The sequence below is a fragment of the Thermoanaerobacterium sp. R66 genome, from assembly GCF_028895185.1.
Classification (GTDB): Bacteria; Bacillota; Thermoanaerobacteria; order Thermoanaerobacterales; family Thermoanaerobacteraceae; genus Thermoanaerobacterium.
In genome coordinates this window covers 1,266,765-1,324,435 of record NZ_JAEUWW010000001.1, presented here as the reverse complement: position 1 = coordinate 1,324,435, position 57,671 = coordinate 1,266,765, and the positions used below count along the sequence as shown (strand labels likewise).

General features: G+C 35.5%; 63 protein-coding genes, 5 tRNA genes and 2 other RNA genes (1 of these 70 only partly in view). 59 read left to right on the top strand and 11 right to left on the bottom strand.

What is annotated here, in order from left to right; genetic code table 11:
• Positions 1-3: 3 nt before the first annotated feature.
• Positions 4-135, bottom strand: a complete 132-nt coding sequence (locus tag JJQ93_RS06785) for a hypothetical protein (RefSeq protein ID WP_274893191.1) — start codon at positions 133-135, stop codon at positions 4-6.
• 189 nt (positions 136-324) lie between these two features.
• On the opposite strand from JJQ93_RS06785, the gene JJQ93_RS06780 reads away from it, so the two are divergent.
• Together JJQ93_RS06780 and JJQ93_RS06775 are read left to right on the top strand one after the other, a co-directional pair.
• Entirely contained in the window at positions 325-531 is a 207-nt protein-coding gene (locus tag JJQ93_RS06780) for a YgiT-type zinc finger protein (RefSeq protein ID WP_274893190.1), read from the top strand.
• A gap of 18 nt (positions 532-549) precedes the next feature.
• Complete coding sequence (locus tag JJQ93_RS06775; RefSeq protein WP_085111590.1) at positions 550-1,410, top strand: RluA family pseudouridine synthase; 861 nt, start codon at positions 550-552, stop codon at positions 1,408-1,410.
• Here JJQ93_RS06775 and JJQ93_RS06770 read toward each other — a convergent pair.
• Positions 1,393-2,286: a radical SAM protein gene (locus JJQ93_RS06770; RefSeq protein ID WP_274893189.1), complete on the bottom strand. Its 894-nt coding sequence runs from the start codon at positions 2,284-2,286 to the stop codon at positions 1,393-1,395. The two genes, JJQ93_RS06775 and JJQ93_RS06770, sit on opposite strands and share 18 nt — an antisense overlap.
• A 155-nt stretch (positions 2,287-2,441) precedes the next feature.
• Here JJQ93_RS06770 and JJQ93_RS06765 point away from each other — a divergent pair, with 155 nt between their 5' ends.
• Both JJQ93_RS06765 and JJQ93_RS06760 read left to right on the top strand, forming a co-directional pair.
• The gene (locus JJQ93_RS06765) at positions 2,442-2,951 is read left to right on the top strand and encodes an RNA polymerase sigma factor (protein WP_274893188.1); all 510 of its coding nucleotides are present in this window, start codon (positions 2,442-2,444) and stop codon (positions 2,949-2,951) included.
• A gap of 4 nt (positions 2,952-2,955) precedes the next feature.
• Positions 2,956-4,056, top strand: a complete 1,101-nt coding sequence (locus JJQ93_RS06760; protein WP_274893187.1) for a LolA family protein — start codon at positions 2,956-2,958, stop codon at positions 4,054-4,056.
• A gap of 110 nt (positions 4,057-4,166) precedes the next feature.
• Here the strand turns inward: JJQ93_RS06760 and JJQ93_RS06755 are convergent, their stop codons facing one another.
• On the bottom strand, positions 4,167-4,466 hold the full coding sequence (locus tag JJQ93_RS06755; protein WP_274893186.1) for a peptidoglycan-binding domain-containing protein: 300 nt from the start codon (positions 4,464-4,466) through the stop codon (positions 4,167-4,169).
• Between the two features lie 210 nt (positions 4,467-4,676).
• On the opposite strand from JJQ93_RS06755, the gene JJQ93_RS06750 reads away from it, so the two are divergent.
• A complete protein-coding gene (locus JJQ93_RS06750; protein WP_274893185.1) occupies positions 4,677-6,140 on the top strand; it encodes a YCF48-related protein in 1,464 nt (487 codons plus the stop codon).
• A 48-nt stretch (positions 6,141-6,188) separates the two neighbouring features.
• Positions 6,189-7,019: a hypothetical protein gene (locus tag JJQ93_RS06745; RefSeq protein ID WP_085111588.1), complete on the top strand. Its 831-nt coding sequence runs from the start codon at positions 6,189-6,191 to the stop codon at positions 7,017-7,019.
• A gap of 55 nt (positions 7,020-7,074) precedes the next feature.
• On the opposite strand, the gene JJQ93_RS06740 is transcribed toward JJQ93_RS06745, so the two are convergent.
• The 3 genes from JJQ93_RS06740 to JJQ93_RS06730 form a co-directional block, all read right to left on the bottom strand.
• Positions 7,075-7,701, bottom strand: coding sequence for a DUF1906 domain-containing protein (locus JJQ93_RS06740; RefSeq protein WP_168170168.1), 627 nt, complete (start codon positions 7,699-7,701; stop codon positions 7,075-7,077).
• Positions 7,702-7,805: 104 nt separating this feature from the next.
• A complete protein-coding gene (locus tag JJQ93_RS06735; protein ID WP_085111586.1) occupies positions 7,806-8,162 on the bottom strand; it encodes a sigma-70 family RNA polymerase sigma factor in 357 nt (118 codons plus the stop codon).
• Positions 8,149-8,352 (bottom strand): helix-turn-helix domain-containing protein, encoded by a 204-nt coding sequence (locus JJQ93_RS06730; RefSeq protein ID WP_143588951.1) that lies wholly within the window; start codon positions 8,350-8,352, stop codon positions 8,149-8,151. The genes JJQ93_RS06735 and JJQ93_RS06730 overlap by 14 nt, the downstream gene beginning before the upstream one ends.
• Before the next feature lie 592 nt (positions 8,353-8,944).
• Here JJQ93_RS06730 and JJQ93_RS06725 point away from each other — a divergent pair.
• Positions 8,945-10,036: a VPS10 domain-containing protein gene (locus tag JJQ93_RS06725; protein WP_274893181.1), complete on the top strand. Its 1,092-nt coding sequence runs from the start codon at positions 8,945-8,947 to the stop codon at positions 10,034-10,036.
• 58 nt (positions 10,037-10,094) lie between these two features.
• On the opposite strand, the gene JJQ93_RS06720 is transcribed toward JJQ93_RS06725, so the two are convergent.
• The gene (locus JJQ93_RS06720; RefSeq protein WP_274893180.1) at positions 10,095-10,706 is read right to left on the bottom strand and encodes a DUF1906 domain-containing protein; all 612 of its coding nucleotides are present in this window, start codon (positions 10,704-10,706) and stop codon (positions 10,095-10,097) included.
• Between the two features lie 242 nt (positions 10,707-10,948).
• Here JJQ93_RS06720 and JJQ93_RS06715 point away from each other — a divergent pair, with 242 nt between their 5' ends.
• From JJQ93_RS06715 to JJQ93_RS06695, 5 genes are all read left to right on the top strand, one after another.
• On the top strand, positions 10,949-11,464 hold the full coding sequence (locus JJQ93_RS06715; RefSeq protein ID WP_274893179.1) for a hypothetical protein: 516 nt from the start codon (positions 10,949-10,951) through the stop codon (positions 11,462-11,464).
• 270 nt (positions 11,465-11,734) lie between these two features.
• A complete protein-coding gene (locus JJQ93_RS06710; protein ID WP_274893178.1) occupies positions 11,735-12,475 on the top strand; it encodes a hypothetical protein in 741 nt (246 codons plus the stop codon).
• A 35-nt stretch (positions 12,476-12,510) separates the two neighbouring features.
• On the top strand, positions 12,511-13,110 hold the full coding sequence (locus JJQ93_RS06705) for a hypothetical protein (protein ID WP_085111579.1): 600 nt from the start codon (positions 12,511-12,513) through the stop codon (positions 13,108-13,110).
• Between the two features lie 63 nt (positions 13,111-13,173).
• On the top strand, positions 13,174-13,749 hold the full coding sequence (locus JJQ93_RS06700; RefSeq protein WP_085111578.1) for a hypothetical protein: 576 nt from the start codon (positions 13,174-13,176) through the stop codon (positions 13,747-13,749).
• Between the two features lie 86 nt (positions 13,750-13,835).
• Complete coding sequence (locus JJQ93_RS06695) at positions 13,836-14,201, top strand: ATP-binding protein (protein ID WP_013787579.1); 366 nt, start codon at positions 13,836-13,838, stop codon at positions 14,199-14,201.
• On the opposite strand, the gene JJQ93_RS06690 is transcribed toward JJQ93_RS06695, so the two are convergent.
• Entirely contained in the window at positions 14,188-14,493 is a 306-nt protein-coding gene (locus JJQ93_RS06690) for a hypothetical protein (protein WP_085111577.1), read from the bottom strand. The two genes, JJQ93_RS06695 and JJQ93_RS06690, sit on opposite strands and share 14 nt — an antisense overlap.
• A gap of 124 nt (positions 14,494-14,617) precedes the next feature.
• Between JJQ93_RS06690 and JJQ93_RS06685 the strand changes: the two genes are divergently transcribed.
• The 18 genes from JJQ93_RS06685 (at position 14,618) to JJQ93_RS06600 (ending at position 32,929) form a co-directional block, all read left to right on the top strand.
• Positions 14,618-15,166, top strand: a complete 549-nt coding sequence (locus JJQ93_RS06685; protein ID WP_274893176.1) for a rubrerythrin family protein — start codon at positions 14,618-14,620, stop codon at positions 15,164-15,166.
• Between the two features lie 234 nt (positions 15,167-15,400).
• Positions 15,401-16,348, top strand: a complete 948-nt coding sequence (locus JJQ93_RS06680) for a phosphoglycerate dehydrogenase (RefSeq protein ID WP_274893175.1) — start codon at positions 15,401-15,403, stop codon at positions 16,346-16,348.
• 226 nt (positions 16,349-16,574) lie between these two features.
• Positions 16,575-19,229, top strand: coding sequence for a sigma-54-dependent transcriptional regulator (locus JJQ93_RS06675; RefSeq protein ID WP_274893174.1), 2,655 nt, complete (start codon positions 16,575-16,577; stop codon positions 19,227-19,229).
• 34 nt (positions 19,230-19,263) lie between these two features.
• The gene (locus JJQ93_RS06670) at positions 19,264-19,800 is read left to right on the top strand and encodes a PTS sugar transporter subunit IIA (protein ID WP_274893173.1); all 537 of its coding nucleotides are present in this window, start codon (positions 19,264-19,266) and stop codon (positions 19,798-19,800) included.
• A gap of 79 nt (positions 19,801-19,879) precedes the next feature.
• Entirely contained in the window at positions 19,880-20,659 is a 780-nt protein-coding gene (locus JJQ93_RS06665; protein ID WP_013787585.1) for a PTS mannose/fructose/sorbose/N-acetylgalactosamine transporter subunit IIC, read from the top strand.
• Positions 20,660-20,673: 14 nt separating this feature from the next.
• Complete coding sequence (locus JJQ93_RS06660) at positions 20,674-21,558, top strand: PTS system mannose/fructose/sorbose family transporter subunit IID (protein ID WP_085111573.1); 885 nt, start codon at positions 20,674-20,676, stop codon at positions 21,556-21,558.
• Between the two features lie 79 nt (positions 21,559-21,637).
• Positions 21,638-22,141: a PTS sugar transporter subunit IIB gene (locus JJQ93_RS06655; RefSeq protein WP_206198988.1), complete on the top strand. Its 504-nt coding sequence runs from the start codon at positions 21,638-21,640 to the stop codon at positions 22,139-22,141.
• 65 nt (positions 22,142-22,206) lie between these two features.
• Positions 22,207-22,383: non-coding RNA, 6S RNA (gene ssrS / locus JJQ93_RS06650), on the top strand.
• 93 nt (positions 22,384-22,476) lie between these two features.
• Positions 22,477-24,120, top strand: coding sequence for a nucleoside kinase (locus tag JJQ93_RS06645; RefSeq protein WP_274893172.1), 1,644 nt, complete (start codon positions 22,477-22,479; stop codon positions 24,118-24,120).
• 109 nt (positions 24,121-24,229) lie between these two features.
• The gene (locus tag JJQ93_RS06640; RefSeq protein ID WP_274893171.1) at positions 24,230-25,570 is read left to right on the top strand and encodes a radical SAM/SPASM domain-containing protein; all 1,341 of its coding nucleotides are present in this window, start codon (positions 24,230-24,232) and stop codon (positions 25,568-25,570) included.
• Between the two features lie 49 nt (positions 25,571-25,619).
• A complete protein-coding gene (locus JJQ93_RS06635) occupies positions 25,620-26,279 on the top strand; it encodes a helix-turn-helix domain-containing protein (RefSeq protein ID WP_038069752.1) in 660 nt (219 codons plus the stop codon).
• 67 nt (positions 26,280-26,346) lie between these two features.
• Positions 26,347-26,547: a hypothetical protein gene (locus tag JJQ93_RS06630; protein ID WP_014759327.1), complete on the top strand. Its 201-nt coding sequence runs from the start codon at positions 26,347-26,349 to the stop codon at positions 26,545-26,547.
• 63 nt (positions 26,548-26,610) lie between these two features.
• Positions 26,611-26,799, top strand: a complete 189-nt coding sequence (locus JJQ93_RS06625; RefSeq protein WP_013787592.1) for a ferredoxin — start codon at positions 26,611-26,613, stop codon at positions 26,797-26,799.
• 71 nt (positions 26,800-26,870) lie between these two features.
• Positions 26,871-27,089 (top strand): alpha/beta-type small acid-soluble spore protein, encoded by a 219-nt coding sequence (locus JJQ93_RS06620; protein WP_014759326.1) that lies wholly within the window; start codon positions 26,871-26,873, stop codon positions 27,087-27,089.
• Between the two features lie 134 nt (positions 27,090-27,223).
• Positions 27,224-29,593 (top strand): Lon protease family protein, encoded by a 2,370-nt coding sequence (locus tag JJQ93_RS06615; RefSeq protein WP_274893170.1) that lies wholly within the window; start codon positions 27,224-27,226, stop codon positions 29,591-29,593.
• A gap of 1 nt (position 29,594) precedes the next feature.
• On the top strand, positions 29,595-30,737 hold the full coding sequence (gene queG, locus JJQ93_RS06610; RefSeq protein WP_274894075.1) for a tRNA epoxyqueuosine(34) reductase QueG: 1,143 nt from the start codon (positions 29,595-29,597) through the stop codon (positions 30,735-30,737).
• Positions 30,718-31,362, top strand: coding sequence for an endonuclease III (gene nth / locus JJQ93_RS06605; protein ID WP_274893169.1), 645 nt, complete (start codon positions 30,718-30,720; stop codon positions 31,360-31,362). Before queG ends, nth begins: the two co-directional genes overlap by 20 nt.
• An 82-nt stretch (positions 31,363-31,444) precedes the next feature.
• Entirely contained in the window at positions 31,445-32,929 is a 1,485-nt protein-coding gene (locus JJQ93_RS06600) for a VanW family protein (protein WP_274893168.1), read from the top strand.
• A 23-nt stretch (positions 32,930-32,952) separates the two neighbouring features.
• Here JJQ93_RS06600 and perR read toward each other — a convergent pair whose 3' ends face one another.
• Complete coding sequence (perR, locus tag JJQ93_RS06595; protein WP_014759321.1) at positions 32,953-33,375, bottom strand: transcriptional regulator PerR; 423 nt, start codon at positions 33,373-33,375, stop codon at positions 32,953-32,955.
• A 195-nt stretch (positions 33,376-33,570) separates the two neighbouring features.
• Here perR and JJQ93_RS06590 point away from each other — a divergent pair, with 195 nt between their 5' ends.
• The 9 genes from JJQ93_RS06590 (at position 33,571) to eno (ending at position 43,254) form a co-directional block, all read left to right on the top strand.
• Complete coding sequence (locus JJQ93_RS06590) at positions 33,571-34,395, top strand: Cof-type HAD-IIB family hydrolase (RefSeq protein ID WP_274894074.1); 825 nt, start codon at positions 33,571-33,573, stop codon at positions 34,393-34,395.
• A 30-nt stretch (positions 34,396-34,425) separates the two neighbouring features.
• Positions 34,426-34,698, top strand: a complete 273-nt coding sequence (locus tag JJQ93_RS06585) for an acylphosphatase (RefSeq protein WP_085111562.1) — start codon at positions 34,426-34,428, stop codon at positions 34,696-34,698.
• A 97-nt stretch (positions 34,699-34,795) separates the two neighbouring features.
• Positions 34,796-36,145, top strand: coding sequence for an RNA polymerase factor sigma-54 (gene rpoN / locus JJQ93_RS06580; protein WP_274893167.1), 1,350 nt, complete (start codon positions 34,796-34,798; stop codon positions 36,143-36,145).
• 169 nt (positions 36,146-36,314) lie between these two features.
• Positions 36,315-37,337: a sugar-binding transcriptional regulator gene (locus tag JJQ93_RS06575; protein WP_014759317.1), complete on the top strand. Its 1,023-nt coding sequence runs from the start codon at positions 36,315-36,317 to the stop codon at positions 37,335-37,337.
• Positions 37,338-37,387: 50 nt separating this feature from the next.
• Positions 37,388-38,395, top strand: coding sequence for a type I glyceraldehyde-3-phosphate dehydrogenase (gap, locus tag JJQ93_RS06570; protein WP_045411864.1), 1,008 nt, complete (start codon positions 37,388-37,390; stop codon positions 38,393-38,395).
• Positions 38,396-38,451: 56 nt separating this feature from the next.
• The gene (locus tag JJQ93_RS06565) at positions 38,452-39,633 is read left to right on the top strand and encodes a phosphoglycerate kinase (RefSeq protein ID WP_014759315.1); all 1,182 of its coding nucleotides are present in this window, start codon (positions 38,452-38,454) and stop codon (positions 39,631-39,633) included.
• A 13-nt stretch (positions 39,634-39,646) separates the two neighbouring features.
• Positions 39,647-40,393, top strand: a complete 747-nt coding sequence (gene tpiA / locus JJQ93_RS06560; protein WP_014759314.1) for a triose-phosphate isomerase — start codon at positions 39,647-39,649, stop codon at positions 40,391-40,393.
• Positions 40,394-40,405: 12 nt separating this feature from the next.
• Positions 40,406-41,947, top strand: coding sequence for a 2,3-bisphosphoglycerate-independent phosphoglycerate mutase (gene gpmI, locus JJQ93_RS06555; RefSeq protein WP_274893166.1), 1,542 nt, complete (start codon positions 40,406-40,408; stop codon positions 41,945-41,947).
• 20 nt (positions 41,948-41,967) lie between these two features.
• Positions 41,968-43,254: a phosphopyruvate hydratase gene (eno, locus tag JJQ93_RS06550; protein ID WP_274893165.1), complete on the top strand. Its 1,287-nt coding sequence runs from the start codon at positions 41,968-41,970 to the stop codon at positions 43,252-43,254.
• Positions 43,255-43,283: 29 nt separating this feature from the next.
• Here the strand turns inward: eno and JJQ93_RS06545 are convergent, their stop codons facing one another.
• Entirely contained in the window at positions 43,284-43,610 is a 327-nt protein-coding gene (locus tag JJQ93_RS06545) for a hypothetical protein (RefSeq protein ID WP_274893164.1), read from the bottom strand.
• A gap of 154 nt (positions 43,611-43,764) precedes the next feature.
• Between JJQ93_RS06545 and JJQ93_RS06540 the strand changes: the two genes are divergently transcribed.
• The 15 genes from JJQ93_RS06540 (at position 43,765) to JJQ93_RS06470 (ending at position 54,215) form a co-directional block, all read left to right on the top strand.
• Positions 43,765-44,139, top strand: coding sequence for a DUF134 domain-containing protein (locus JJQ93_RS06540; protein WP_085111553.1), 375 nt, complete (start codon positions 43,765-43,767; stop codon positions 44,137-44,139).
• A 70-nt stretch (positions 44,140-44,209) separates the two neighbouring features.
• On the top strand, positions 44,210-44,449 hold the full coding sequence (gene secG, locus JJQ93_RS06535; protein WP_013298463.1) for a preprotein translocase subunit SecG: 240 nt from the start codon (positions 44,210-44,212) through the stop codon (positions 44,447-44,449).
• A 58-nt stretch (positions 44,450-44,507) separates the two neighbouring features.
• Positions 44,508-45,518, top strand: coding sequence for a deoxyguanosinetriphosphate triphosphohydrolase (locus tag JJQ93_RS06530; protein WP_085111552.1), 1,011 nt, complete (start codon positions 44,508-44,510; stop codon positions 45,516-45,518).
• 129 nt (positions 45,519-45,647) lie between these two features.
• The gene (gene dnaG, locus JJQ93_RS06525; RefSeq protein WP_274893163.1) at positions 45,648-47,444 is read left to right on the top strand and encodes a DNA primase; all 1,797 of its coding nucleotides are present in this window, start codon (positions 45,648-45,650) and stop codon (positions 47,442-47,444) included.
• Between the two features lie 31 nt (positions 47,445-47,475).
• The gene (rpoD, locus tag JJQ93_RS06520) at positions 47,476-48,549 is read left to right on the top strand and encodes an RNA polymerase sigma factor RpoD (protein WP_014759306.1); all 1,074 of its coding nucleotides are present in this window, start codon (positions 47,476-47,478) and stop codon (positions 48,547-48,549) included.
• Positions 48,550-48,594: 45 nt separating this feature from the next.
• Positions 48,595-48,669: transfer RNA gene (locus JJQ93_RS06515), tRNA-Asn, on the top strand.
• A 6-nt stretch (positions 48,670-48,675) separates the two neighbouring features.
• Positions 48,676-48,751 (top strand) — tRNA-Ile (locus JJQ93_RS06510).
• A 55-nt stretch (positions 48,752-48,806) separates the two neighbouring features.
• Positions 48,807-49,517 (top strand): tRNA (adenine(22)-N(1))-methyltransferase, encoded by a 711-nt coding sequence (locus JJQ93_RS06505; RefSeq protein WP_274893162.1) that lies wholly within the window; start codon positions 48,807-48,809, stop codon positions 49,515-49,517.
• A complete protein-coding gene (locus JJQ93_RS06500) occupies positions 49,480-50,595 on the top strand; it encodes a Nif3-like dinuclear metal center hexameric protein (protein WP_274893161.1) in 1,116 nt (371 codons plus the stop codon). The genes JJQ93_RS06505 and JJQ93_RS06500 overlap by 38 nt, the downstream gene beginning before the upstream one ends.
• A 63-nt stretch (positions 50,596-50,658) precedes the next feature.
• Positions 50,659-51,036: RNase P RNA component class A (gene rnpB / locus JJQ93_RS06495), an RNA gene on the top strand.
• A 76-nt stretch (positions 51,037-51,112) separates the two neighbouring features.
• Positions 51,113-52,222 (top strand): tRNA 2-thiouridine(34) synthase MnmA, encoded by a 1,110-nt coding sequence (gene mnmA, locus JJQ93_RS06490; protein WP_274893160.1) that lies wholly within the window; start codon positions 51,113-51,115, stop codon positions 52,220-52,222.
• A gap of 69 nt (positions 52,223-52,291) precedes the next feature.
• A complete protein-coding gene (gene deoD / locus JJQ93_RS06485; RefSeq protein WP_274893159.1) occupies positions 52,292-52,993 on the top strand; it encodes a purine-nucleoside phosphorylase in 702 nt (233 codons plus the stop codon).
• Between the two features lie 18 nt (positions 52,994-53,011).
• Positions 53,012-53,968, top strand: coding sequence for a mannose-6-phosphate isomerase, class I (gene manA, locus JJQ93_RS06480; protein WP_274893158.1), 957 nt, complete (start codon positions 53,012-53,014; stop codon positions 53,966-53,968).
• A 55-nt stretch (positions 53,969-54,023) separates the two neighbouring features.
• A tRNA-Val gene (locus tag JJQ93_RS06475) sits at positions 54,024-54,100 on the top strand.
• A 38-nt stretch (positions 54,101-54,138) separates the two neighbouring features.
• Positions 54,139-54,215: transfer RNA gene (locus JJQ93_RS06470), tRNA-Val, on the top strand.
• Between the two features lie 70 nt (positions 54,216-54,285).
• Here JJQ93_RS06470 and JJQ93_RS06465 read toward each other — a convergent pair.
• The gene (locus tag JJQ93_RS06465; RefSeq protein WP_085111545.1) at positions 54,286-54,912 is read right to left on the bottom strand and encodes an SGNH/GDSL hydrolase family protein; all 627 of its coding nucleotides are present in this window, start codon (positions 54,910-54,912) and stop codon (positions 54,286-54,288) included.
• A 129-nt stretch (positions 54,913-55,041) separates the two neighbouring features.
• On the opposite strand from JJQ93_RS06465, the gene JJQ93_RS06460 reads away from it, so the two are divergent.
• The 5 genes from JJQ93_RS06460 to JJQ93_RS06440 form a co-directional block, all read left to right on the top strand.
• Positions 55,042-55,113, top strand: a tRNA-Ala gene (locus JJQ93_RS06460).
• 139 nt (positions 55,114-55,252) lie between these two features.
• Positions 55,253-55,462: a DUF3006 domain-containing protein gene (locus JJQ93_RS06455; RefSeq protein WP_085111544.1), complete on the top strand. Its 210-nt coding sequence runs from the start codon at positions 55,253-55,255 to the stop codon at positions 55,460-55,462.
• An 11-nt stretch (positions 55,463-55,473) separates the two neighbouring features.
• The gene (locus JJQ93_RS06450) at positions 55,474-56,391 is read left to right on the top strand and encodes a ComEC/Rec2 family competence protein (protein ID WP_274893157.1); all 918 of its coding nucleotides are present in this window, start codon (positions 55,474-55,476) and stop codon (positions 56,389-56,391) included.
• A 105-nt stretch (positions 56,392-56,496) separates the two neighbouring features.
• Positions 56,497-57,540, top strand: a complete 1,044-nt coding sequence (locus JJQ93_RS06445) for a glycosyl hydrolase family 18 protein (protein WP_464852159.1) — start codon at positions 56,497-56,499, stop codon at positions 57,538-57,540.
• Positions 57,541-57,663: 123 nt separating this feature from the next.
• Positions 57,664-57,671, top strand: partial view of a prolipoprotein diacylglyceryl transferase gene (locus tag JJQ93_RS06440; protein WP_085111541.1) — the 5' portion only. It continues 769 nt past the right edge of the window; only the first 8 of its 777 coding nucleotides appear in the window; it begins with the start codon at positions 57,664-57,666; its stop codon lies beyond the right edge, outside the window.

The window sequence follows — 57,671 nt, the reverse complement described above, 5'->3', positions numbered from 1 at the left end:
ATATTATACTGTAGGTTCTTGCTTATCGAGTACAAATACACCTGGTACTAAAAGCAGTATTATGACAATTATCAAAACTATCCATACCCAGTAATAATCGTCTTTTGGCTTCTTCTTGCAGTCAGTTCCAGACATTACAATACCCCCTTTTTATATAGATGGGAATAGATACAATAACATATTATGATAAAAAAATATTTTTGTTACGGTATAAAATATTCATTGTTTCTACAAATAATGATATAATGATTATGTCAAATGTTAAAATTTTTTGTCGTTTTTTCGATATAATGTATGGAACTTAGATATGTAAGGAGGTCAATAATGCTAAATCGATGCTTCTGTGGGGGAGATGTAAAGATAGAGATGGCAGAATATGAGTTGATTAAGGGGAAAAAGATGGTAGTTTATAAAAATGTTCCAACTTACGTTTGTCAAAAATGCGGTGCTAAATATTACGACACAGAAGTATTGGATAAATTACTGAAAAAAGAAGAGAGAAAGTCTCTTTTTGGGTTGATTAAAGCGTGATTTTTAAGGTGTAAGGGAATGAAAGTAGTCGTTAATAAAGAAGATGCTTATTTGACGTTGAAGGAGTTTTTGCTAAATAAAGGCTTTTCTCCGACTCTAATAAGAAAGTACAAAAATCGCGGCAAGATGCTTGTAAATGGAGAAATTTCGATAGTTAATAGGCTTGTCTTTGAAGGGGACGTTGTGGAGCTTTTGTTGGATGACGAAAACACATCAGTAAGGCCTGAAAAAATGGATTTACATATATGCTATGAGGATGAAGACATTTTAGTTGTTAATAAAGATGCTGGCATTGTTGTCCACCCTACAGCCGGGCATCCTGATGGCACACTGGCAAATGGTGTTGCCTGGTATTATGAAAAAAATAACATTAAGGCGCCAATAAGGCCTGTCAATAGGCTTGACAGAGATACATCCGGCTTAATCATTTTTGCCAAAAATCCTTTTATGCAAAATTATCTGCAAATAGTATCTCCTATGAAAAAATTGTACATTGCAATAGTCGAAGGAGATATGGATGGCAGAGGAACGATAGATTTGCCTATAAAAAGAAAACCAGGCAGCACAATTGAGCGAATGGTAGACGATGAAGGAGATACGGCAGTGACACATTTTCGTTTACTAAAGAGAGGAGAAAGGTTAAGCCTTGTAAAGTTAGAATTAAAGACAGGCAGGACGCATCAGATAAGAGTTCACTTAAGCCATATAGGGCATCCCATAATTGGTGATACGCTATATGGTTCGGATACATCTTATATAAAAAGACAGGCACTCCACGCTTATAGACTCACATTTAAGCAGCCTTTTATTGGAAAGTGCATCTCTCTCTATTCGCCAATTCCAGATGACATGAAGGCTGTTTTAAAGAATGCCTTCTAAGTCAAAATCAGGAATGAAGTTTTCTGATGCACTTTCATCATCCTGTACAAATCCGTTTTCCAAACCTATTTCGAAGAAGTATTCTATCGCTTCTTCATATTCTTTTTTGCTTATCCTTCTATTTAGCTCTTTGTATTTATTGGCGTTGTAAAATGGTGTATATTGTCCCATAAGGCTTACATACGCTTCGTTAGACAGATTATCCTTTATCCACTTCAGTATCATTTTTGTCTCATCTAATTTCCCTGGCAATATCAAATGGCGTATAATTATTCCCCTTTTCATTATGCCGTCACTGTCAAAGACAGGGTCACCTACTTGACGATACATTTCTAAAATCGCCTTTGTGGCGTACTCAAAATAATGTGGTGCATTAGAGTATTTTACAGCAACTTCATCGCTGTAATATTTTAGGTCAGGCAAGTATATATCTATGAGCCCTTCTAAAGATTTTAGAGATTCTACACTCTCGTAAGCATTTGAGTTGTAAACGATAGGTATGCTAAGCCCATTATTTCTCGCTATGATTATAGCTTCTTTTATTTTTGGTACAAATATTGTAGGTGTCACGAGATTGATATTGTGAGCACCTGCTTTTTCTAAATTCATAAAAATATCTGCAAGCTTTTCTGGTGAAACACTTACACCAAAATTTTCTTGGCTGATTTTGTAGTTTTGGCAAAATACACATCTTAAATTGCATCCTGTGAAAAATACTGTTCCAGACCCTCTGCTGCCGCTTATGCAAGGCTCTTCCCATTCATGAAGATATGCTTTTGCCACATGTATTTCACTTGACATGCCGCAAAAGCCTACTTTTGTACTGCGATCAACATTACAATTTCTCGGACATATATTGCATACTTCTGATATCATTTAAAACACCTCATAAGTATTTTAACATATTTAGTGTATAAACAAAGTATGAAAAATTCCTCTAGAATTTATAATTAAAATATAACTTTTTGCCAACAAAATGAATTGACGAAGTGTCTATAGAGTGTGTTAGTTTAGATTGAGGAGGGAAAAAATTGCATGACGAAAAACAAAAAAATGACGATGAATTTATAAAAATATATATGAAGTACAAAACACCTGTGTATTTTTATCTTTTATCTATCCTGAAAGATGCTGGACTTTCAGAAGACATCATGCAAGAAACATTCATAAGAGTGAGAACAAACATCTATAAATATGGCTCTATTAATAATTTACGAACATGGATAATGAAAATTGCTCGGAATCTTGCTTTAAATTGTTTGCGGGATAGAAAGTTTGAATTATTAAATTATGAAAAAATAAATGCTAATGTTGAAGAAGCTGTAAATGTTGATGAGTTTGTGACGGATTCTATAATGATAAATGATGTGCTGAATTATCTCAGTAATGATGAGAGAGAAATATTTTCGCTACATGTTTTTGGATGTTATACGCATAAAGAAATCAGTGAGATTTTGAATATTCCACAAGGTACTGTACGGTGGAAATATTCCATAATCAAGAAAAAACTTCGTAAATTATTAAAAAATATTAGGAGATGATATTATGAAGTTGCATTACTTTTATAAGGAGTGTCGCAAGTATGCTAATGAGCATACGCCAGATGTATTAGAAAAGGTATTGAAGGCACCTTTAAACGAAAATACAGAAAATACAAGCGTAGAGCATCAAAAAAGGTCAGTATGGAATTATTTATTGACATCATTCATAGCAGCAGCTATTTTAATGTCTTTGTCAATAATATTTATTAATATACATTTTTGGGGATTGAATAAGGAAAATGGGATTGCTCCTAAGGTTACTTTAAGTCCATCATATAATATTGTTTATGCAATGCAAAAAGCTTATGACAATGTCAAAACTATTGTAATTGAGGGCAAAGAAATATCAACAAACATGAAGACAAATGTGGTTTTATCTAATAATTCCTGGAAAGAAATATATGCTGGTCCATTAAACTATAGATATGAAACACATGATTTTATAAGAATTGTAAATGGTGACAAGTCATGGAATTATTACAAAGACTTAAATCGCATTGAAATAATTCCTTCAGATCCAACTGGCTCACCTTTCTTAGCCCTTAAATCAAAAATAGATGATATAGCAAAAAATGATAGTTATAAACTGGTAGGCAGCGAAAAAATAGGTGGAATTGATACCAATGTAATTGAAGTAACATCAGGTAATTCTAAGGATGATAGCTGGATAGACACTTATTGGATAGATAAAGAGACAAATTTCATTTTAAAACAAGAAACTGTCCATAACAACATTAAAACTGTAATAATGTATAAGACAGACTTTACTTCTGGCGTTGACAAGGAAAGTTTAAAACCTAATTTTCCTTCAAACGTTCCTGTAATTGATAGACTAAGTGATTTTGATATTTTTCGTTCAATTAGTGATGCTCAGAAAGCTGTAAATTTTGATATAATTGTACCAGATAAGATTCCTAAAGGTTTTAAGCTATTTGAGGTACGGAAATATAAAAATGAAAATGCTATTGAGCTTGACTACTACAACGAGGATTTTACAAAATTTATATTTATACAAGAATATCATAAAGATAAGACAACTGTAAATATTATGTCAAATTTAAATGACGACGTATTAAAACAATTGAAGGATGATTTGAATAAATAGGCAAATATATTTTATTGACATAAATTAGATAATAAATGATATTTAAAATAAGCATATGAGTGAGAGAAAATATATTCTCACTCATACGCTTATTTTTATGACACTCATATTTAAGATTGAAAAACCTGATCTAACGGTTTTTCACCCCATACTGCAACTGGACCAGCATTGTATCTTTTTACAAGGTGATCTGAACTTATATTTCCGAAAATTCCGTCTACAGTTATATTGTCCCAAGCTTGAAAAGACATTAAAGCATTTTTAGTTTCTGGTCCAAATATGCCATCTGCTTTGCAGTGACAGCTTGAAATTAAATAGTATCTGCCGACGGCATTTAATGCATATTGTAATCTGTACACATCTTGTCCCGTATTGCCCCCAGTTAATGTACGCGTAAAGGGATATGTCATTATTTTCACCTCGCTTTTATTATTTTTTGAAAGGAATTCATCGGCCGATTTACCCTTCTATATAGAAAAGAGTATTTTATTTTTAAAATACAACCTTTTTTAAAGGTATTTTTAAATTTAATTTTTTCTTAATCATTTTTAATGTTTATGTAATATTTTACAGTTCAATTAGATGTATAATAATGTTAAAAGTATCAGGGGGATGTGAATATGAAAAGATTTTTAGCTTACCTTTTAATTTTAGCTTTATTTTTAACTGGATGTGGAATTGGTGGAAAACAGAATACTACAATTAGCCAAAATACAATGTCTAAGAGCTTTTCAAAATCAAATGAATCTGATATTATGTGGAAATGGTCTTTTAAAGACAATCATAAAACATTAGAGAATCTACAGATTTTCAAGTCAACAGATAGAGGTAATTCATGGACTGAAATAAATTTACCTATAAACGTTTTTCCAAAAGATGCATATAATGACGTCTATGTAGAAAATGTTGTCCCATATTTTTTAGACTCTAATGATGGTTGGATTTCATGGATAAATAATAGCGATACTACATTGTATGTGATTAAGACAACAGACGGAGGCAAAACGTGGAACAAACTAAGTTATAAACTGCCACAGCAATTGTCACAAAGCATCTCGAAAATCCAATTTGTAACGCAAAGTACAGGATGGCTTCTGGCTGTATCTGATGCGGCAGCGGAACAGCAAATTAAATATTTACTCAAAACAAATGATGGAGGTAAGACATGGCAAAAAGTAAATGTTACTTCATCAGATTCTTATTCAGGTTTACCAATTGTAGGAACATCAATTGATATGAAATTTTATGGTACAGATAATGGATGGATAGGTGTATCAAATCCGGTATCAGCGGATGTGATCCTGTATAGAACAGTTGATGGTGGCAATACGTGGAGTAAAGTTTCAGTTCCTACACCACAAGGCTATGAAAAGTATTGTATCTTGTCGGCTACAGTACCTGTATTTAAAGACGATAAAAATGGGACATTAGATGTCGATTTTTATAGAACAGACAATGGTAAATCTGAAAATCACACTGTGACTTATGTGACAAATGACGGTGGGAACACTTGGTCAGCAAATGTATACGCGTATGATGAAAATAAACATATATTTGTAAAATTAAACACAAAAAGTGAGATTAAAAAATTTGATTTAACAAATTATGTAATAATGAAAGATTACAAAATTACAAGTGTTGCTGATGTAAAATCTGTATCTCTGTCTTATGGCAACAAATTCATATATGTTAATTTCAATTTGCCTGAAGATACTGACAGTATAATAATTAATGCTAATGATGGAAAGTTTATAAAATTTGGTGATAGATATGGAGGCGCGACTAATGGGGTTTGGTCTCCTAACCATGATGAATTAGCTTTTACATCCGGCACAATAGGTAAAGGTGGAGTATATTTGTACGATGCTGAAAATAATGTTTATAAAAATTTTCATGTTCCTTATATTAATGTTGCGAAAATTTTTTGGAATAACGATGGTGATTGCATTGCTTTTATAGGCGAAAAGAATAGTGATTTTGAACTGTGCACTATTGATTTAAAAGATGGCAAATATTCAGTTGTCAATAAATTAAATTCCGAAGATATAAAATCATTTAGCGAGAAATCTGTTATATGGAAGTAAAGACAGGTTGCCACATAATATTGTTAAAGATTTTGGGGAGGTGTGCACATGAAAAGATTTTTTATCGCTTTGCTGGTTTTAACAATATTCTTAAGTGGGTGTGGAAGTATTAATAATACAAATATTCACTCAAAAGATAACTCTTTAAACAATAAAGCAAAAGCAGAAATTAACTCAACTTCAAAAATTAATTCGAAAGAAGCAGATTTGCAAAAGTCTAAAATAGATAATAGTAATATTTATGATGTTTTAAAAACAATTAAACCTCAAATACAGAAAGTTACGAATGTGCCAGTTATATTGCCAACCTATGTGCCAACAATTGAAACACTTAATTTTCTTGGCTCTTCTGTTAGAAATAATAAATACTATGCCATTAAATATGAAGCTAATAAAGATTATTATTTTATCGCTATAGATACTATAAATGCGATTATTCCTATTAACGATGAACGTTTAACTTATGTTCCGGTCGGTTTAGACCCTCTCACATTTTTTTTGCTTTCGGCTGGTGAAAACAAATTTAAAGATGAGATTAAATATCCAATAATTAAACCTAATAAATCATTTAAAAAGGTAGTAATTGACGGTGTAGAATTTTTAACAGGCGAAAATTTTCCTGGACAGTTAGCATATACAAAATATAATAATTGGGATATTTATATACGGGGTTATGATAATAATGATATGATAAAAGAAGTTAAAAGTTATTTGTCATATTTTCGATTATTTAAAAGTGATATAAAAGAAGGAGAAATTTTTATTGAAAATAACTCTTTCCAATACATAAAATGGACATCAAAAATAGGTTACAATTATTGGTTATATCCACATGCCAGTAATATGGACGTGATCAAAATGTTTAATAGTTTATTTTAATGAAAATATTCAATAGATCTTACTTATTTTTCAGATCTATTGAATATTTTTTTAATTAGATCCTAAATCCGCCGTAATTGCCAGGTGAACGGTCTTTATCTACTTCTACATTACATAATTTAACAGGATTTGACTTCGTACTGATTTCGTATTGATAAATATTATATCCTGGATAAATATTTCCATTGCTCCATGAAGATGTTTGCCAAACATAAGAAACTCCCCACTTACCTTTTATATAGTTAACAACTGCATAACCTCCATACACACCAATATACCATTTGCTTCCGCCATTCATTTTTGCATATTGTTGCATCGCATCACCTACACCATGGAAATAATTATTTATGTTGGGTAAATCATTGCTTGCATCGTAATCAACAGCAAAATATATAGCACTATTGTATGGCTGCCCTACTTCTCCTGCTCTGGAAACTGCATCAAGGCAATCATTATAGCCTTGGTTATAAGTAAAATAGCTTGCATATGTCGGATTCGTTTCATAAACAGTTACTATATCAATCCCGTTACTAGATATTGTTTTTGCTTCACTTTGTGTCAAATTTTTTGTATTATTGCTAGTAGCATAATATCTGCATATAAATTTTATTCCATTTTGTGCAAAGCAACTAACAGTGTTAGCTGGAACTGCATACATATAATCTACACCTTCTACACTCATCATTTTCACCTCACTTTCGTTAGTTTTTTAAGAAGGATTTTATCGGCCGATTTACCCTTCTATATTATGAAAGAGTGCTTTATATTGAATTTAACAACCAATTCTCAATGATTTTTTTCTAAAAACTTTCTCATTTTCTCTAAAGCTTTCTTTTTTGTCTTGCTTACCGCTTGTTGTGATATATTTAATTTGGCTGCTATATCTATTTCTTTTTTTTCATATATGATTGTCTCCAGTATTATCATTTTTTGTAGTGGTGTAAGCTTATTCAAAACCTCTTGTACAAAGATTTTGTTCTCTACATTTTCATATTCAAAATTATCAACTATAATTTCTTTATCATCAAGAATAAGAAATTCATTTTCTTTTATTTTTACATTCTTTTTTGAGAGTCTTATATATTCATTTTTCATGCCTTCAGCTATATAAGCTATAATTTTATTATCATCAAAATTTATCATTCTTCTCACCTTTTTTATACTTTTTAACAGTTTTTACAAGCCATAAAATTATGTCTTCTTCTGCACCGTCATAGCCCAATTTTCTTTTATATTTATTTATCAATGGCTTAAATCTCTGAATTAGCTCCCACAGTGCATCTTTATCCCCTGTATTTATATCGTTAATCAACTCTTTTAGACTTCTTCTCATTTTCACTATTAATAGTATGATAAGTACCTATGGCCGATGATGCAGCCAATATAGAATTTAAAAATACAGGGGAATATCCTTAAAAGAAAATTTACCAGTTACAGCCGATGTAAATGTAATGATGGAGAATGAGATAATAAGGACAAGCAGCTGTGTTGGAATTTTCTTTATTAATTTTAACTTTTTTATGAGTTGGGCTATGAGGATTGTTGCTGCAACATTACCTGCCAACGTGCTAAGAGATGTATAATTGAAAAACTCTTGCAACTTCAACACCTCCATAAAAGGAAAAGTTTTAAAATTATCTATTTTCCTTTTATCTATTAAAGAGTACCTATTTATAAAAAATACAACCCATTAATTGTAGTTTTTAAGAAAAACAATTATATAAATAAGAAAGTAAAAACAGGGCATAACAATTTATTTGCCCTGTTCCCCATCGAAATCTATTATTTTGTGCATATTATAGCATAATTTTAAATTAATGTAATTTATTTTAATAATTTTTAATAATTTGTAATATTTGCGTAATAAATAATGAAACGATTAGTTGTATAATATTATTAAAAGTTTTAAGTTGGAGGAAGATTACATGAAAAGATTTTTTATCGCTTTGTTGGTTTTAACAATATTCTTAAGTGGGTGTGGAAGTAAAACAAGTAATGTTATAAAGAATAATAATGCTAAGCAAACATATAATTTTCAGTATATTAAAATGACGACACAACACAACGGTTGGGCTTTAGGGGGAAATAAAATTTATATTACTAGCGATAAAGGTAAGACATGGATTAATGTATCACCTGCCAATAAAAATAACATTTTTTCATGGTACTTTTTAAACGAAAATTATTCTTGGGTGCTATATTCAGATGGAACTTTATATGAGACTAGAAATAAAGGTAAAAGTTGGGTTGGTTCGAAAGTTCCTTTTACAATGGGTAAATTATTTTTTCTTCAAACGAAGGAAGAATTGAGTGGTTGGATGTTAAAAGAATATGGACCGGCATCTGGAGATAGTCCTGTTGATGTGTATAAATTAATAGGTAGCAAATGGACACTTATTAGCAAAGGGAAAATGCCAAACAATTCATTAATAGATGATAATTCAATTTCATTTGAAGGAGAAAAGACATCTTTCATTTTTTTGCCTGATGCTAAGACTGGTATTATCACAGCAGAATATCGTATACCGGGAAAACATGGATTGTACTTAAGCAGTAATAGTGGTTATACATGGAATAAAAAAGATATACCATTACTTTCAAAATTCAAAGATGATAGCATTTTATTTTATTCTCCTAAATTTTTTGATTATGAGAAAAAAACTATTGTAATTTTACCAGTTTGTATTTACGATATTAAGCATAACGATTACCGAATAATTTTTATGGACAGTAGTGATGATGGTTCAACATGGAAAGAAGTATCGTCATTTTCAATAAAAGAAAAACCGATTGAGATAAATTTAGTAGATAAAAATAATTGGAATGTTTTAATAAACAATGTATTGTTTATCACAAATGACAACGGTAAAACGTGGAATAAAGTTAATATCCCTAAGAATACAGTACAAATACAATTTATAGATTCTAAAAATGGGTGGGCTTTAGTTAAATCACAATTGGGTACAAACCTACAATACAGTAATAATGGTGGACTTTCATGGGAAAATCTTTTTTAAAAGAAGAAGAGAAGGCGATAAATTTATTATAAAGCCTTCTCTTTTTCGTTATATTCTATTATAATTTCCATCCTCCAGCTGCATCATTTGATATGTCTAGATCTACATTTATTGAACAAAGTGTTTGATTTGAAGCTGTCTGCCTTAAATGATATCCGGACCATGGATTTGTATTTCTGCCACCACTCCAACCTGGCGCATATGCTTGGAAAAAGTAAGTTGCAATTCCTTGATCTTTGCACCATGTTAGTACATCATAACTTCCATAAACACCAATTTTATAATGTACAACTTGTTCGCCAGCCTTTTGGCGTTCGTAAATATACTGAAGGTATCCATCATTAATTCCTTTAAAATAATCCAAAATACTTTGCTTTTGGGTCGTAGTAGCATCAAAATCAACTGCAAAGTATATAGGAGTATCAGCGCTTTGCTCTAAATCAGCGGCATAATTGAATGCATTATCTCCATCTAATTTTCCCTGATTGTACGTAAAATAACTAGGACTATTGGCAGGACCATCTTCCCATATAGATACGATATATAACCCTGCCGAAGAGATTTTTTGTACTTCAGTTGCTGTTAAAGCTTTCCACGTATTTGTAACAGCAAAGTATCGTCCTATAAAGGTTTTACCCTGATTTTTTAAACATGTTAAAGCGTTAGACACATTTGTTGCTGTATGAATTCCATTACCCATTTTTTTACCTCACTTTCGTTAGTTTTTTAAGAAGGATTTTATCGGCCGATTTACCCTTCTATATTATAAAAGAGTGTTTTATTTTTAAAATACAACCTTTTTTAAAGGTATTTTTAAATTTAATTTTTTCTTAATTATTTTTAATGTTTATGTAATATTTTACAGTTCAATTAGATGTATAATAATGTTAAAAGTATCAGGGGGATGTGAATATGAAAAGATTTTTAGCTTACCTTTTAATTTTAGCTTTATTTTTAACTGGATGTGGAAGTGATACTATTAAAAGTAATAATATGAGTTCAAATTATAAAGATTTAAAACCTATAGAATATTATACTATATATAGCAATTTTCTAACTTATACAGATATGTCTGAATTTCCAAAAGAAGGAATATATGTGTTTAAAAATGATAAAGAATGGGATAAATTTAAAAAAGAGCATTTTGAGGATGTTGCATTTTTGAGTAATAATCAATTTCCGAATATTTCTCTCGATACTACAGACAAAAATCTTATTTGTGTTGTAATATATCCACCGAAACCCACATATGTTCCACAATTTTATATTAAAAATATTGAAGTTAATAATAAATATTTATATATTTACACTGATACAACCGGTGTGGTAAAACAGACTTCAGGTATAGATGAAAATACCATTTATGTCATATTGGTTACCATAAAAAAAGGAATAATCAAAAATAATATTATTTATCAATTGGAATAAATTACAAGATCGAATGTTTTAATAAACAATGTATTGTTTATCACAAATGACAGCGATAAAACGTAAAATATAATTAACATCCATAAGAATTTACTACAAATACATTTGTAAATAAAAATGAGTGTGCTTTGGTTAAATCAAATTAATTAGATTGGACTTATATTTATTCTATTGACACAAGCCCAGTGATCAAAATGTTTAATAGTTTATTTTAAAGAAATATTCAATTTATTGTATAATATTGTCAAAAGTTGTGAGGAGGGGTTATATGTGAAAAAGATTTTTGTAAGCTTGTTGATTTTAACTCTATTTTTAAATGGATGCGGAAACAAAATGAGTGAAGGTGACCGTAGTAAATTGCAAAAGGCTCAAATTTCAAATACTGTAAAAAATAATAGCGATAGTATAGTTGCTACACAGATTAACCAACATATTCCACAGCTTATTACATACAATGGTAATCACGTATCAGCTTGGGTGAATCAATTCTTATTTGTTGAAAATGGTGATTTAAAAGAAAGTCACGATGGTGATAAAAGTTATATAAAGCTTAGCTATGCAAAGGATAATGTCGTAAAGACTATAGATTTAACCCAATACGCGTTGAAGTACGATTTGTTTAATGGCATTGATTATATAACTGCTTCTCCGTCAGGAAGATATATTGTTTTAGAGTTTTCTCAAGACGTTCCAATTAGTGTCATTGTTGACACTGACACAAATAAAAGCAGTATATTATGGTATGATGAATCAAAAAAAGAAAGCATGATGAGAATTTCATTTAACCCCAATAATGAAGATGAGTTTGCTTTTTTGCCGTCAGCAGAAGTAAATGGTCCGAACGGAAGTCATTTTTTAAAACTTTATGAAATGAAAACTCATAAGATAAATACGGTAGGCGAAATCTCAGAGAAAGATATGACGATGCAAAATTCACTGATACAATGGGGAAAAAACACAATCAGTGTTATTTCACTGGATAAAAACAAAGTATTTAATTTCACATATTAATCAGGTTTAAAAATAAGATAAAGAGGGGTCCTTGTATGAAGGTAAAAAATGTAATGATATTTGCAATAGGAATAATAGTTGGTATACTGCTATCTCAAATGTTAACAAGACATACAAGCATTTATGACAGCAATAGCAGTGGGATATCTGAAAATGTTCAAAGTGTCGATATGGAAAATCCAATATCACAAAAAGAAATTTTAAAACAATTGAAAACAAACCCAACTTTTGATGTGTCACAAATACCAGTTGTAGGCTCAGATATCTATGGGCATGTTTGGCAGGATTTAGGTACAAAATCAAATTCATTTACTTCTTGGAAAGTGCCTAAAGCATGGCAAAAATATATTTATTCTGAAAGCGACAAAACCGATCCTGTATCCATAAGCAATGGAGCCAACGATAAATTTTTGTATATAACATTGCAAGGCGTTGTCTTTCTATATTTACCTCCTGACGGAAGGTATTGGTGCCCTGTACCGATGTTTGGGGATATACCGCCAGGTTCTGTAATAATTGCACAGCATGTCCCTTTAAAGACCGCTGTTGAAGCTGGTGTAATTCCTGTATATCATGGTCAAGCATTTACTAAAAGCTATCCTTTGCCAAAGGAGTGGCAGGATGCGCTAAGGTAGTTAATGAGTGATAGAAATAAACAAACCAATTAGTTACAAATAATCTAAAGGGGGTCAATTTATTTGCTCATTATATTGATTTTTGCAATAGTGATAATATATTTGATTATTTCTTCAAAATATCCAGAATCTAAAAGACCAAAGATTAGGTATGCTGTAGCTTTTTTTCTTTGTATACTTCTTGCAGTTCATCTTTACTTAGACTACTTTAGAATAGGGTCGTTTAATTCGCTGGTATTAAGCAACTTCCACAGTTCAAAGATCGTTTCGGTTATGTTGGCTAAAAACACTGACAATACTAAGGACAGCAAAATAAAAAGCACCAATGATGCAAAGACAATAAATGACTTGATATCGTATTTAAAGCAATTTAAACTTGTGCAGTATAATGGCAAGTATACCAGTGGAAATAATTATTCTTACGATATTGTCTTTTATACCAATAAAAAAGATGAGAGAATCGGAATAAGCGTAACCAATGAGAAATATATTGATGTCGCTATAACAACAGCTAAGACTTATCATTTATTCTTTTTTAATTGGTACAATAATATAAATAGCTATAAATCTTATAAGATAGTTAACGGCAATATAAATTCACATTTTTTAGATTCTGTATTAGATTCTATAAAAGATTAATTTCAAAATCTGTGATATTTATCACAAACTTTGTGCTGTTTTTGTTGTATAGTATATATTGGACAAAAATGAATGGAGGTTATCAAATGGTCAAAAGGAAGATAGTAAAGATCGATGAAGAGAAGTGCAATGGATGTGGACTTTGCATTTCACCATGTGTTGAAAGCGCAATAGTTTTAGTGAATGGGAAAGCCAAAGTCATAAGCGAGGAGCTTTGCGATGGCGCAGGTGTATGCTTGAATGTGTGTCCAACAGGCGCTTTGTCTATTGAAGAAAGGGAAGCAATGCCTTTTAACGAAGAAGCTGCGTTGAAGCACAAGGCTACAATTGACAAAGATAGATGTTCATATTGTGGCAACAGCGACGATGATGCACCAATTTTGACGTATAAATACAAAGGAGAGATAAAGCAAGTCTGCGTAAGATGTCTTCCGGCTCTTATTCACGGTTGATCCTTTTAGAGATGTTTGGCGGTTGAGAAGATGTACCAAGCTCTTTGTGGCGTGGTGAATGAACCACAGTGATGCTGTTCATGATTATTTCTATGTCTTCTTCACCGTCTTTTATTTTTTTTCTAAACTCCACTCTTGGTACAACTACTGTGACTTCATGTGGCACATCTATGTTTGTCTTCCTTTCTACCTCTACATCAAGGCCGTACAATCTTAATGTTATTTTGTCATATCCTCTGCTTCTTTTAAATAATTTTTTTGCCATATTTAATATACTTTTTATATTAACCATGATATAACCCCCAATACAATTTATGAAAAAAATGATATATACGTTCATACAGATGATGATGTATTGTATAAAATAACAAATTTGATAAAAAATATAGACAAACTCATAAAGAAAGGGTGTATTTATGAAAAATAATATGACGGCAGCAAATCTGCGCTCTGCATTTGGCGGGGAAAGCATGGCATATCAACGGTACAAATCGTGGGGTAAAATTGCCATGCAAGAAGGCTTTAAAAACGTATCAAAACTTTTTAATGCCATAGCGTATGCAGAGGAAGTTCATGCAGGAAATCATTTTAAAGCACATAAAGATATTGAAGGAGATTTTTTAGTGCCATCAATGGCTGGATTCGGCATAGGAAATACGTCTAACAATTTAGGTAAAGCCATAAGCGGAGAGCTTTTTGAAGTAAACGAGATGTATGCGACGTATATTGCTACAGCAGAATTTCAACAGGAACAGGAAGCTTTAAAGTCATTTACATGGGCAAGAGAAGCGGAAAAAATCCACGCTGATCTTTTCAAAGAAGCGAAACTATCAGTAGATATGGGGAAAGACGTAGGATTTAATGAAGTACATATATGCAGTGTTTGCGGTTATACAACAGTAGGACCTATACCTGAGAAGTGTCCCGTCTGTGGAGCAGAAAAAACGAAATTTGTGTCTTTTTAAAGAGGAAGGGATTATAACCTTCCTTTTAATTTCACACACTTAATCATTTTAGTTGACACACATTTGAATCACATCTAAATGAATTTCTTGCAATGTGTTTCACTGCACACATTTTTTTATATTAAGCCTAAGGGTTTATTTTGCTGTGCGTTGCAACATTGGCATCAAATTTGCACTTTATATATGGGGGAAGATTGTCTCGTCTAAATTACAATATTGATTGGAGGAGAGCCAATGAAAGGAAAGATTTTGATAACTCCAAGATCTTTGTGTCATAAGAAAAATGATATAATTGAAATGCTTAGTGATTACGAAGTTCTAATGAATGAGAGTGGAAGATCTTTTGTTGAAAATGAATTAAATGAGCTTATTCGAGACGTTGACGGCATCATTGTAGGAGTCGATAAAATAACCAAAGAAATTTTAGATAATGCTAAAAAATTAAAGGTTATCACAAAGTACGGTGTTGGATTGGATAATATTGATATAGAATACGCCAAAAAGTTAGGCATAAAGATAACTTACACGCCTGGTGCTAATAAAGAATCTGTTGCTGATTTAGTGTTTACGATGATATTGGAACTTAGCAGGCAACTATTTAAGATGGATAAAATCGTAAGAGATAATAGATGGGATAAAGTCATTGGCAGGGAAGTATATGGAAAGGTCATTGGTATAATCGGCACGGGAAATATCGGCAAAAGTGTTGCCAAAAGGGCTACAGGATTTGACATGAGAATATTGGGCTATGACATGTTTCCTGACTATGAATTTGCAAAAGAGATAGGGATGGAATATGTTGACTTGCAGACTTTACTAAAAAATTCAGACTATATAACACTTCACATACCGTTTACAGAAAGCATGCATCATTTTATAGATAGAGAAGAACTAGAAATGATTAAAACCACTGCATATATAATCAACACTTCACGTGGAGAACTTATAAATGAGGAAGCCTTGTACGAAGCTTTAAAGCAAAAAAGATTGGCTGGTGCGGCATTAGACGTATTTGAGATAGAGCCTCCATATAATAGCAAATTGATTAAACTGGAAAATGTGATACTTTCTCCACATTGCGGTGCATCTACAGAAGATGCCATAAATAGGATGAACATGATGGCTGTAGAAGGACTTAAAAGCATCTTAGAAGGTAAGGAGCCTAAATTTGTATATGCATAATGTGCCAAAGCTTAAAATGATAAAGTGCAAAAAACTTGTTATCTGGCTTAATTATGGGTGTAATTGCGTTTTTTAAAAGAAATCAGCAAAAATTTCAGATTGAATAAAATTATTACTGGTGATAAAATTTTAATATCATTTTTGAAAATTTCGCATTTTATTTCTAAAGATTTTGTGATAATTAAAGCATTATTTCTATTAATTGTAAAAGGAGCTGGTATAGGTAATGGATTTCAAAAGTAATGAAAGCATAAAAAGAAGCGATAAAGTTTATAAAAAACTAAAGGAGTTGACGGAATCTTTAAACTTCAATGATTTTAACGGTCCTTTAGGATATGACGCTTTATATATAGGAAAGATACTAAACATCTCCAGAAGCAATACCAGCAGGGAACTTAACAAGCTATTAAAATCAGGAAAAGCGATAAAAATAAAAGGTAAGCCGGTTTTGTATTTAGATAGATTGTATTTTAAGGAAAAATTCAGTTACCGTTTTACAAAGTCTGTTTTTGAAGATAGAAAAGATTTTGTGAATACATTAACAAGCGCAGGAATACTGAACCGAGAATCATTTCAACTTAGTCAAAATAATCACAATAAATTTATTAACGCTAAAAAGATCAACAATAAATATTCTGAAAGCATACTTGATAATATCATCGGTGCCAAAAGCAGCTTAAAAGAACAAATTTCAAAAGCAAAAGCAGCCATATTGTATCCTCCAAATGGGCTTCATACGCTGATAATTGGCCCTACAGGGGTTGGGAAGTCCACATTTGCCGAAATGATGTATAAGTTTGGCGTAGAAGCTAAAGTTTTTAAAAGCAATTCTCCTTTTGTAGTGTTTAATTGTGCTGACTATGCTCAAAATCCACAGTTGCTTATGTCTCAATTATTCGGCCATATTAAAGGTGCTTTTACTGGAGCAGACAAAGAAAAAAGAGGCCTCATTGAAGAAGCTGATGGCGGTATATTGTTTTTAGACGAAATTCACCGCATGCCACCGGAAGGGCAGGAGATGCTATTTACGCTTATTGACAATGGGAAATACAGACGACTTGGAGAGACTGAAAATGTTAGAAGTGTAAAAGTTCTGATTATTGCAGCAACAACTGAAAATCCTCATTCGGCTTTGCTTCACACTTTCTTAAGGCGCATTCCTATGGTAATTCAATTGCCAAGCCTTGACAAAAGAACGTTGATTGAGCGCTTTTTATTCATATATCAGTTCTTTTATGAGGAATACGAAAGACTAAATGTGCCTATTAAATTAGAAAATGATGCGTTAAAAGCAATAATGCTTTATGACTGTCCAGGCAATATTGGACAATTGAAAAGTGATATAAAGTTAATCTGTGCAAGAGCATTTTTGGATTATATCATTGAGGAAAAAGAGATGGTAGAGGTCTGTTTATCAACATTACCGCAAAATGCAAAAGAAGGCCTATTAAAAATTCACAATTTGAGGGATGAGATTGTATTCAAGGAAATAAGCAATAATGGAGATATAGTATTTAGCAAAAACACCGTAGGCGTAAAAGATAAATTGAACATTAATTTTCTAAAAAGTTCCTACAGTGCAGATGATGATTTGTATGACTTCATAATGGATAACTGGGAAAAGTTTAACAGACAAGGGATGTCATCAGAGCACATAAGGGAAAACATAGAAAATCAGATACAATTGTACTATAAAAATTATCTATATCCAATAGAACAGGATACTGACGGCGTCAACAGAAGTGTTTTGTTTAAGTTTGTTGATCCGTATATATTGACTGCTGTGGAATACGCTTTTAATGCCGTCCGTGAAAGCTTTGATGGAGTAATAACTCAGAAAGCAATTTATCTATTGTCATTTCACATAAAGACCATGATTGAGAGGCTTAAAGTAGGAATTGCTATTTCGCATCCTGATAGAGAAAGTATAGCAAGAGGTTATAAATCCGCTTATAGTGCTGCAAATGTCATAAAAGAGAGGCTTGAAGAAAAATTGAATATAGATATACCTGAAGATGAGACAGCCTTTATAGCGATGTTTTTACAGGCGTTGCAGTATGGGAAAAACAGCAGCAAAATTGGAATATTGGTTATGGCGCATGGAAATAGCACTGCCAGCAGTATTGCAGAAGTTACAAATAGACTTCTTGGCACTGATCATGTAAGAGCGTTGGATATGCCACTGGAAGAAAAACCAGAGGTAACTCTTGACAAGGCTATCAACATTATAAAAGAAATCGATCAAGGCAAAGGTGTGCTGATTCTGGTCGATATGGGGCTTCTCAGAACTTTTTCGGATATTATTACCGAAAAAACCGGTATAAAAACCAGGACGATTGAAATGGTCAGCACTCCATTAGTGCTTGAAGCTACAAGAAAGGCCTTGACTCCAGATATGGATATAGACAATTTGGTAGACGAAATAGTATCTTTGCATCCATTATTAAGTGGCGATAGCAACATGGGTGATATGAATTCAGGTACCACCAATATCTCGCTTTATGAAAAGAATTTAAAAGACCTTTTAGCACAGACATTAAATTTTTTAAATCCTGATAAGGTTTATCCTGTCTTAAAAGGAATTTTAAATGATATTCTCAATGAGAAGGATAAAAAAGTAGAGGACGAGATATGGATAAAATTTTTATTTCATTGTGCTTGTTTGATAGAGAGGGCGATTAGAAAGGACTATTTGCCAAATAGCGATTTGGATGTAATAAAAAACCGCAACAATGGTTCGTTTCAATTGATAAAAAAGCATTTTGAGGCTGTAGAAAATCTCTTTGGAATAGAGATTCCAGATAGTGAGTACGCCTATGTAGCAGAGATGATTGACACATATATTGACACACTTGATATTAGGGACATGACACACATTTGATTGGATAAAAACATTTACATTAAGAAGTGTTTTAATGGCACACATTTTAAAGACGGTGAATGTCTCTCCTAAGAGACATTCACTTGCGGATAGGTCATTTTTATGGCATGGTTTTTGCAATATAAAATTTATGAAAGACAAAACATCACATTTTGAAAGGATGATGATCTTGATAGGGATATTAGTCGTAACACACGGTGAGTTTGGCAAGGAATTATTAAAAAGTGCTGAATTAATATTAGGAAAACAGGAAAATGTCATATGTTTAGGATTAAATGAAGGTGATGATGTTTTAAAACTAAAAGATAAAGTAAGGCAAGGTATCATTGAGCTTGATGAAGGAGAAGGTGTGCTGGTCTTGACAGATATGTTTGGAGGAAGTCCTTTTAATGTGACGTCAGCCAACTTGAAGGAATTGACTTTTAATTATTTGACAGGAGTAAATTTGCCTATGCTTATTGAAGCATTGTCGTCAAGGCATAGCTGCGACGTCAATATGTTAGCTGATATGTGTTATAAATCAGGAATTGAAGGGATTAGAAACATGAATAAAGAAATTCTCAGCAAGTAAATTTATACGCCGCAATAAAGATGGCTCTTTTAGAGTTATCTTTAAATATAAAAACTTAATAAAAAAAGGAGGACTTTATATGCATGTAAGTATTAGTGCATCACAAGCTGCAATCATTGCTTTATGGGTAGCTATAGTTGAGGCACGTGCTCTTGGTTATTCAACATTGATGCTTCGCTTCACGCCATTGATGACAGGCCTTGTAGTAGGTATCGTCATGCACAATGTACCGGAAGCCATGGTAGTCACCGCTGCCATACAGCTAATATACATGGGGTTAATCGCACCTGGTGGAACATTGCCAAGTGAGCCAGCAGTTGCGGCTTCTATAGCAGTTCCGGTTGCGGTTATGGCACATCTTGATCCATCAGCAGCAATTGCAATCGCAGTGCCTGTAGGACTATTAGGGTCATACTTGTATTCTTTTAGATTCCTTTTGAATACGTTTGTATTACGACTTACGGATAAGTATGCAGAAGAATTAAATGATAGAGGTTTGACATTGACAATAATTGTTTTGCCTATTTTAGTTAGCCTTGTATTATTCTTCCCAGCCATATTTATAGCACTTTACAAAGGGACTCCATTGATAGCAGCGTTGATAAAAACCGTTACAGCCGGCAAGCTATTCCATGTTTTGACGGTAATAGGTGGAGGATTGCCTGCGCTAGGAATTGCGTTGACACTTACAGTTATAGGCAAGAGAAAATTTGTCGTATTTTTCCTCTTGGCATACTTTATGGCTGTCATACTAAAATCGTTAAATGTGAATACTGTGACATACGCTGTCTTAGGAGGAATAATGGCATATCTCTACGTTATGTTTACAAGCAAAGAAGCAGATAGCCAACAAATTTGAAGGAGGTAAGTGGCATGGAAGATGTAAAAGCGAAAAACAGTGTAAATTCGGCAGAAATTGATGACGGCAGTAAAAAAATCACAAGAAAAGATTTGCTTTTAGGATGGTTTAGATGGTGGTACGCCAATGAAATACCTCATACATTTGATAGAATGTTGGCACCCTCACTTTTGTTTGGGTTAATGCCTATTTTAAGGAAAATATACAAAAAGAATGAGGATCTTAAAGAAGCGTATAAAAGGCATCTTTTGTTTTACAATACGCAAGCAGTATGGGGCGGTGGCACAATACTTGGAATAACGGCATCATTGGAGGAGGAAAGGGCTAAAAAGCTAAATGAAGGCAAAATCGATGAAGCAGTTGATCCAGAGATCATAAATAGCACGAAGGTTGGATTGATGGGACCTTTGGCAGGCATAGGCGACGCAATAGATTCAGGTACGGTACAGTATATTTTAATAGGCATATTCCTACCGTGGGCAAAAGCTGGCAGTGCATTGGGAGCTTTTCTTCCTTGGATATTGTTTGTTGCATTGACATTCACATACGGATATTATTTTACTGAATTGGGATATAGGCTTGGGCGTTCTGCAGTTGTTGAAATTGTCAGTGGTGCAAGAATTAGAAAAATCATTGATGGATTATCTGTTTTAGGTACTTTTATGATGGGAATTTTGGCGGCTTCTTATGTGACAGTAAATACATCGTTAAAATGGACTTTGTCAGGAAAACAATTCGTCTTACAGGATATTTTAGACAAAGTATTGCCTGGCTTGTTGCCACTGTTGACAGTTATGCTTGTATATTGGTATTTCTCAAGAAAAGGTTTAAAAATAGTGAAAGTGCTTTTGTGGTTAATAGTCATATTTGCGGTTTTAGGCTTTACAGGACTTTTATAATATTCATGGTTTAGCTTAATTGCCTTTAAAGGCGATTTAGCTAAACCTCTATTTTAAATCATGAGAAAGGATGATCACTGTGGGAGAAATCATTTTTGCCAGAATAGATGACAGACTGATACATGGTCAAGTTATGACAAAATGGGTAAAAGGGTATAATTGCAACTCAATATTTGTCATTGACGACCAATTAGCAAAAGATGAATTTATGAAAAATATTTACATCATGTCTGCTTCTACTGCTAATATTACATTGAAAATATTGACCGTCGATGATTCAATAAAATTGTGGGAGAAAGATCATTACGACGGATTTAAAGTTATATTATTGTTTAAAAACATAAAAACAGTTAAAGACACCATTGAAAAAGGACTGCCTATAAAGAAGCTAAACATTGGCGGTATAGCAAAAAGCGCAGACAGAAAATTCATAATACCTACTGTAAGCCTTAACAAAGAAGAGACGGAATCACTTTTAGAGCTTGAAGAAAATTATGGTGTGGAAATATTCTTCCAGACAGTGCCTGAAAGCAAGAGAGTTGGACTTGACGCTGCGCTTGGTGTGTTTAACATTAAAAGATGATTTCATATTTCCAAGAATCTACTATTGCAATGAAAAGCATTTAGGTATATACTGTAGTCAACAAGATGGTCCTGAGGAGTTTAGTTACGGTGAATTTGTTTTCAACCAACACCATGACAACGGGAATTTGGGTTCAATTACGTATGAAAAGCCCACATTGATGGGACTTCAGAAGTAATTGACAGGATACCCACTTTAGAAGCGGGCTTGAAAACATAGCCGAACGGCTTCGCGGGATAGATTGGATGTAAAAAAAACCGGCAATTGCCGGTTTTTTTTATACACAGATTTAAAAAGATCTTCAATTGTAATATAATTTATGGTGAGGTGATTTTATGAATCTAAAAGTAGAAGGTACTGTCTTTACTTTTCCAGATCATGTGACATTGGAAGAAATATCAGAGCAGTTTAAAGACAACCATAAGTATAAGATAGTTGCGGCAAAAGTTGATAATCTCATGGTTGACTTGTCTACAAGTGTAGATAGAGAGTGTGAGATACAATTTGTCGATATGTCGACAGAAGAAGGGATGATGGTATACAGAAGAAGCCTCACATTTGTATTGATTAAAGCGGCAAAAGACATCTTGCCTGATTCAAAAGTTACCATTGAGCACTCTTTAGGTAAAGGTTTGTACTGTGAGATTCATGGTTCTACTGTAAACAATAAAATCGTGCATGATATAAAGTGCAGGATGAGAGAGATAATAGATGCAGATTATCCCATAATAAAAAAGTATTTAGACAAAGAAAGTGCTGTTAATCTATTCTCGAAAGAAGGCTTAGAAGAAAAAGTAAGTCTTTTTAAGTACAGCGATAAAGAAAAAATCCCTGTTTATTTTTGCGAAGATGTTGTAGATTTTTTCTACAGCCCATGTGTTCCATCTACAGGCTATTTGAAGCTGTTCGATCTTATACTCTATTTTCCAGGAGTTATACTTTTATTTCCTGAACCAAAAAGTCCAGATGTGCTTCCTGTATTTGAAGATGTTCCTAAATTGGCATCTGTATTTAAAGAAGCTGAGGAATGGGCAAATATACTTAATATAGGATATGTAGCGTCTTTAAATGATATGATTAAAAGCGGCAATGGGAGAGAGCTTGTCTTAATATCGGAAGCGCTTCATGAAAAGAAGATTGCCACCATTGCAGATCATATATATCAAAATAAAATGATAAAGTTGGTCCTTATTGCAGGTCCTTCCTCATCCGGTAAAACGTCATTTGTCCACAGATTAAGTGTTCAACTTAGAGTAAATGGATTAAAACCGCTGCCAATATCACTTGACAATTATTTTTTGCCGAGAGAATTGACGCCAAAAGACGAATTTGGCAACTACAATTTTGAAACGATCGATGCTTTGGATTTAGAGCTTTTTAATGATCACATAATAAAGCTTATGCAAGGTGAAGAAGTAGAGCTTCCGATTTTTAACTTCAAAAAAGGAGAAAGAGAAAAAGTAGGAAGAAAGGTTAAACTTGACAGAAATCACATAATCCTTGTAGAAGGCATACACGGTTTAAACGAAAAGCTTACAAAGGATATACCAAAAGACAGCAAGTACAGGATATACATAAGCGCTTTGACACAGTTAAATCTTGATGAGCACAACAGAATATCTACTACTGAGACTCGACTTTTAAGAAGGATTGTGAGAGATAATCAGTTCCGCTCCAGCGATGCCGAGGAGACAATTCTTATGTGGCCTTCTGTAAGGAAAGGTGAGGAAAACTATATTTTCCCATACCAGGAAGATGCAGATATCATGTTTAATTCTTCGCTTCCTTATGAATTGCCTGTTATAAAAAAGTACGCTGAGCCACTTTTAAGAAAGATAAATAAAGACAGCAAGGCGTTTTCGGTTGCGCAGGAGCTTTTAGAGATATTGAGTTACTTTGTAAATTTAGAAGATGAATCTGCTATACCACCAAATTCTTTGATGAAAGAATTCATTGGCGGAAGTTGTTTGGATGTGTAAAAAGTTCTAAAAGGGTATTGAATTAATATATTATTAGTGCTAATATTTTTTTAAGAAGAATTTTGGTCTTTTTGGTAATTTTAATTTTATTGGTTAAGGAGGAGAAGCTATGAACATCATCGATCCTGTTGTTGGAGCCATTATCAATTACATCGACAAAGATCCAGAGAAAAACCTTCAAGCAATGGCCAATCTAATGTCAAAAATAGCGGTGCTGCCGAATCACAGACAGCAAATAGAAAGTGTAAAATCGTTTTTAGACGACAAGGACAGCAACTGGTACAAGTTCACAGTCAAAGGGATCAAAAACATTGACAAGAACATCTTAAAGACGCTCATGATAAACTTCCTTGTTAATGCCAGCCTTAAAGGCATTCCGAAACAGCAAGAATGGGAACAAAAATTAGATGCCAATGTTCCGTGGGCGATACTTATGGATCCTACTGAAGCTTGCAATCTAAATTGTGTGGGCTGTTGGGCAGGAAAGTACAATCCTCATAATCTATCATTTGAAACGATGGATAGAGTTTGCAAAGAAGCAGAAGAACTGGGGGTCTATTTCATAGTTTTATCTGGCGGTGAGCCGACCGTCAGGATGAAGGACATAATAAAACTTGCTGAAAATCATAAGAATCAAGTATTTCATTTGTTTACAAATGGTACGCTTATAGATGAGGACATGGTAAAAGAAGTAAAAAGAGTGGGAAATATAACATTTGCAGTAAGCATTAACGGCTTAAAAGACAAAAATGATGAGATAAGAGGCAAAGGCACTTTTGATAAAGTGATGAAAGCCATGGATCTTATGAGAGAAAATGGGGTATTATTCGGTTACTCTGCTACATACACTAAAACTAATATTGAAGAAATATTCAGTGATGAGTTTGTAGATATGATGATAGACAAAGGTGCTTACTTTGCATGGTACTTTACTTACATTCCTGTTGGGAAAGATCCGGATGTAAAATTCATGGTGTCACCTGAGCAGAGGAAATACGCTTATGAAAGGATTAACTATATAAGAGCTACGAAAGAGCTATTTGCTATCGACTTCTGGAATGACGGTGAGTTCAGCGGAGGATGCATAGCAGGAGGTAAGAGGTATCTTCACATAAATGCAGCAGGGGATGTTGAGCCATGTGCTTTTATCCATTACGCCAATGTAAACATAAATGACGTAAGTTTGAAGGAAGCCCTTATGTCTCCTATTATGAAAGCGTACAGAAAGAGGATGCCGTTTAATCAAAATCATTTGAGGCCATGCCCGCTTATAGACAACCCAGAAGAGCTTTTAAATATAGTGAGGGAATCCAAGGCAAAACATACGGAAAACAGCGATGCATCGCATATTGAAAATTTGTACAGCGATTTAGAGAAAGTTGCAGAAAGATGGGGAGAAGTAGCGGATGATATCTGGAATTCAAAGGCATCTGTCAAAAAAGAAGCTTGACTGCGAAGGCAAAATACCCTATTATATGTAAGAGAAATGGGGTGTTTGTGTGCCTTTAACTAAAAGAAAGGTAGACTTTTTGGAAACGCTTATAAAGCTTTATGACAAGGATAAAGCTCCCGTACACTATGCTGACGTCGCAAATTTTATGGGCATAAGCAAATGGACTGCCTATGATATGTTGACAGAATTAGAAGAATTGGGATATGTGAAACGGCAGTATTTTATTGGCGAAGATAAATCTATAGGCAGATCTATATTGGTTTACATGCCTAATGAAAGCGCTTATGATGTTGTGAATAAAAGCAGCATACACGAGTGGAACAGCGTAAAAGAAGTCTTATTGAATGTTATCAAAAAAAACGATGATTCCATATCAGTAGATGATTTTATAAACGAAAAAAAAGCTGCTTTAAAGCCTCTTAAGTTTTGTGCTTACGCATTGACAACGCTGCTTTTACAGATTAAGACACTTGATGTAGCAGTAATTGAAAATATAAAAAATTCCATAAATATTAATGGCAGTGAAGCGCCTGTGATTTTGTTTGTGGGAATCGTAATTGGATTTTACATCGATTATCATTTATCCAGTGAAAGCAGAAAAGTTTTTGAGAAAGTCAATATATTTCACAAATATATAAAAGAGCTAAGCACAAATGACAAGACGCTGTTGAATAACTTTTTAAAAGAATCGCTTTTGTACATTTAAGACCGTTTAGGTCTTTTTTTGTATAATAATAGTTTTTTTTAAGAAACTAAATTTAGGAGGTGCTTTTATGAACAGAGAAAAAGAGATAAGTGAGATAATGGACTTTGTGGAAAGGTACAAAGAATCTATGGCCAGTCAAATGGTAGTATCGCGGATTTTAGGTGATAAAGGTGCTAAGGTAAATGAAGAAACTATTGACAAGTTTAAAAACAGGATTGTAAACGCTGCAGATGACGATTTGGAAGCGTGTTACTATATAATAAAATAAATATTTTGTTTTTTGCAAAAATATGTTATATTAGATGTATAAAATAGCATAGGAGGTAAAACTATGAAAGTATATGTAGATCAAGATTTGTGCATAGCTTGTGGCCTTTGCATCGACACGTGCCCAGCAGTTTTTGATTGGAATGATGAAGGCAAATCACAGGCAATAGTCGATGAAGTGCCTGAAGGAGAAGAGCAGGCTTGCCGTGATTCTATAGATGGTTGTCCTACTGAGGCAATAAAAGAAATATGATTTTTGAGTAAAATACAATTTTGGATATATACCTTCGCTGGAGGAAAAATAAAAGCGGAGGTGTTTTTTCTATGTCAAAGGGAAAAAAGCTTTATAGAAAAGCAGAAGACGAGCTTGAAAGTTTAAAGGAAGAAGTTGCTGAAGAATTGCACCTTGATGATGACATTGAAAGACGAGGCTATGAAAATATGACCACCAGAGAAGTCGGGAAAATTGGCGGCAATATGGTTAAAAAGATGATTAAGTACGCTGAAAAACAGATGGATGAAAAAGACGGCAAGATAGATTGATATTAGGCTGAAGGATGTCCTTCAGCTTAATATTTATAGGTAAATTCAATCATATAATGAAGCAATCATCAGTAATTTAAAAGAAGGGAAAAAAGAGTCTATGTCGAATTCTTATTTATAAAGGAGGGCTTTGAATGAGGGAATTAACAGCAGAAAATCTTAAAAGGCATATAGATCCAGATTTGCTTGGCTTTGAAACGACGGATGATGTTGAACCTTTAAAAGATCTTATAGGGCAGGAAAGAGCCAAAGACGCCATGGAGTTTGGTTTAAAAATCAAGCAAAAAGGATACAACATATTCATTACTGGGCTTACTGGCACAGGTAAATCCAGCTTTGCCGTAAGCAGCGTTTCAGAAGTGGCATCGTCGGAGAAGGTACCAGATGATTGGGTGTACGTTTTTAATTTTGATAAACCATCACAGCCTATTGCCATAAATTTAAGGCCAGGTGATGGCAAAAGATTTAAAAACGACATGAAAGATTTTGTGGAGCAGCTTCAAAGAGAAATCCCTAAGGCATTTAATTCAAAGGCATACGACTTGCAAAAAAATGAAATCGTGAAGAAATTTCAGGATAGAAAGAATCAATTGATCCAAGAGCTAAACGATTTAGCAAAGAATTTTGGCTTTGTGCTTAAAGAGACAAAGACTGGCATAGTAAGCATACCTGTTGTAGATGGAAAACAGATAAGCAACGAAGAATACGAACTATTGGATGATGAGAAAAGGAAAGAGATAGAAGCCAAAGCGGCAAATTTTGAAGAAAAGGCGCTGCAGATATGGAAGGATATACAAAATATAGACAAAGAAACAAGAGATGCTGTTCACGAGCTTGACAATAACGTAGGGCTTATGGCCGTTGGACATCTGATCGATGATTTAAGAGATAAATACGCCCAATATGACGGCGTAATGAGATACCTTGACAGCCTTCAAAGAGATATACTGGAAAATATCGATAATTTTAGAAGCGATGATGACGAAGACAGTCAATTTCCATTCATCATGCGAAAGAATAAAAAAGATGTTTTTAAAAAGTACAGTGTAAATCTTTTTGTTGATAACAGCAATACAAATGGTGCACCTGTTGTGGTAGAGTACAATCCAAACTACAACAATGTATTGGGAAATATCGAATATGAAAGTGATTTTGGAGTGGCAATTACAGATTTTACGAAGATTAAAGCAGGTGCCCTTCATAAGGCAAACGGAGGATATCTTATTCTGCAAGCTAAGGATGTCTTAACGTATCCATACGTATGGGATGCCATTAAGCGTACACTGAAGACAGATAAAATAGTCATAGAGAATGTTGCATCATCATACGGCCTTTTGTCCATATCATCACTAAAGCCTGAGCCAATTGACTTGAATGTGAAGGTAATACTCATAGGGACGCCGTATTTATACTATATCCTTTATAACTATGATGATGACTTTAAAAAGCTTTTTAAAGTTAAGGTTGACTTCAACGATGTGATGGATTTAAGCGAAGAAAATATCTTGAAAATGGCTTCTTTTATAAAGAAACATTGTGTCGAGGAAAATTTGAGACCTTTTCACAAGACTGGAGTGGCAAAAGTCATTGAGTATTCAACAAGGATATCAGAAGATCAAAACAAATTATCGACACAGTTTAATGATATCGTAGAGATTCTATACGAATCAAACATTTGGGCGGAAATAGAAGGAAACAAAGTTGTCATGGCTCACAATGTGGAAAAGGCTATAAGGGAAAAGACAAAGCGGGTCAACATGATAGAGGAGAAGTATATAGAATACTTTAAAGATGGAACGTTTTTGATGGATGTAGATGGTGAAAAAGTTGGGATTGTAAATGGACTTTCTGTCATAAATTTAGGTGATTACCAATTTGGAAAGCCTTCCAGAATAACGGTTACTACTTACCCTGGCGAAGAAGGTGTAGTAAACATCGAAAGAGAAATCAAAATGAGTGGTCACATTCACGACAAAGGGGTCATGATAATAACAGGATTTATAGGTAATAGATATGCGTTGGATTTTCCGCTTACTTTATCGGCCAGAATATGCTTTGAGCAGCTTTACGAAGGCGTAGAAGGAGACAGTGCCTCCAGCACAGAGCTTTACGGACTCCTTTCGAGCTTGTCGGACATTCCTATTAGACAGGAAATAGCCGTAACCGGCTCTGTCAATCAATTTGGAGTCATACAGCCTGTAGGAGGCGTAACACATAAAATCGAAGGATTTTACAAGTTATGCAAAGTAAAGGGACTGACAGGTAGGCAAGGCGTCATAATCCCAGAGCAAAATGCCATAAACCTTGTTTTGGACGATGAGATAATAGATGCATGCAGGATGGGGAAATTTCACATATACACTGTAAATACAATAGATGAAGGTATGGAAATATTGACAGGCCACAAGATGAGTGATATAAACGAAAGGGTGAAAAACAAGCTAAGATCGTTTTACGACATACTGACAAAAGAAAAGTCATCTGTTAAAGAAAGGAATGTTTGATGTGACTTGTGTCACAAAAGAGGAAATTAAGGAGTTTGCATATAAGTCTGGCATTGACGTGATAGGCTTTGCAAGTCCTGACTGTCTTTTTGAGTATAGGGATTTATTGCTTTATAGACTCAACAATGGTTTAAATTGCAATATTGAAGAAAATGATGTAGAAAAAAGGATAAATCCCTATTATCTGCTTGATGAAGTCAAAGCTATAATATCTGTCGCTATATCGTACAATGTAGATTATAAATTTGATTCTCTAAAGTCTGGATATGGCACTATTTCAAAGACTGCATGGGGCGTAGATTATCATAAAGTCATGATTGATTTGCTTAGGAATCTGGAAAAATTCATTTCATCTAAATGCGGTGCCGTCAAAACTGTTTTGCTTGTTGACAACAATCCGCTTTTGGAGAGAGCTATTGCTTATAATGCAGGCATTGGATTCTTCGGGAAAAATAATATGATAATAAATGAGGAATATGGATCATATTTATTTTTGGGAGAGATGCTGATAAACGTGCCATTTGAACCAGACTCCAAAGTTGAGTCGAAATGTGGCAGTTGTGCAAGATGCCTTAAAGCGTGTCCTGGGAAAGCGTTGATTGAAGAATACAAAATAGATGCCAACAAATGCTTGTCGTATGCTACAATTCAAAAAGGATATTTAAGCGACAGCACATTAAAAAGATTAGGTACTCGCATATATGGCTGTGATACGTGCCAAGATGTTTGTCCTTTCAATGAAAAGGCGAAGAAAGTCACAAGGCGTGAGTTTACGCCTCAAAACCTTAAACCTAAACACGATTTGAAAGACATTTTGTGCCTTGACAACAAAAAGTTCAAAGAATTGTTTGGTGCTACTTCGGCATCTTGGAGAGGAAAAAATACTATAATAAGGAATGCTATAATTGCGGCTATCAACTTAAATGACAAGGATTCAATCCAACCATTGAGAAAACTTATAAGCTCTGAAAGTGCTTATATAAGAGGATATAGTGCATACGCATTAAGCATTCTTGATAAGGAAAATGCTTTTCCGCATATTGAAAAAGCTTATCTAAATGAAAAAGATGAAACTGCAAAAGAGTTCATGAAGAAAGCTATGATGAATATTAGAGGTGAGACTTTTGAGGATAACGAAAGATGAAGCGCTGGAGGTTCTGGAAATTCTTAAAAAGACATATCCTGATGCAAAACCTGGTTTACACTTTAAAAATGCCTTTGAGCTTTTGATAGCCACAATATTGTCAGCACAGTGTACCGACAAAAGGGTCAACATGGTTACAGAAAAACTTTTTAAAAAGTACAAATCGCCATTTGACTTTAAAGATGTTGACCCATTAGAATTTGAAGAAGAAATAAAGGATTGCGGTCTTTACAGGAACAAGTCCAGAAACATAATAAACACTTGCAGGATTTTGTGCGACAAGTACGGCGGTACTGTCCCTGATGATATGGAAAAACTTATGGAGCTACCGGGTGTTGGAAGGAAAACAGCAAATGTGGTTATAAGCAATGCTTTCAAAAAAGATGCGATTGCTGTCGATACACATGTTTTTAGGGTATCAAATAGGATTGGACTTGCTGAAAGCGATGATGTTTTAAAGACAGAATATCAGCTTATGGATATTATTCCTAAAAATTTGTGGTCTTTGTCTCATCATCTTCTTATATACCACGGGAGAAACATCTGTGCGGCACGGAAGCCTAAGTGCGATATTTGCCCCATCAATCATATTTGTAAGTTTTATAAAAATTTTATAAAAAATTAATCAGTATGTAATTTATTTGCAAAGTATTTGTAATATAATTAAATTGTTCTAAGTTAAAAAACTAAATAATGGGGAGATCAAAATGGAGACAAAGGACACAAAAATCATAAAAAGTAAAAGAAATTATTTTTACATTATTCTTCTTTTATTAATAATCACCGTGTTTGCTGGTTCATTTGTGATGTTTTATTCTGTCATGAATCAAAATACTATTGCAAAAGGTGTTTTTGTAAATGGTATAAGCCTCAGTGGGCTTACTAAATCTGAAGCGTATGCAAAACTGCAAGATAACCTTAAGGCGGTAAACAATTTAAAAGTCGCTTTAAAATACAATGACAAGCAGTTTGTGCTTCCGAGCGGTGACGTTAAAATAAGCTACGACTATGATGCTATCGTCAATGAAGCTTATTCTATAGGCAAAAGTGGGAATTTCATAAATCGCATAAAGACGATATATGATGTTTCAAAAAATGGTAAATATCTCGAATATAGGCCTACAGCCGATTTTAACGGTTTAGATAAATTTGTGATGGACATATCGAAAAGCATAGACAAAAATCCTGTTGACGCTAAAATATACGTATCTGACGGTAAGATAAACATTACAAATGATATTTCTGGTTTAAAAGTCGATGCAAATAAGACAATTGAAAGTATAAAAAGTGCGGTTAAGAGCGTGATCATATCTGGCGATAAAGACTATGTAGAAATTCCTGTTACAGTTAAAGAAGTCGATGCAGACATAAAAGCGTCAGAACTCAGCATGATAAAAAGCAAAATCGTCAGCTTTTCTACACAATTTAATACTGGTGACGCAAATAGGTCAGAAAATCTTGCTGTAGCTGCAAAAGCTGTAAACGGCAAGCTGCTTATGCCGGGGCAAGTCTTTTCACTTAATAAAACGTTAGGGCCAAGAATCATACAGAATGGATATAAAGAAGCGCCTGTGATAATCGGCAACAAGCTTGTTCCCGATATAGGTGGTGGGGTTTGTCAAGTCGCCACTACCCTTTACAATGCTGCACTACGGGCAGATATGAAAATCGATGAGAGATACCACCATACATTTCCGGTTGGCTATGTGTCGCCGGGCCAAGATGCTACGATCTCGGGGGACGTCCTCGATTTAAAGTTTGAAAATCCAACGAAATACCCTATATACATTGAATCGTATATAAGCGGAAACAATTTTGTAGTGAACTTTTACGGATATTCGGAAGATCCAGGGAAAAGGATCGATATATATTCTGAAATTGTGGAGAAGTACGAGCCTAAGGTGACATACGTTGATGATCCTACACTGCCTGAGGGAGTCACTCAGGTAGATGTGGAAAAGCATACAGGATACAAGGTGAATACTTACAGGCTTATTTATGAGAACAACGTTTTGGTGAAAAAGGAATTTTTGTATACAGACATATATAAGCCAGTTGACGGTGTCATAAGGCGTGGTGTAAAAAAAGACGAGGTAAGTAACAATGAAAGTGTTCAGAGCCAAATTGATGAAAAGAATGTATCTACAGAGGATTTAAATGGAAAACCTCAAAACATAAATCCTACAAATTAAAAAAACGAGCATCGCTCGTTTTTTTAATTTGTCATCTTCGTTTTGCAATCAGGGCAGTAGCCATAAAAATACAGCTTTTGATCCATCAAAAGGTAATCTGTGTATTTGCTTACTTCACCAAGAAGATCATCTAACGCTGAGTCATCAAGGTCATCTACCCTGTTGCATCCGTAACATATCAAATGCGGATGTGAATTGACATTTGCGTCGTATCTAAAGCTACCTTCACCAACATTAAGTTCTTGCACAAGGCCTATACTCTTTAGCATTTCAAGTGTCTTGTAGACAGTAGCCAAACTCATTGTTGGGAAATCGGACGACAACGTCTTGTATATGGTCTCAGCACTTGGATGTTCCTTGGTATTTTTAAGCATGTTAATGATAGCAAGTCTTTGAGGTGTAACTTTTAATCCCTTTTCTTTCAGGATTGACGAGATATCGTCCATCATATCCCTTCTTTCTATGAAATATTAATTAATAAGATTTCTCTTGTAATATTTATAGTTACATTATACTATTGCGATTTCATGCTGTCAATCATTTTTTAAAATTCCATTGTGAAAAATCGTGAAAACTTGAAGTTGTCTGTCAGTAATGGTATAGTAATATTGAAAAAATATTCTGATGAATGGGGGACTACGATGGCATATAAATTAGTTGCAATAGATATGGATGATACACTTTTGACTCACGACAAGCAGATCTCGAGAGAAAACTTAGAAGCTTTAAGAAAAGCCCGCGATGCAGGTGTTTATGTTGTCATATCTACAGGAAGGATTTACGCTTCCGCTTACGCATACTCGGAATTTTTAGGATTCAAACCTTACATCATCGCCAGCAATGGAGCCATGGTGATAGACGACAATGATGAGGGAATTTATAAAAGCGTGCTTGATATAGACATATTGACGTATTTGATAGATTTGGCCAAGAAGAATGACCTTTACTATCATTTTTACAGCGATAAAATTGTCTATTCCCCAGAGATTACCAGTAAATTCCAAAAGTATGGGGAGTGGAACAGATTGTACGCTGAAACATTACGAGTAGAAGTGGAGAATATACCTTCTCATACAGAATTTGAAAGCAAGTTGAAAGACAGCATTGTGAAATTTGTAATGTTTGACGAAGATTCAGAGAAAATAAAAGCAGTGAGAAAAACGATAGATAACGAAAAAGGCGATAGATTAGAGACTACAAGCTCGTTTCACAATAATATAGAAATATTAAATAAAGGTGTAAACAAAGGAAACGGCCTCAAGATATTGGGAGAATATTTGGGAGTGGACAGATCAGAAATGGTGGCAATAGGTGACAGTGAAAATGATGTAGAGATGGTTGAATACGCAGGTTTTGGTGTGGCAATGGAAAATGCCATAGATAAACTTAAAAAAACGGCAGACTTTATCACAAAATCAAACATGGAAAACGGCGTCGCTTACGTCATAAATAAATTTATCTTGTAAGTAGATTTGCTTTTGGAAGGAGGGGTTTTTGTGAAAAAAACAGTCCATCTTAATTTGACAGGCCATGTGCAAGGTGTTGGACTTAGGTATTCTGTTTACAACATGGCTTTGCGGCTTAATATAACTGGATATGCAAAGAATCTGTACGATGGAAGCGTTGAGATTGTAGCAGAAGGCAATGAAGAAGACATAAACATGCTTATCGATTACATAAAAAATGGACTAAGATGGGCAAGGGTAGAAAGTATAGCTCAAAAATGGGATGACTACCAAGGTCTGTATCACTCTTTTGAAATAATGTAGTTTTACCTGTCGTCAAACTAAAAATATCCATTTTATAAACGGTTACAAATATGGTATAATTGAAATGTGAATATTGATGTATATGAGGGTGTAGAATATGAAGCTGGATATGGGACTTAATTTAAAACAAGTACAGAAATTATTGATGACGCCTCAGCTTAAACAGGCCATCGAGATATTACAGCTAAATTCGTACGAGTTAAATGAGCTTATCACAAGTGAATTGGAAACCAACCCCATGTTGGAGGCGTACGAAGATAAGGAAGACGTCATCGAGATTTACCATGAGTTAAATAAGAATAGTGACCTTGATAAGTACAATTACAGCAGCGATGACGAAGAGAGAGATGACTTAAGCTTTGAAAACATGGTCTCGACTGATACGTCCCTTACAGATCATCTGCTGTTTCAACTTCATATAACACCTCTTACGAAGAAAATAAAAGAGATATGCAAAGTCATAATTTACGATCTTGACAGCAATGGCTATCTAAACGATGATATCAAAAAACTCAGCGAAGATTACAATTACAGTGAAGAAGATGTATTGATGGCTTTAAATGTAGTGCAATCATTTGACCCGCCGGGGATCGCAGCGAGAAATTTAACGGAATGCCTCATGCTTCAGTTAAAAAGCAAAAACATGTATAATGGCGTAGTAAAAGAAATTGTGGAAAATTATTTAAACGAAATTGCGGACAACAAGCTTTCGCTTATAGCAAAAAAATTAAATGTGGATATTAAAGAAGTGCAGAATGCCGTAGACGAGATAAAAAAGCTAAATCCGAGGCCTGGAAGTAGTTTTTCAAGCTATAACGATATCAAATACGTCATTCCAGACGCTTATATAAAGAAAATAGACGGCGATTATGTTGTGCTTATAAATGAGTCTTTGTATCCTGGCTTGAGGATAAATAAGTCGTATGAAAGCATTTTGACTGTCACTGATGATGACAATACAAGGAAGTACCTGTCAAATAAAATTCAGTCAGCCATGTGGCTTATAAAAAGCATTGAGTCGAGAAGAGATACTTTGTACAAAGTGTTAAGTGCGATAGTGAAAGAGCAAAGGTCATTTTTTGACAGAGAGCAGAAATACATTAAACCTATGAATTTAAAGAAGATTGCCGAGGCAGTAGGAGTTCATGAATCGACGGTAAGCAGGGCAGTAAACGGAAAGTACGTCGATACACCTTTAGGTGTTTTTGAAATCAAATACTTCTTCCAAAGCGGCATCGGCAATGGTGACGGCGAGATGTTTTCACAGGAAATGATAAAAGAGATGATAAAGCAATTGATAAGCGAAGAAGACCCTCAAGATACTTTAAGCGACCAAAAAATAGCTGAGATTTTATCTCAAAAAGGCGTGACGATATCCAGAAGGACTGTTGCTAAGTACCGGGAAGAGATGAATATTCCATCGTCCAGCAAGAGAAAAAGATATTGACAAAAGAGAGCAATAATTTTATAAAATGCTCTCTTTTGTCATATTGTCTATTGAAAAATTAGAAGTCTTAATATAAAATAGTATTGAAGGTAAAAATATTTATTTAATGTTTTGGTGGGACAGTTATAATACAACGGGTCGATAAAAGTCCTGAAGAAGGTTTTGATACATGAACGACATAATATCATTACAACAGAAAATTGTGCCTGAGCTAATAGAACTGCTGCAAAAAAGGTATACTATAATGCGTAACATATATTTCAGCCAGCCAATAGGAAGGCGAGCTTTGTCGTATCAGCTTAATATTGGCGAAAGGATAATAAGGACAGAGGTATCTTTTTTGAAGCGGCAAGGTCTTATCGACATAAATCCTTTAGGCATGACTGTGACTAAAGACGGCGAGAAGCTTTTGGAGGAGCTTAAAGAGTTTATCCATGAGTTAAAAGGCTTAAACAACATGGAAAAAACTTTAAAGGAGCGCCTGAAACTGAAAAAAGTCATAGTGATACCGGGTGATGTCGATAGTGACAGGCTTATAAAAAAAGATATGGGCAAATCTGCTGCAGCTTACCTTAAAAGCATAATTAAAAACGACAGCATCATTGCTTTGACTGGCGGTTCAAGTGTGATGGAAGTTGCAAATGAAATGCCTCAATGCTACACCAAATCAGATATAATGGTAGTGCCTGCAAGAGGTGGCTTGGGACGCGAAGTTGAAAAACAGGCAAACACAATTGCGTCAGTCCTTGCAAAAAAGTTAGGCGGTTCATACAAAATGCTTCATATTCCTGACAACATAGGCAAAGAAGCCATAGAGACTCTTATGAATGAACCAGACATAAAAAGCGTTATTGACATACTGAAAGAAGCTGATGTAGTGCTTTTTGGCATAGGGCGTGCAGATGTGATGGCTGACAGGCGAAATTTACCTTCATCGACTAAAGAGTATCTTAAGAGTGTTGGTGCCACGTCAGAAGCATTAGGTTTTTACTTAAACATAAACGGTGAAACAGTTTATGAAACGCCAAGCATTTTTCTTACAAAGGATGATTTAAAAAACGTCAAAAATTTGATAGCTGTCTCAGGCGGCAAAAGCAAAGCCGATGCGATCATATCTACTTGTATAAGTGGTATGGTGGATGTTCTCATAACTGATGAAGGCGCGGCATTCGAGATATTAAAAAGTTGTTAATACACCGAAAGGTGTTTAATATAAAAATAAAAATTAAAGGAGGAAATATTATGGCAGTAAAAGTAGGTATTAATGGCTTTGGTAGGATAGGCAGAAACTTTTTTAGAGCAGCATTAAAGAAAAATGTAGATCTTGATATTGTTGCATTCAATGATCTTACTGATGCAAAAACATTAGCACATCTATTAAAATACGATTCAACATTCGGTCAATTCGAAGGCGAAGTAATCGCAAAAGAAGATTCACTTGTTGTAAATGGCAAGGAAATAAAAATATTAAAAGAAACAGATCCTGCAAAATTACCTTGGAAGGAATTAGGTGTTGACATAGTTATCGAATCAACAGGTAGATTTACAAACAAGGAAGATGCAGTAAAACACATCGAAGCTGGAGCAAAGAAAGTAATAATTTCTGCACCTGCTAAAAATGAAGATATAACAATCGTTATGGGTGTTAACGAGGACAAATACGATCCAAATGCACATCACGTTATATCAAATGCTTCATGCACGACAAACTGCTTAGCACCATTTGCAAAAGTTTTACATAACAAATTTGGAATCAAGAGAGGTTTAATGACAACTGTTCACTCATACACAAACGATCAGAGGATACTGGACCTTCCTCATAAAGATTTAAGAAGAGCAAGATCAGCAGCAATGTCAATTATTCCGACAACAACAGGAGCTGCAAAGGCTGTTGCACTTGTATTGCCTGAACTAAAAGGAAAATTAAACGGCTTTGCTATGAGAGTTCCAACACCAGACGTATCTGTTGTTGACCTTGTTGCAGAGCTTGAAAAGAGCGTAACTGTAGAAGAAATAAATGCAGCATTGAAAGAAGCGGCAGAAAACGAGCTTAAAGGCATTCTCGGATATACAGATGAGCCATTAGTATCAATGGACTTCAAAGGCGATTCAAGATCATCAATTGTTGATGGCTTGTCAACGATGGTTATGGAAGGCAATATGGTAAAAGTTGTTTCATGGTATGACAACGAATGGGGTTATTCAAACAGGGTTGTTGACCTTGCTAAGTATGTAGCAGATAGACTGTAATATCATAGGACAAGGCTTATAACCTTGTCCTAAAATATATCGATAGGAGGTATATCATGAAAAAGACTGTAAGGGATATCGATGTAAAAGGCAAGAGAGTCCTTGTAAGGGTAGATTTTAATGTACCTATGGACAGTGAAAAAAACATCACTGATGACACGAGGATAAAAGCGGCATTGCCTACTATTCAATATCTTTTAGACAATAATGCAAAGGTGATATTGGTATCACATTTAGGAAGGCCAAAAGGCAAGTTTAACATGGAGTATTCTATGAAGCCTGTTGCAAAAAGGCTTTCAGAGCTGCTCGGAAAACAAGTCATTGTAGCTGATGATGTAATAGGTGAAGATGCTAAGGCAAAAGCCAGTGCATTAAAAGACGGTGAAGTATTGCTTTTAGAAAATGTCAGATTCCACGCTGAAGAAGAGAAAAATGATCCTGATTTTTCGAAAGAATTGGCATCATTGGCTGACGTATTCGTCAACGATGCGTTTGGTACAGCTCATAGAGCTCATGCGTCCACCACAGGAGTCGCCAGTTACCTACCGGCAGTATCTGGATTTTTAATTGAAAAAGAGTTAAACTTCATGGGTGGCGCTTTGGAAAATCCAGAAAGACCTTTTGTGGCAATACTGGGCGGCGCAAAAGTTTCAGATAAAATCGGTGTTATCACAAACCTTTTAGACAAAGTTGACAGCCTATTGATTGGCGGCGGTATGGCATACACATTTATAAAGGCTGAAGGCTATGAAATAGGCAAATCACTTTTGGAGGAAGACAAATTAGAGCTTGCAAAAGACTTGATCGAAAAGGCTAAGCAAAAAGGCGTTAAATTGCTTTTGCCAGTTGATACGGTAGTCAGTGCAGAATTAAAATCAGGTGTTCCTTATGAAGTGGTTGATATAGATAAGATGCCTAATGACAAGATCGGCGTAGATATTGGACCAAAGACAATTGAAGAATTTTCAAAAGTCATAAAAGATGCGAAGACAGTAGTTTGGAATGGTCCTATGGGTGTATTTGAAATCAGAGAATTTGCAAAGGGAACAGAGGCAATCGCAAAAGCCATGAGCGAGTGCAGTGGCACTACTATAATCGGTGGCGGAGATTCTGCAGCGGCAGTAGAACAATTAGGCTATGCAGACAAAGTGTCACATATATCGACTGGTGGCGGTGCGTCATTAGAATTCTTAGAAGGCAAGGTATTGCCTGGAATAGCTGCATTAAACGACAAATAAAGAGGTGTTTTGATTGAGAAGACCTATTATTGCAGGTAATTGGAAGATGTACATGACGCCATCTGAAGCTGTAAATCTTGTAAATGAGCTTAAGCCTTTAGTGTCTGGTGCAGAAGCAGAAGTTGTAGTAATACCGCCATTTGTGGATCTTGTGGACGTAAAAAAGGCCATAGATGCTTCTAATATAAAATTAGGTGCACAGAACATGCACTGGGAAGAAAAAGGCGCATTTACAGGAGAAGTCTCACCGATTATGCTTAAAGAGATAGGCGTAGAATACGTCGTAATCGGCCATTCAGAGAGAAGACAGTATTTTGCGGAGACGGATGAGACTGTGAATAAAAAAGTCAAATCTGCATTAAGTCATGGACTTAAGCCTATTGTATGCGTAGGTGAATCATTATCTCAAAGAGAAGCAGGGGAAGCTTTCAATGTAGTAAGAGAACAGACAAAAAAAGCATTGGATGGCATTAAAAGTGAAGATGTCTTGAATGTCGTCATAGCTTATGAGCCGATTTGGGCTATTGGAACAGGAAAAACAGCTACATCGAAAGATGCGAATGATGTAATAAAGGTCATAAGAGAGACTATTGCAGACATATACAGTATAGACATCGCTAATGAGGTAAGAATACAATATGGTGGCAGTGTTAAACCTGATAATGCTAAAGAGCTTATGTCAGAAAGCGATATTGATGGTGCATTAGTGGGCGGAGCTAGCCTTAAAGCGCAGGATTTCGCTAAAATTGTAAATTATTAAGGAGAGGATTGCATGCCCAAAAACTTTGTGATGCTTGTTGTCTTAGATGGATTTGGCATCTCTGACAGCAAAGAAGGAAATGCCATTTATTCAGCTAATACACCAAACTTAGATTATTATTTCAAAAATTATCCAAATACAAAGATTATACCAAGTGGCTTAGCTGTAGGGCTTCCTGAAGGACAGATGGGAAATTCGGAAGTAGGACATCTTAATATAGGTGCCGGCAGAATAGTCTATCAGGAGCTTACAAGAATAAGCAAAGAGATTAAAGAAGGTGCTTTTTTCAAAAAGCAGGAATTTCTTGACGCCATACAAAATGTAAAGAAGAATGGCTCAAAATTGCACCTTTTTGGGCTTCTGTCTGATGGCGGCGTTCACAGCCATATTACCCATCTTTTTGCCCTTATGAAACTTGCAAAAGAGGAAGGATTAGACGAAGTATACGTCCATGCATTTTTAGATGGAAGAGATGTTCCTCCGGCATGTGCAAAAGAATACATAAAGGCATTTGAGGATGAAGCGAATAGGCTTGGGATCGGCAAAATCGCCACGATATCTGGAAGATACTATGCGATGGACCGCGATAAAAGATGGGAAAGGACTAAAAAAGCTTATGATGCTATAGCATTGGGAAAAGGCGTTTTTGCTAATTCGCCTGAAGAAGCGATTGATATTGCATATAGCAAAGATCAGACAGATGAATTTGTAGAGCCGACGGTTATTTTAGATGGCGGAAAACCAACTGCGACTGTAGATGCCAATGATTCTATAATCTTCTTTAATTTCAGGCCTGATAGGGCAAGACAAATTACAAGAGCTTTTATCGATGAAGTGTTTAACTTTTTTGATAGAGAAAAAGGATATATTCCCGTTTACTTCGTATCAATGACGCAGTACGATATAACATTTGAGAATATACATGTGGCGTATAAGCCTGAGAACTTAAAGAATACCCTCGGTGAGTATCTAAGCGATAAAGGCATAAAACAGCTTAGAATAGCGGAAACAGAAAAATACGCCCATGTTACATTCTTCTTCAATGGTGGCGTAGAGGAGCCAAATAAAGGAGAAGACAGGATACTTATACCATCTCCTAAAGTAGCCACGTATGATTTAAAGCCAGAAATGAGTGCATACGAAGTTACAGATACGGTAGTTGAAAAAATAAAATCCAAACAGTATGGTTTCATCCTGCTTAATTTTGCAAATCCTGACATGGTAGGCCATACAGGCGTATTTAGCGCCGCTGTCAAAGCTATAGAAGCAATTGATGAGTGCCTTGGCAGAATAGTGACGGCTTGCCAGGAAGTGGGCGGTACTATTCTTATAACTGCTGACCATGGAAATTCTGAGCAGATGATTGATCCAGTGACAAAAGAGCCACAGACGGCTCACACTACAAATCCAGTGCCTTTCATAGTGATAGGGGAAGGCGATATAACGCTTAGAAACGATGGTATTTTAGCAGACATAGCACCAACGGTGCTTGACATATTGGGGCTGCCGAAGCCACAGGAAATGACAGGTAAGTCCCTCATAATAGGAAGATAAAAAACGAAAGGAGAATGTTTATGTCTATAATTGTTGATGTTTATGCAAGAGAAATACTTGATTCAAGAGGAAATCCGACAGTAGAAGTAGAAGTGGAATTAGATAGCGGCGCTGTAGGTCGTGCTGCTGTTCCATCTGGTGCTTCAACAGGTCAGTTTGAAGCTGTTGAATTGAGAGATGGCGACAACAACAGGTACTTAGGAAAAGGTGTATTGAAGGCTGTAGAAAATGTAAATGAAAAGATTGCTCCAGAAATAATTGGAATGGATGCAATAGACCAAGTGGCAATAGACAAAGCCATGATCGATTTAGATGGAACTCCAAATAAATCAAACTTGGGTGCAAATGCAATTTTAGGCGTTTCATTGGCAGTTGCTAAAGCTGCTGCTGAAGAAGTTGGCTTGCCACTTTATCAGTACTTAGGTGGAGTAAATGCAAAAGTGCTTCCTGTGCCAATGATGAACATTTTAAACGGCGGAAAGCACGCTGACAACAACGTAGATATACAGGAATTCATGATAATGCCTGTTGGCGCACAAAGCTTCCATGAAGCTTTAAGGACATGCGCTGAAGTTTTCCACAATTTAAGATCAGTGCTTAAATCAAAAGGATTAAGCACTACAGTTGGCGATGAAGGTGGTTTTGCACCAAACCTTACATCAAACGAAGAAGCAATACAGGTAATATTGGAAGCAATCCAAAAAGCAGGATATTTACCTGGTGAAGATGTAGCGATAGCACTTGACCCAGCTTCATCTGAAATGTACAAAGAAGACGGCAAATACCATTTCGATGGTGAAGGTGTTGTAAGGACATCAGAAGAAATGGTGGATTACTGGGAGCAGCTTGTAAATAAATATCCAATCGTTTCAATTGAAGATGGCTTGGCAGAAGAGGATTGGAATGGATGGAAACTCTTAACAGAAAGATTAGGCAAGAAAATCCAATTAGTTGGCGACGATCTTTTTGTTACAAATACAGAAAGGCTTTCGAGAGGAATTAAGATGGGTGTTGCAAACTCTATCCTCATTAAGCTTAATCAGATAGGTACATTGACTGAAACTCTTGACGCGATAGAGATGGCGAAGAAAGCAGGGTACACTGCTGTCGTATCACATCGCTCAGGTGAAACAGAAGATTCAACTATTGCAGATCTTGTCGTTGCTGTCAATGCGGGACAGATCAAGACTGGCGCTCCTTCCAGAACAGATAGAGTCGTCAAGTACAATCAATTGATGAGGATAGAAGAAGGGTTAGGCGGAATAGCACAATACCTTGGAAAAGACGCATTTTACAACGTAAGATAATTTATCTCTGCAAAAAAAGAAGCTCAGTATCAATATACATGAGCTTCTTTTAAATTTTTCTTTTCAAATCCAACTGCAGCTACAAATGCACCTGATGCAATCATAAAACTGCCAGCCAAAATAAGCAAATCAGGACTTTCAATGATAACTGCATCTTTATTTTCATTTTGACTTATCGATATTATATTCAGGGCGTACAGCAAAAAAGTTCCTATGAAAATAATCCATCTGCCAGAAACTGCAATATTTTCTTTTGTCCTCACATCGCTATTTATTCCTATTGCGAAAAGCATATAACCGATAGCTGTTACCAGAGAGCTTGCAGATGATAATTTTGAAATAGAAGATAGCGTCATAAAAATCATCCTTTATAATATTGTTAACTAATTTATGCTATTCATTGTATTAGAAATATGTGTGCATTGTATTTAAAACTATCTTGATATAATTAACTTATAAGTGATAAAATAGTATTATGATTATGCAAAAAAAGAAATGGGATGTGATAAAATGCCGAGACCTCAAAAATGCAGATGGGTAAAATGTGAACCAAACATAAATTATTTTAAGCCAGTAGGAATACCTATGCACTCATTAAGTGAAGTGGTGCTTACAGTTGAGGAGTTTGAAGCCATACGTCTAAAGGATTTAGAGGGATTAGAACAAGAAGATTGTGCGGAAAGGATGAAAGTTTCAAGGCCTACATTTTTTAGGATCATCATGTCAGCTCGTGAAAAAGTTGCAGATGCACTTGTAAATGGCAAAGCCATAAGAGTAGAAGGCGGCAATTACAAAGTCTACGGTGAAGACGTACCACACCATGGACATGGACATTGCAATAGGCATGGCATGATGAGTGAATCAATTTCTGATGAAGAAAATTAGTGCTTGATATAAATATGCTATTGCTATATAATATATAATAGTGTAAATATGATTTTCGGAGGTTAAACACATGCTAAAAATAATAGTACTTATAATTCATATTATTGTTAGTTTGTTTATGATGGCAGTTATACTCTTGCAACAAGGGAAAAGTGCAGGTATATCCGGCGCCATTGCAGGTGGTGCAGAGACTTTCTTTGGCAAAAACAAGGCCAGGACGATGGAAGGCACTTTGGAGAGGCTTACGACGATAAGCGCCGTAGTTTTCATAATTACTTCATTGATATTGACGTTGCTGATGGGAAAATAATATCGTCTATATAAAATAAAACCCTTATTGGGTTTTATTTTTGTGAGAAGGTGATATGATGAAAATAAGGGAAATATCCGAGGATATGGAGTATAAGATACTATCACCGTACGCAGCACACAGCAGAGAATCAAAAGGGAGAACAAGAGACGAGGAAAAGTGCGATATTCGCACAGATTACCAAAGGGATAGAGACAGAATCATACATTGTAAGGCTTTTAGGAGATTGAGTCATAAGACGCAGGTTTTTATATCTCCTGAAGGTGACCACTACAGGACGAGACTTACGCATACTTTGGAAGTTGCACAAATATCAAAGACTATCGCAAGGGCATTGCGGCTTAACGAAGATTTAACCGAAGCCATAGCGTTAGGTCATGATTTAGGACATACCCCTTTTGGCCATTCAGGTGAGGATGTTCTAAATAGGCTTTTAAAAGATGGCTTTAGGCATAGTGTTCAAAGCTTAAGAGTGGTGGATGTGATAGAAAATAATGGTTTAGGGCTTAATCTGACATGGGAAGTGCGAGATGGCATCTTAAATCATTCCACATCCGGAAATCCTGGGACATTGGAAGGTAAAATCGTTCAATTAGCAGACAAGATTGCCTATGTGAATCACGACATTGATGATGCGATTAGAGGCAAAGTATTGACAAATGATGATATACCAAAAGATTTAAGGCAGATATTAGGAGATACTCACAGCAAGAGAATAAACACAATGGTTAAGGACATAATTGAAAACAGCATGGGAAAAGATAACATCTCCATGAGCCATGAGATTTATGATGCTACTTACAGCCTTAGAGATTTTTTGTTTAAAAAGGTTTATATAGGTTCGAAGGCAAAAAGCGAAGAAGCAAAAGCAAAAAAAGTTGTTGAACAGCTTTTTTATTATTTTTGCGAAAATGTAGACGACATGCCGGAGGAATTTATCGAATTAACACATGAATATGGCAAAGAAAGAGCGGTTGCTGACTATATAGCAGGAATGACCGATAAATACGCTATAACAAAGTATAAAGAGATTTTCTTACCATCACCGTGGGAAGATAAAAATTTTTAAAATGTAAAAATTTCAAGAAGGATTTTAGGAATTTATGTCGAATATATTAATTCCATGAAAATTTTATAATTGTTTTTTAAAAAGAGGATTTTCCTGTTTTTTGTCGAACTATTAATTAAGGTGGTGTTTATGTCTTATTCAAAAGACGTAATTGATAGGGTAATAGAAGAAAATGATATAGTAGATGTTGTCTCAAGCTATGTTTCACTTAAAAAATCTGGCAAAGACTTTAAGGGATTGTGCCCATTTCATCATGAGAAAACACCATCTTTCAATGTAAGCCAAGAGAAGCAGCTTTATCATTGTTTTGGTTGCCAAGCCAGCGGAAATGTCATTACCTTTGTAATGAATATTGAAAATGTAGGTTTTAAGGAGGCCGTTGAGTTCTTGGCAGATAGAGCTGGTATAGAGATTGAAGAAGAAAATTTGTCAGGTTTAGAGTATCAGAAAAAAAAGCTGAAAGATGAAATATATGAAGTAAATAGGTTAGCTGCTTTGTTTTACCACATGTATCTTTATTCAAAATTTGGACAGGCTGCATTAAAATACCTCTACGATAGGGGCATTGACGATATTACGATAAAGAGATTTGGATTGGGGCTTTCTCCGTCAAGTGGACTTGAATTGCTTAAGTATTTAAAGCGCCGCAATTACAATATTGACGTACTTGTAAGGGCTGGTCTTGTTTCAAAAAGCAGCACTGGTTCATATTACGATAGATTTAAAAATCGGGTAATGTTTCCCATAATAGATGAGAAAAACAATGTGATAGGATTTGGCGGTAGAGTCATGGATGATGCAAAGCCAAAGTATTTAAACACCCCTGAGACGGTTGTTTTTAAAAAGGGAAAGACATTGTATGGGATTAATTACGCCAAAAAATCTAAAGAAGATATGTTTATTATCGTTGAAGGATATATGGATGCAATTGCATTGTACCAAAGTGGGCTTGACAATGTCGTCGCATCATTGGGTACCGCGCTGACTTTAGAGCAAGGTAGACTTATAAAAAAGTACAAAAACACTGTCGTCATTTCATACGACGCAGATGAAGCAGGCATTGAGGCCACAATGAGGGGTCTTAACCTTTTAGACGAACTGGACTTGAATGTAAATATATTGACAGTGCCTAATGGCAAGGACCCTGATGAATATGTGAGAAAAGAAGGTTTTGACGCATTTAAAAAGCTTCTTGAAAAGACAGATACATTGATAGAGTATAAGATAAAGAAGTACAAACAAGATTTGGATTTAGGAAAGCCATCAGACAGGATAAAGTACATCAAAAAGGTGTGCAAGGATCTTGCCACAGTTAAAGACGAAGTAAAGAGAGATGTGTATATCTCCATCGTATCAAAAGACGCTGAAATACCTGAAAACACTATTAGAGCAGAAATAGACCAGTTTGTCAAGGGTTTTTTACAAAATAATAAAAAAATTAGGTATACAGTTGGCAATAATAGGCATAATATTAAATACAGTGAAGCAAAAAAGATACCGTCTCTTAAGTACTTGATTGCACTGCTTTTAATTGACAACAAGCTTTATAGCAGGGTAAAAGGGAAGCTTTCTGTAGATGACATCGAAGACGAACATTTAAAGGCAGTGATGTCGTATATTTTTGAAAGGCTTGAAGATGGTGGACATGTGGATGCAAAAGACCTAAGCTTTATGCTGGACAATGCTGATTTAAAAGACGAATTTAATGATATATTCAACGTTCTGTATAGCGAGAAAGTGGCAAGCGAGAAGATAGTGGATGACTGTGTAAAAGAGATAATAAAAGATGACATACGAAAAAAAATTGCAAGCATTAAACGTGAAATTGACGATTCATATAATGCTGGTGACGTCGAAAAGGAAAGAGAACTTTTGATACAATTACAGAAATATGAAAAGGAGATGCTGAGTTTAAAAAATGGCTGAGAAAAAGGTTGCCCAAAAGGAGGGGACACCCGTGAATAAAGAAAAAGTAAAAAATTCCATAAAAGAGCTTATTGATAAAGGCAAAAAAAATGGCATGCTGACGTACAATGAAATAATGAATTCCCTTGAAGATATTGATATGGATGCAGATCAGATAGAGAAAGTATATGATACATTCGAAAAGTTGGGTATAGAAATCGTGGGGGAAGAACCGCAGCAGGATGAATTAATTCCAGAGGAAGATCTGGATTTGGATCTGTCTATTCCTGAAGGGATAAATATTGACGATCCAGTAAGAATGTACTTAAAGGAAATAGGAAAAATACCTCTTTTATCTCCTGATGAAGAAATAGAGTTGGCAAAGAGGATAGAAAAAGGCGATGAGGAAGCTAAAAAAAGGCTTACGGAAGCAAATTTGAGGCTTGTTGTAAGCATTGCTAAAAGATATGTAGGCAGAGGTATGTTATTTCTCGATTTGATTCAAGAAGGAAATTTAGGCCTTTTAAAAGCTGTAGAAAAGTTTAACTACAGAAAGGGATTTAAGTTTAGCACATACGCTACATGGTGGATAAGACAGGCAATCACAAGGGCTATAGCCGATCAGGCCAGGACGATACGCATTCCTGTCCATATGGTAGAAACTATTAATAAGCTTATAAGGGTTTCAAGGCAACTTTTGCAAGAATTGGGACGTGACCCTCTACCGGAGGAGATCGCTAAAGAGATGGACATGTCAGTTGACAAGGTCAGAGAGATAATGAAGATTGCTCAGGAACCAGTATCGTTAGAGACTCCTATAGGCGAAGAAGAAGATAGCCATCTTGGCGATTTTATACCAGATGAAGATGCTCCAGCGCCTGCTGAAGCGGCGGCATTTACGATGCTTAAAGAGCAGCTTATAGACGTATTGGATACTTTGACGCCGAGGGAAGAAAAGGTGTTGAGGCTAAGATTTGGATTGGATGACGGCAGGGCAAGGACATTGGAGGAAGTAGGCAAAGAATTCAATGTCACAAGAGAGAGAATAAGACAGATAGAGGCAAAGGCATTGAGAAAATTGAGACATCCAAGCCGCAGCAAGAAATTAAAAGATTTTTTGGATTGACACTGCTTGACACCTGTTAAAAATGTAGTATAATAATAAATGTATTCCTCAGTAGCTCAATGGTGGAGCAACCGGCTGTTAACCGGTAGGCTGTAGGTTCGAGCCCTACCTGAGGAGCCATATTTAGGGCCTTTAGCTCAGTTGGTAGAGCGGTCGGCTCATAACCGATTGGTCCGGGGTTCGAGTCCCTGAAGGCCCACCATATAATTGATGAAAGGATAGGCATTTGATTTTACAAATGCTTTTTATTTTATAGTATGAAGCTGTCACAGAGATTAAATTCTATCGTCAAAATGATAAAACTTCATTCTAAAGTTGCTGATATAGGTACAGATCATGGATATATACCAGTTTACCTTTACTTAAATGGCATTTCAGACTACATAATCGCATCAGATGTGAAATCTGCTTCCCTCAATAAAGCAATTGATGTTATTAAAAAGTACAATCTGTCAGAAAATATAATTGTACGGCTTGGCGATGGATTAAGCGTTTTAAGGCCAAATGAAGTTGATACTGCTGTAATAGCCGGCATGGGTGGCATTTTGATTTCAGATATTTTAGAAAAAGACAAAAGCATCGCTTCAACTGTAGAGAGATTTATCTTGCAGCCTATGACGGCATCTGACCATCTTCGCAGGTACATCTATGAGAATGGGTATTTGATTGTTGACGAAGATTTAGTTTTTGAGAAAGGAAAGTTCTTCGAGATAATTGCTGTAGAACATGGCAAGGGAAATGTCCACGACGAAATTTTTTATGAAATAGGCGAAAAGCTCTTTCAAAAACGTCACCCATTGCTTAAAGATTATATATCATATAAGATAGGAAAGCTAAAAAAGATTTTTGATGAAGTATCGAAAAGCAATGAAAGTGATTTACTGAAAGAGGATATTTTAAATAAAATAAAAAAATATGAGGTGTTATTGTATGAGTCTGAAATGCCAGACAATAGCAGGAATGATTGACAAACTTGCACCGCACAAATGTGCTGAAGATTGGGATAATGTTGGACTTCTTGTGGGAAATCCCAGAAAAGATGTGTCGTCTGTCATGGTGGCTTTAGATGCTACAAGAGAAGTTGTATTAGAAGCCATATCAAAAAAAGTCGACATGATTGTAACGCATCACCCTGTAATATTTAAGCCACTTAAGAATTTGCGTGCTGATAATCCGTTAGGCGAAGTTTTGACGATGCTTATAAGAGAAGACATACCTGTGTATTCAGCGCATACCAACTTTGATGCTGCGAAAGGTGGAATGAACGATATTCTTTGCAACATACTGGGAATATACGACGAGGAGATTTTGCAAGTTACATATAAGGAAGGCTATAAGAAAATTGTAGTATATGTTCCGGTTGGATATGAGGAGATAGTAAAGACAGCCATGTGCAATGCAGGTGCAGGCTACATAGGAAATTACAGCGATTGTACGTTTCAAACGATGGGCATAGGAAGCTTTAAACCGTTAGAGGGAACGAATCCTTTTATAGGTGAGATAGGAAAAGTGGAAAATACTCAGGAGGTTAGAATAGAGACTATAGCGCCAGATAAATTGGTAAATAGGGTTATAAGCGCTATGTTAAAAGTTCATCCATACGAAGAGGTAGCTTATGACATATACCCAGTTGATACATTTTACGACGAATATGGAATCGGGAGAGTTGGTTTCATAAAAGACACTACATTAGGCAACCTTGCAAATGATGTAAAAGCAAAACTTGGATTAAAAAACATACGTGTCGTAGGTGATTTAAACAAGACAGTTAGAAAAGTGGCTGTGTGCGGTGGCAGTGGAGGAAGTCTTGTGTCCATTTCAGCTTTTAAAGGTGCCGATGTTTTGATAACAGGCGATGTTGGTTATCATGATGCAGTAGATGCAAGACATCTTGGACTGGCTGTAATAGATGCGGGTCATTTTGGCACAGAAAAGATTTCTGTAAATTTCATCGCTGAATACATAAGAGATGAAGCGCAAAAAATGGATGTAGACTTAAATGTCATTACCAGCGAGGTACAGGCTGATCCGTTTATATTCATGTAATAATTGCCATTTGACAAACTTATTTAATAGTGGTATCATTCTATATCTGGAGAGTAATACTTACGAGTAAGCCAGATGGTCGCGTACATTATGTACGAGGAAAGTCCGAGCTCCACAGGGCAAGGTGCCGGGTAATACCCGGTGGAGGTGACTCCAAGGAAAGTGCAACAGAGATATACCGCCTATCACTAATTCGTCAATAATAATGCTTTTATTAATAGCGGATTGGTGGTGGGTAAGGGTGGAAAGGCGAGGTAAGAGCTCACCAGCATCCAGGCGACTGGAATGCTCTGTAAACCCCACCTGGAGCAAGGTAGAATAGGAGGGAAATACAAGTGGCCCGCTTGACCCTCGGGTAAAACCGCTGGAGGTATCAGGCAACTGATATCGTAGATAGATGACCATCTAAAACAGAACTCGGCTTATAGACTTGCTCGTATTAAAAGGTAAAAACTCAATGTCATGTGGCATTGAGTTTTTTTAAATAATTTTTTTATGAGAGAGGTTGTAATTTTAAATGGCTTATGAGAATCGAAACGTAAAAGTTGTAGTGGGGATGTCTGGAGGAGTAGATTCCTCTGTGTCTGCACTGCTTCTTAAAGAACAGGGATACGATGTGATAGGCATATTTATGAAAAATTGGGATGAAGAAGACGACTCGGGGTACTGTACGGCAGCAGAGGATTATGAAGATGTTGTGAGGGTTTGCGATAAAATAGGTATTCCTTACTATTCGATAAACTTTACAAAAGAATATTGGGACAGAGTTTTTCAGTATTTCTTAAATGAATACAAAAGCGGTAGAACACCCAATCCAGACGTAATGTGCAACAAAGAGATAAAGTTTAAGGCTTTTTTGGAGTTTTCGATGAAAATTGGAGCAGATTATATTGCAACAGGCCACTATGCAAGGATAGAGCATACAGGTGGGCACTATAGGATGCTAAAAGGTGTAGACAAAAACAAAGATCAGACGTATTTTTTATGTGAGCTTGGGCAGAAGCAGTTGTCAAAGACGATGTTTCCAATAGGACACCTTGATAAATCGGAAGTGCGGGAGATAGCACGAAAGGCAGGTCTGAAGACGGCTGATAAAAAAGACAGTACAGGTATTTGCTTTATCGGAGAGAGGAAGTTTAAAGAATTTTTAAACCAGTTTTTGCCTGCGAAGCCGGGAGAAATAAGGGATCTGTCGGGGCGTGTATTGGGACGTCATGATGGGCTTATGTTTTACACATTAGGACAGAGAAGAGGCATCGGCATAGGTGGTGTAGGCACAGGAGAGCCTTGGTTTGTGGTTGACAAGGATGTTGAAAACAATATACTTTATGTTGCACAAGGCGAGAAAAATCCTGCATTGTATTCGTACGGCTTGTTTACGAAGGATGTAAATTGGATAGACGGAGACATAAGCTTTGATGAACTTAGGTGCAAAGCAAAATTCAGGTACAGGCAACCTGACCAAGACGTGATGGTCTTTAATAAAGATGATGGCTATTTAGTTGTGTTTGATAAACCGCAAAGAGCTGTTACACCAGGTCAATTTGTCGTCTTTTACGATGGTGAATACTGTCTTGGAGGCGGTGTGATAGAAACCGTATATAAAGATAAAAAAGCCTTGATATAGAAAGCGATTGAAGGTTTACATCATTTTTGATATTATATAATTGTAAAATATTAAAAGGAGATGGATAATTTGAGTATTCACATAGGTGCAAAAGATGGAGAAGTTGCAAGTACAGTATTATTGCCTGGAGATCCACTTAGGGCTAAGTACATTGCAGACAATTTTTTAACTGATGTAATTTGTTACAATGAAGTCCGCGGAATGTACGGATTTACTGGCAATTACAAAGGCAAAAGAGTATCTGTTCAGGGAACAGGGATGGGTATACCATCTATATCCATATATGTAAACGAGCTTATCCAAAGCTACAACGTAAAAAATCTCATAAGGATAGGTACATGCGGCTCTATGCAAGAAGATATAAACATAAGAGACGTAATATTGGCAATGGCGTCATCGACAGATTCTGCCATAAATAAGATCAGGTTTAATGGCATGGACTATGCTCCTACAGCCAGCTTTAAGCTTTTGAAAAAAGCTTATGATGCGGCTTTGGAGAAAGGCATCAATGTAAAAGTAGGCAATATACTTTCATCAGATACATTTTACAACGATGATAAAGATAGCTGGAAATTATGGGCCAAGTTTGGCGTTTTAGCAGTTGAGATGGAAACGGCAGGTCTTTATACTTTAGCTGCTAAGTATGGAGTAGATGCTCTTACCATATTGACAGTAAGCGATAGTTTAGTTACAGGTCATGCTACATCTGCAGAAGAAAGGCAGAAGACATTTAACGATATGATAGAAATTGCTCTAAATATCGCTGAATAATATGTGGGAGTGATGAGAATGCAACCACTAAAGTTTAAACCCATATTTATGGAAAGGATATGGGGCGGAGATGCCTTGAAGACAAAGTACGGCTTTAATGGGCCTTACGGCAAAAAGATAGGTGAGCTTTGGTGCATTTCTGACAATACAACTGCTGTAAGTGAAGTAGATGGCGGTATTTACGATGGAGTTAAATTAAGCGAACTTGCAAATAAGCATGGAGACGAGCTTTATGGAGAAGGCAAATCGTACGATAGATTTCCATTGCTTATAAAGATAATAGATGCCAATGATAAATTATCTGTTCAAGTGCATCCAGATGATGATTACGCTTATCATCATGAAAATGGCGATATAGGCAAGACAGAAATGTGGTATATAATCGATGCAAAGCCTGGTGCCAAACTTATCTGTGGTTTAAAAGAAGGCACGACGAAGGAACAATTTAAGTCATTGCTTGAAAAGGAAAGACTTGAAGAATGTCTCAATGAGATAGAGGTAAAGCCAGGAGATGTAGTGTACATACCTTCAGGGATGGTACACGCCATCGGAGAAGGCATATTAATCTGCGAAATACAGCAGAATTCGGATTTAACTTACAGAGTTTATGATTACAATAGAGTAGATGACAATGGAAACAAAAGAGAGCTTCACATTGATAAAGCTTTAGACGTGATTGATTTTAATTTAAAAAGCGATAAAATAGTTCCTAAATATAAAAAGGTAGATGGGGGAAGCATCGCCAATGTCGTTCAGTCAAAATACTTTAAAACGGATGTAATCTATGTTGACTCAACGGTCAATATAGAGACTAACGGCATTTTTAATACGTTGGTGATGGTAGAAGGCGAAGGAAAGATAATTTACGAAGATGGAGAAGCCGATTTGAAAAGCGGTGAATCGCTTTTGATACCTGCGTCAATTGGCAAATACACCATTACTGGCAATTGCAAACTTATAAGGTCTTACGTGTAGAAAGTGATGTTGACATAGAGGTAAAAATATAATATACTAAACATGTGAGGCGAGTGGGGTTATAGCCCAGCTGGTTAGAGCGCTACGTTGACATCGTAGAGGTCACAGGTTCGAGCCCTGTTAACCCCACCATTTTAACTAATTTAAAATTTAAATATGGATTTTTAAGTGGGGTTATAGCCCAGCCGGTTAGAGCGCTACGCTCACATCGTAGAGGCCACAGGTTCGAATCCTGTTAACCCCACCAATCTGAAATATGCAGCTTAAAAAGCTGTTTTTATTTTGCAAAAAACCGCCTCTAAAAGGCGGCTTGAAGATTAGAAAGCATTGATTAAATTAAGCCATTCTTTAGCAATGAGGGCATGCCCCGCATTTGTGGGATGCACACCATCTGAAGCCCAAAAAGCTGGATCTTTTGCGGTTGAATATTTTGCCATGATGCCATCCAGCGGGATGAAATATGCTCCAAATTCCCTTGACAGATTTCTGACCACATGGATTTTTGGATCTAAGTCCACTCTCCATTCTCTTCTGTCTTCAGGGACTGGAAGGACAAAAGGCTCCATGATGATGATTTTTGCGTCAAGATTTTCTCTTGTCTTTTCAAGTATGTATCTATAATCTTCTTCGAATTTTTTCGGTGATGTGTAGTCGTTGTTGTCGTAATTTCTCCATGTATCATTTATCCCAATGAGTATCGACACAACAGTCGGCTTTAAATCTATACAGTCATTTTGCCAGCGTTCTTTGAGATCTCTAACCCTGTTTCCACTTATGCCTCTATTTAAGAATTTTACGTTTAACTCAGGATGTAATGCGTAAAACATTGATGCAATGATATTGGGGTACCCAAATCCCAAATCGTCAGGGTTTTCTCGATTTCTACCAGCATCTGTTACACTGTCGCCTTGAAATAAGACTACATCACCATCTTTTAATAACATATTAAATCACCTCTATTAAAATTGACGATATGATATCGTAAACTATGTTATCACATTTTAGGCGATGATTTCAACTTTTTGACAAAAAAGTAGAAATCATCGCCATCTTATGATATAATTATTTTCGATGGGGATGTAACTCAGCGGGAGAGTACCACATTCGCATTGTGGGAGTCGAGGGTTCAAATCCCTTCATCTCCACTTAGAAAAAAGGGATTGGACATTTAACTTAAGTCCAACCCCCTTTTTTATGCCGATTGATGCCATATCTTTTTATTTTTTTCATTTTAGTGAATGGAATAAAATGTTCCCATGATATAATAATTTGGGAGGGATGATTATGAATGAAATGTGCATAATAGACAGATTCGAAGGTGATTACGCTGTAATTGAGTTTGGGCGTATTACATTTAATTTTCCTCGTACTCTTTTACCGAAAGATTTAAAAGAAGGCGATGTAATAAAGTTTGATGTATACATTGACAGTGAAGAAACGCTTAAGCGAAGCCAGAAAATAAAAAGGCTGGCAGATGAACTTTTTAGAGAGTAGGGAGGTGCATCATGTTTAAAAAAATAGCAATTTTTGGTTTGATATTTGTTTTAGTTTTTTCTTTGGTTGGATGTTCTGACACCACAAATTTCAATCAGAAACAAGGCGAAATTCAGAATTCTACAGTGAAATCTACAGATGGCTTACTTAAAGTGTATTTTATCGATGTGGGACAGGGCGATAGCATTTTTATTAAGACACCTGACAATAAGACAATGCTAATCGATGCTGGTGTACCAGAAATGGGGAAAAAGGTCGTCGACTACATAAAAAGTTTAGGTGTAACAAAAATCGATATATTAGTTGGAACACACCCACACGAAGATCACATTGGTGGAATGGATAGAGTAATAGAAAGCTTTGAAATAGGGAAGTTTTACATGCCCAGAGTAACTACAAACACGAAGACATTTGAATATGTATTAAACGCAGCGAAAAATAAGGGATTGAAGATAGATGTGGCAAAAGCAGGAGTGACTTTGGACCTTGGTCCTTCTGTCAGCGCTGAAATGATAGCGCCAAATAGCTCTAAATACGACGATCTTAACGAATACAGTGCAGTGATAAAACTTGCTTATAAAAACACATCGTTTTTGTTTACTGGCGATGCTGGTGCTGAATCGGAGATGGAAATGATTGAAAAGGGGTATGATTTGAAATCGGATGTACTTAAAGTTGGTCATCATGGAAGCTCAACATCAACTACTGCGAGCTTTTTAGATGATGTCAGTCCTAAATACGCTGTAATCTCCTGTGGAAAAGGCAATGACTACGGACATCCCCACAGTTCTACATTAAAAAAACTTAAAGCCAGAAACATACCGGTCTATAGGACAGACGAATGTGGGACAATAATTGCTTTAAGCAATGGGCAAAGTATTTCGTTTAATGTTAAACCAGGCGATTACACGCCGGGACAAAAAAACTAAAAGCGGATTTTTGTTACATAAATAAGTAGATTTCATGAAAAGATATAACCAGAAAGAATTATGAGGAGGTTATATCTCATGAAAAAATATAAAAAATATATTGCGATGATGTTGACTTTTGTTATGATGCTTGCAACTGTATCATTGGCAGGATGCAAAAGCTCAGTTAAAAAGCCAGTCACATCCAAGAGAAGTTTAAATGTTGTTGGATTTTATGTTGATTCACCTGGGTACGACAACTCATACAATTCGCTTGTAAAATACGCGAAGTATATGGACACGGTTTCGCCACTGTGGCTTACTGTGCAAGGAGATGGATCTGTTAAAGATTCAACAAATCCGCAAGCTTTAAACTTCGCAAAGAAAAATGGTTTAAAAGTTGTACCGCTTGTAAACGTGGCTGACAGCAAGGATTCGGTTTTGCTTGATTCTAAAGTGAAGACTGAGACTATGAATGAGCTTATAAGTCTTCTTAAAAAACATGGATTTGACGGATACAACATAGACTTTGAGTTTATCCCACATGGCACAAAAAATTATGTTAAGGATAAAGACTACCTTACGGCATTTATGGGTACTTTTAGGACGATGATGAAAAGAGAGGGTAAAATCTTAGATATGTCTGTGATTCCTCATTATCAGGTTTCACCTGATATATCGGGAATTTACGATTATCACAAATTGGCGCCATTAGTTGATCATGTGACATTGATGACTTACGACAGGCATAATGCTTCATCGCCACCGGGACCAGTATCACCGGAGCAGTGGGTTGAGAACAATGTGAAGGATGCATTAAAAGAAGGCTTTAAACCAAGTCAGATTTGCCTTGGTGTTGCGACGTATGGATACGATTGGCCTGCAAATAAGTCAGGTGGTTTTTCTGCTCCAACAAAGACGATACTTCAGAATGCTCAGCAGAAAGGCGTGACAGTACAGTGGAGCAATACGTATCAAGAGCCATACTACACGTACTATGACAGCACATATGGCGCCACAAGGCAGGTATGGTTTGAAAATTCTACGACGATGGCTGAGAAAATAGATATAGCGAAAAAATACGGCATTCATGGCATTTGCATATGGAGAATAGGTTTTGAAACACCATCATTTTGGCAGGTTATAGCCAAAAAGATTGGAGCAAAGTAAGTAGTAGCCACTCGCATAGCGGGTGGTTTTTGATTCATCTGTAAATTCAATAAAACGTTGACTTACTGTTAAAAGAATAATATAATCAAATCATGACAAATAAACATATATTGGAGGTTAGTTATGTATAT

What these genes read in the sequence shown, in the direction of transcription:
- JJQ93_RS06785 (WP_274893191.1), bottom strand. Translation starts at nt 135, where the DNA reads ATGTCTGGAACTGACTGCAAGAAGAAGCCAAAAGACGATTATTACTGG.
- JJQ93_RS06780 (WP_274893190.1), top strand. Translation starts at nt 325, where the DNA reads ATGCTAAATCGATGCTTCTGTGGGGGAGATGTAAAGATAGAGATGGCA.
- JJQ93_RS06775 (WP_085111590.1), top strand. Translation starts at nt 550, where the DNA reads ATGAAAGTAGTCGTTAATAAAGAAGATGCTTATTTGACGTTGAAGGAG.
- JJQ93_RS06770 (WP_274893189.1), bottom strand. Translation starts at nt 2,286, where the DNA reads ATGATATCAGAAGTATGCAATATATGTCCGAGAAATTGTAATGTTGAT.
- JJQ93_RS06760 (WP_274893187.1), top strand. Translation starts at nt 2,956, where the DNA reads ATGAAGTTGCATTACTTTTATAAGGAGTGTCGCAAGTATGCTAATGAG.
- JJQ93_RS06755 (WP_274893186.1), bottom strand. Translation starts at nt 4,466, where the DNA reads ATGACATATCCCTTTACGCGTACATTAACTGGGGGCAATACGGGACAA.
- JJQ93_RS06750 (WP_274893185.1), top strand. Translation starts at nt 4,677, where the DNA reads ATGAAAAGATTTTTAGCTTACCTTTTAATTTTAGCTTTATTTTTAACT.
- JJQ93_RS06745 (WP_085111588.1), top strand. Translation starts at nt 6,189, where the DNA reads ATGAAAAGATTTTTTATCGCTTTGCTGGTTTTAACAATATTCTTAAGT.
- JJQ93_RS06740 (WP_168170168.1), bottom strand. Translation starts at nt 7,701, where the DNA reads ATGAGTGTAGAAGGTGTAGATTATATGTATGCAGTTCCAGCTAACACT.
- JJQ93_RS06735 (WP_085111586.1), bottom strand. Translation starts at nt 8,162, where the DNA reads ATGATAAATTTTGATGATAATAAAATTATAGCTTATATAGCTGAAGGC.
- JJQ93_RS06730 (WP_143588951.1), bottom strand. Translation starts at nt 8,352, where the DNA reads ATGAGAAGAAGTCTAAAAGAGTTGATTAACGATATAAATACAGGGGAT.
- JJQ93_RS06725 (WP_274893181.1), top strand. Translation starts at nt 8,945, where the DNA reads ATGAAAAGATTTTTTATCGCTTTGTTGGTTTTAACAATATTCTTAAGT.
- JJQ93_RS06715 (WP_274893179.1), top strand. Translation starts at nt 10,949, where the DNA reads ATGAAAAGATTTTTAGCTTACCTTTTAATTTTAGCTTTATTTTTAACT.
- JJQ93_RS06705 (WP_085111579.1), top strand. Translation starts at nt 12,511, where the DNA reads ATGAAGGTAAAAAATGTAATGATATTTGCAATAGGAATAATAGTTGGT.
- JJQ93_RS06695 (WP_013787579.1), top strand. Translation starts at nt 13,836, where the DNA reads ATGGTCAAAAGGAAGATAGTAAAGATCGATGAAGAGAAGTGCAATGGA.
- JJQ93_RS06690 (WP_085111577.1), bottom strand. Translation starts at nt 14,493, where the DNA reads ATGGTTAATATAAAAAGTATATTAAATATGGCAAAAAAATTATTTAAA.
- JJQ93_RS06685 (WP_274893176.1), top strand. Translation starts at nt 14,618, where the DNA reads ATGAAAAATAATATGACGGCAGCAAATCTGCGCTCTGCATTTGGCGGG.
- JJQ93_RS06680 (WP_274893175.1), top strand. Translation starts at nt 15,401, where the DNA reads ATGAAAGGAAAGATTTTGATAACTCCAAGATCTTTGTGTCATAAGAAA.
- JJQ93_RS06675 (WP_274893174.1), top strand. Translation starts at nt 16,575, where the DNA reads ATGGATTTCAAAAGTAATGAAAGCATAAAAAGAAGCGATAAAGTTTAT.
- JJQ93_RS06670 (WP_274893173.1), top strand. Translation starts at nt 19,264, where the DNA reads ATGGCACACATTTTAAAGACGGTGAATGTCTCTCCTAAGAGACATTCA.
- JJQ93_RS06665 (WP_013787585.1), top strand. Translation starts at nt 19,880, where the DNA reads ATGCATGTAAGTATTAGTGCATCACAAGCTGCAATCATTGCTTTATGG.
- JJQ93_RS06660 (WP_085111573.1), top strand. Translation starts at nt 20,674, where the DNA reads ATGGAAGATGTAAAAGCGAAAAACAGTGTAAATTCGGCAGAAATTGAT.
- JJQ93_RS06645 (WP_274893172.1), top strand. Translation starts at nt 22,477, where the DNA reads ATGAATCTAAAAGTAGAAGGTACTGTCTTTACTTTTCCAGATCATGTG.
- JJQ93_RS06640 (WP_274893171.1), top strand. Translation starts at nt 24,230, where the DNA reads ATGAACATCATCGATCCTGTTGTTGGAGCCATTATCAATTACATCGAC.
- JJQ93_RS06630 (WP_014759327.1), top strand. Translation starts at nt 26,347, where the DNA reads ATGAACAGAGAAAAAGAGATAAGTGAGATAATGGACTTTGTGGAAAGG.
- JJQ93_RS06625 (WP_013787592.1), top strand. Translation starts at nt 26,611, where the DNA reads ATGAAAGTATATGTAGATCAAGATTTGTGCATAGCTTGTGGCCTTTGC.
- JJQ93_RS06620 (WP_014759326.1), top strand. Translation starts at nt 26,871, where the DNA reads ATGTCAAAGGGAAAAAAGCTTTATAGAAAAGCAGAAGACGAGCTTGAA.
- JJQ93_RS06615 (WP_274893170.1), top strand. Translation starts at nt 27,224, where the DNA reads ATGAGGGAATTAACAGCAGAAAATCTTAAAAGGCATATAGATCCAGAT.
- JJQ93_RS06600 (WP_274893168.1), top strand. Translation starts at nt 31,445, where the DNA reads ATGGAGACAAAGGACACAAAAATCATAAAAAGTAAAAGAAATTATTTT.
- perR (WP_014759321.1), bottom strand. Translation starts at nt 33,375, where the DNA reads ATGGACGATATCTCGTCAATCCTGAAAGAAAAGGGATTAAAAGTTACA.
- JJQ93_RS06590 (WP_274894074.1), top strand. Translation starts at nt 33,571, where the DNA reads ATGGCATATAAATTAGTTGCAATAGATATGGATGATACACTTTTGACT.
- rpoN (WP_274893167.1), top strand. Translation starts at nt 34,796, where the DNA reads ATGAAGCTGGATATGGGACTTAATTTAAAACAAGTACAGAAATTATTG.
- JJQ93_RS06575 (WP_014759317.1), top strand. Translation starts at nt 36,315, where the DNA reads ATGAACGACATAATATCATTACAACAGAAAATTGTGCCTGAGCTAATA.
- gap (WP_045411864.1), top strand. Translation starts at nt 37,388, where the DNA reads ATGGCAGTAAAAGTAGGTATTAATGGCTTTGGTAGGATAGGCAGAAAC.
- JJQ93_RS06565 (WP_014759315.1), top strand. Translation starts at nt 38,452, where the DNA reads ATGAAAAAGACTGTAAGGGATATCGATGTAAAAGGCAAGAGAGTCCTT.
- gpmI (WP_274893166.1), top strand. Translation starts at nt 40,406, where the DNA reads ATGCCCAAAAACTTTGTGATGCTTGTTGTCTTAGATGGATTTGGCATC.
- eno (WP_274893165.1), top strand. Translation starts at nt 41,968, where the DNA reads ATGTCTATAATTGTTGATGTTTATGCAAGAGAAATACTTGATTCAAGA.
- JJQ93_RS06545 (WP_274893164.1), bottom strand. Translation starts at nt 43,610, where the DNA reads ATGACGCTATCTTCTATTTCAAAATTATCATCTGCAAGCTCTCTGGTA.
- JJQ93_RS06540 (WP_085111553.1), top strand. Translation starts at nt 43,765, where the DNA reads ATGCCGAGACCTCAAAAATGCAGATGGGTAAAATGTGAACCAAACATA.
- secG (WP_013298463.1), top strand. Translation starts at nt 44,210, where the DNA reads ATGCTAAAAATAATAGTACTTATAATTCATATTATTGTTAGTTTGTTT.
- JJQ93_RS06530 (WP_085111552.1), top strand. Translation starts at nt 44,508, where the DNA reads ATGAAAATAAGGGAAATATCCGAGGATATGGAGTATAAGATACTATCA.
- dnaG (WP_274893163.1), top strand. Translation starts at nt 45,648, where the DNA reads ATGTCTTATTCAAAAGACGTAATTGATAGGGTAATAGAAGAAAATGAT.
- JJQ93_RS06505 (WP_274893162.1), top strand. Translation starts at nt 48,807, where the DNA reads ATGAAGCTGTCACAGAGATTAAATTCTATCGTCAAAATGATAAAACTT.
- JJQ93_RS06500 (WP_274893161.1), top strand. Translation starts at nt 49,480, where the DNA reads ATGAGTCTGAAATGCCAGACAATAGCAGGAATGATTGACAAACTTGCA.
- mnmA (WP_274893160.1), top strand. Translation starts at nt 51,113, where the DNA reads ATGGCTTATGAGAATCGAAACGTAAAAGTTGTAGTGGGGATGTCTGGA.
- manA (WP_274893158.1), top strand. Translation starts at nt 53,012, where the DNA reads ATGCAACCACTAAAGTTTAAACCCATATTTATGGAAAGGATATGGGGC.
- JJQ93_RS06465 (WP_085111545.1), bottom strand. Translation starts at nt 54,912, where the DNA reads ATGTTATTAAAAGATGGTGATGTAGTCTTATTTCAAGGCGACAGTGTA.
- JJQ93_RS06455 (WP_085111544.1), top strand. Translation starts at nt 55,253, where the DNA reads ATGAATGAAATGTGCATAATAGACAGATTCGAAGGTGATTACGCTGTA.
- JJQ93_RS06450 (WP_274893157.1), top strand. Translation starts at nt 55,474, where the DNA reads ATGTTTAAAAAAATAGCAATTTTTGGTTTGATATTTGTTTTAGTTTTT.
- JJQ93_RS06445 (WP_464852159.1), top strand. Translation starts at nt 56,497, where the DNA reads ATGATGTTGACTTTTGTTATGATGCTTGCAACTGTATCATTGGCAGGA.